Raw genomic sequence first — 57671 nt, forward strand, 5'->3', positions numbered from 1 at the left:
TAGCCCAGAACGGAGCCGAGCGTGAGGCTGAACACGGTTGTGCCCGCCGCGATCAGCCCGGTGTTCATCAGCCAGCGCAGGATCGGCACCTGCGCCAGTTCGCTCAGAAGTTCCGGCAGGTTGCCGAGCTGGGGCCAGGGCACCTGACCGGTGTTGAAGAGCTGCGAATTCACATTCAGCGCGGTGGAGGCCATCCAATAGACCGGAAAGCCTGCAAAGGTCGCGAGGATCACGATCAGAAGACCGCGCGAGAGGGACAAAAGAGGATTGCGTTTCATTTCGACATCACCCGCGCCCGGCGGCGCTCGAAGATAAAATGGACGAGAGCGACCAGCAGCGCGAGGACCAGACCGACCGCGCCATAGGCGCTGGCCAGACCAAGATCGTAATCCTCGAAGGCGGTCAGACGAATTTGCACCACAAGCGTGCTGGTCGAGCCGATCGGCCCGCCCCCTGTGAGCAGGTAGATGATCTCGAAGCGACGGATCGACCAGACGGCGACCAGAAGCGAGACGAGCTGCATGGTCGGCAAGATGTAGGGCAAGGTGACATTGCGGAACACATTGAGCGCATCGGCACCATCGACGCGGGCGGCTTCGCGCACCTCATCGGGCACGGATTGCAGCGCCGCCAGCATCACCAGCATGACAAAGGGCGCCACCTGCCAAACGGTCACGATCATGATCGACGGCAACGCCATGTCGATCGACGTCAGCCATTGCACCCGCCCGAGGCCCAGCCATTCGGTCAATTCATTGGCCACCCCGGAAGGTCCGTTGTAGATCCAGAGCCAGATCAGCGTGGCCGCCACATTCGGCACGGCCCAGCCAAAGAGCAGCACGGCACGCACGATGGTGCGCCCCGGAAAGGGCCGGTTGATCGCCAGAGCGGAAATGGTGCCAAGCCCGACCCCGAAAATCACGGTCAAAAGCGTGTAGACCACGGTGACATGCAGCGAGGTGTAAAATTGCGGGTCGGCCAGCAGGTGTCGATAATTTTCGAGCCCGATGAAATCCCCCTTGGTGGGGTTCATGAGCCGCGTATCGGTCAGGCTCATCCACATCTGGCGCAGAAGCGGCCAGAACATGAAGACCCCGAGATAGGCGAGCGGGACCGCGACAAAGGCATATGGTACGAGGGCCGTCAGGCGTTGGCGCGATATGGTCGGTGTCGACATGTGTCGCGGTCCTTCTCAGTCTTACGTCAGATCAGTTGAAATCGGCGGAAATGTCCGCCTGAGCCTCGGCCAGTGCCTCTTCGGCGGTTGCCGCCCCCAAAAGCACCTTTTCAACCCCGGTCATCACCGGACGCATGATCGAGGTGGTCTCAAGCTCATAGCCCGGGATCAGGGTCGACCGCGAGGTTTCCGCCAATTCGGCGAAGGCCGGCGCCCAGGGGTTGGCCGCTTCGAACTCTGCTGTCACCGGCACATCGGTGGCCAGAGCATCCGGGCCAGAGGCCTCACGCAGCGCCTGTTGCCCCTCATCGGTCAAAAGCCAGGACAGGAATTCCTTGGCCACCTCCGGGTGATCGGAATGCGTGCTGACACCGAGGAAAATCTGTTGGTGTGCGCCCGGATGCGGGAAAGGCAGCGGCGCCGCACCGAGATCGCTCGACGGCATCGCACCGCCCGAAGCAATGTTCAAAGAGCCGCCGGAATTGTCGATGGAAAAGGCGACCTGTTCTTCTTTGAAGCGGGTGCGCTGGGTGCTCATCGGATCGCCGATCGGCATGATGCCGGAGGCATAGGCGGCCTTAAACGCCTCGACCGCTTCGACGGCTTCCGGCGTGTTGATGGTCAGCTTGCCCTCGGCATCGACCCAATCGACGCCGTAGCCATAGGCCCAGTTCTGGAAATCCATGAACCACGCGCTGAATTCATTCATCGAATGACGGCCGGTAAACCCGATGGCGCCTGTCGCCGAGGCGGCTTTTTCGGCATTGGCGATCAGCCCGTCGATGTCCGTCGGCACCTCGGCGCCCGCGGCGGCAAGGACAGATTTGTTGTAGATCAGCGCATAAACGGCACGCTGCCATGCGATGCCGAGACGGGTGCCGTCCACGACCCCGTTTTCATTGGTGGCGTTCAGATTGCCGACGCCTTCGGTCACATCGTCGAGCGGCACGAGGAATTCGGCCCCGGCGAGGGTGTAGAACAGGCCCTCCTGCACGATCATGATGTCCGGCCCCTGCCCCGCGCCCATCTCGGTCATGAGACGATCCGGGTAATCCTTGGACGGGATCGCTTCTTGTTCGAGCGTCACATCGGGATGGGTTTCTTCGAATTTCTTGATCGCGGCCCAAAGGTTCTGGCCGCGCAGGGCGTCAAGCCATTGCGAGTTGGCGATGACAAGCGTGGTTTCGGCCTGAGCGCTCATCGGCGCGACCAAAGCACCGGCGGCCAGCGCCACAGACAGGGCGCTCGTCATCAGGGAACGGCGGGTGAAAGACATGTGGATTTCCTCTTTGTTGGACGTTTTATAGTCGTTCAGGGGCGGCTCAGACGCTGACGCGATGGGCCGCGAGGGGGACATGACGGGAGAGGTTCTCTGCCCCGTTATCCGTCACGAGATAGCAATCTCCGATGTTCGCCCCCGCCTTGAGCGGATCGAGCCATTGGGAGTGCAATACAAAGGTCATGCCCTCTTCGAGTTTGGCATGGTTGTTGGATTGAATGTTGTAGGGCGGCATTTTCGGCATCGACACCGAATGGCCGACATTCGGGTTGTGCGGTCCTTTTGTGGCAGGCCAGACATGGTTGATCCGGCGCCCCTTCGCTTCCCAATCCGCATCGGGGACATACTGGGTCGGGACACGCAAAGGGGCGCCGTTTTCGCCGGCCTGCCAGTTGTAAGGCATGGTCCGGCTGTCTGCAGAACTGAGATAGCCGCGCGCGATATAGGGCGCGAAAGAGGCATTGGCGATGTCGGAAATCAACGCACCGGGACGCACCAGAGCGGCGGCACATTCGACGCCCTCGGCACACATCTCCAACACCTCTTCCTGGTCGTCCGTGATGTCGCCGACGGCGATCATCCGGGCGATCTGGGTCGAATACCCGTGATATTGCACAGAGGAGATATAGAGGTTGATCAGATCGCCACCCCGCACGACATGGCCGTAGGGTTTGCCGCAATGGGTGCCCCAGCGGTTGATGCCGATTTGATAGCCATCGCCGGTCTCGCCGCCCCGCGCCATTTGCGCGAAGGTGAAGGCGGCGTAGATTTCATGGTCGGTCACGCCGGGACGGATCACATGATAGGCCGCCTGCATGCCGATGCAGGCCAATTCGGTGGCGGCGCGCACGACGGCCTGTTCGGCCTTGCTCCGGCGGCGCTGCATCCGGTCGATGGCCTCATGCGCCTTGGCGAAACGACAGCGCGGCAGCTCTTGTGCCAACCCCTCCCAATAGGGTGCGGAGGTCGCATCCCCGACCAGACCGATCTGGGCGGATTGAAACCCGGCGCGGATGAGATGCGCAGAGACCGCCTCGACCACCCGGTCGACACCGCGTCCGGGGCGGTTGTAGGTTTCGCGACCCCAGGTGCCGACCTGCCATATGTCATCGACCAAAAGCGGCTCACCGACCGGCGGCAGCACCACCGAGCTTGAAAAGATCGTGTAGAGGCTGAGCGGCTGATCCGTGTCGGTCGGAATGATCAACACGCCTTCGCGGGCCCAGTCGCAAATATAGCGCAGGTAGGAGTTCGAGGTCTTGTAGGACCCGATGCTGTCGCTATGCACCACCACCACATCATGCCCCGCCGCACTCGCCTCCTGACGGATACGACGCAGGCGGTCCTCATATTCGCTCTCCGGCAGGGGATCGACCGGCTGGAATTCGAAATCCGGCTCGAAACCGTCGAGAAGGCGCTCCATCCGGGAGAGATTTTGCGAGGCAGTGGCCGTATTCGTGAGGGTCATGATCTTGGGCTCTTCTTTGTGGGGCACGCCGCGAACACCGTGCTTTGCACCCTCAGTTAAGGGGCCGAACCCGACGCGCCTTCAAGCACTGATCGGGAATTTCGACCGGCTTGCACAAAGTTTCCGCAGCTGTTCGAAGAGGTGATTTTGACGACTTTTGCCTGCAAATTCGGACCAAAAATCTCACATGTGAAAATCCAATAACCATCTTATTTCAATGCAAATTTTTAGAAATAAACGCCACATTCCACAGTGATGATTGAAACTTTTCAAAACGACGAGGAACTTTTTTCCCAAAACCCTCTTTGGCTCATGATGATTTATTCATCACATCTAAAACACGATCGGCCCCACGGCGTCGCTCAGCGGCATATTTTTGCAGGAGATGATAGTGAGTTTGGCGGCGCGGAGACGCTGGCGCGCCTTTTACCCAGACGGCACAGGAACACACCCGCGCACTGAAATGAAAAGCTCAGCTCAGGTCTGTTTGAAACACGAACCGGCGGTCCAGATGGAATTTGACGACATAGCCGATGGCCAATCCCAGGATTGCACCGACCTCGCGCGCCATGGTGCTGTGCCAGATCGCCCAAGCGCCCGCTTCCATGCCCCAGAAAATCGCCGTCGTGATCAACCCCATCGCCGTATAGAGGCCAAATTTGCGGCCATGCGCCCGCGCCCCGGTCTCGACGTCGAAAAAGATCCAGCGCTTGTCGAGGAGATATTTCACCACAAGCCCGATCCCGGTGCCGAGGATCATTGCAACGAACAAGCCCTTGGGCCAGATGCCCAACACCATGCGTTGCGCACCGAGATTGGCCAGCGTCGCCAAAATGGCGAACCCGGCATAGCGCAGCACCAGCGCAGAGGTCGACAGATGCGCAAGCGTCGTCACAGCGAGGCGCCCGCAAATCCGGCGCCGAGGATGAGCGCAAAACAGATCAGGCTGACCCGATCCTTGGCGGCGTAAAGCACCGGATCGTCGTTCATCTTGCCACGATGCGTGGTCATCACCATGCGGCTCAGCCAGTAGAACAGCACAAGACAAGCGCCCCAAAGATAGCCGGGCTGGGTGTAAAGCTGTGCGACTTGCGGCGAGCTGATATAGAGCGCCATGACCAGCACGGACACATAGCCGGAGGCCAGCGCCATCATCGCAACGATGGGCACGTCATCGACATGATAGCCGCGACCATGGGCTTTAAGCTTGCCGGATTTCAGGCCATCGACGAGTTCGGCCTGACGTTTGACGGCCGCAAGCGAGAAGAAGAAAAAGATCGAAAAGGCCAGAAGCCAGACCGACATCGGGATCGCGGAACTGGTGCCGCCCGCGAGAATGCGGATGGTGTACAGCCCGGCCAGCGCAAAGATGTCGACCACAAGCTGACGCTTGAGGCGCAAAGAATAGGCCATGGTCAGGACATAGTAGACCACCATGACCTTGAGAAACGGCAGGCCGAGCCAGATCGCCGGGATCAGCCCCGCAAGCAAAAGCGAGACGGCCATGACTGTGCCGCGCGCGATGGGGATCGTCCCCGCCGCAAAGGGGCGCAGGCGTTTGCGCGGATGCGCCCGGTCGCCTTTCAGGTCCAGCAAATCATTGAGAACATAGACGGAAGAGGCGATCAAACTGAACGAGGCAAAAGCAATGAGCGCTCTGAGAAAGATCATCAGGCTCAGCTCATGCGCGGCCAGCATCGGAAAGAAAATCAGGATGTTTTTGAGCCATTGATGCGGGCGAATGGCTTTGAAATAGGGGGCAAGGTCCCGCGCGGGGCGGTCGAGATGCTCGATCGGGCCATCGCAGGTCACCTTGGCTTTCAGCTCCGGTTTGGCGTTCACGGTGATCGCCCCACCTGCCTTGGACCAGATCGCCAAATCCGCCTCGTGATCGCCCATATAGGTGAACCCGCCCGCGCCGTAGCGCGCCACCAAAGTGTCGGCCTTGGCCGGGCCTTTCAAGTTTGCCGCGCCATCCGAGCCGATTACATCGTCGAACAGACCGAGATGGGCGGCGATCTGATCGGCAAGCGCCTGATCTGTCGCGGTGACAAGCGCGGTGCGCCCGCCGCTCGCGCGCCAGTCCTTCACCCGCGCCAGAACCCGGTCGTCATAGGGCAAAGTGGTGACATCGACACTGGAATTCTGCGCCAAAAGCCGTTTGAGCGCGGCCTTGCCCTTGGGCAGGGTCAGAGCGGCCCGAAACGGCAGTTTCCAATCGCCCGCAAAGCCGGACCAGAAACTTTCATACAGCATATCGGACCGAAGCAAGGTGCCGTCGAGATCGACGACGAGGGTTTGAGAGTCCTGTTTCAAAACAACTTTCCGATCGGCCACATCACGTGGCCAGAGACTGCAAGCGGCACATCGGGGTGTCAATGGCGAAGCGCCCTCAGGCGCGTATTGGCCATGCCGTTGTGGCCTTCATGCCCGCGCCGTCACCGCCCGAAATCCTCCCGCGAGCGCGCCGGTGTGGTCCGGCACATCTGCTTCACATGGGCGGGGTCTGTGCCGGTGCCAAAACTGCTGATCCGCAGCAGCCAGAGAAGAATTTGAAACATGATCTTTGTCCTCACACTGTCAGGCAAAACGCTTTGCGCCCGCGACACAAAGCACGGTGATCGCGGTGCAGGCGACCATCTGCCATGCGATGGGCTCGCGCAGCAAAAGCGCCGCTAGGAGAAGGCCGAAGAACGGTTGCAGAAGCTGCAATTGTCCGACCTGCGAGATGCCGCCAAGCGCCAGCCCGCGATACCAGAACACGAAGCCCAGCATCATGCTGAACAGGGCGACATAGCCGAGGCTGATCCAGCCGGGGGTCGAAATCGTGCTGAAGGTCGCGGGCCATGTGAACAGGCTGAGCGCAGCCATCACCGGCAGCGCGATCAAAAGCGCCCAAGAGATCACCTGCCAGCCCCCCAAGCGCCGCGACAGGGTGGCGCCTTCGGCGTAGCCCAAACCACAGACGACAATCGCCGCCAGCATCAAAAGATCGCCTTTTGAGGCACCGGCCGCGCTCTGCATCAAGGCAAAGCCCGAGACGGTCGCCGCGCCTAGGAGCGAAAACATCCAGAAGGCGGCTTTGGGCCGCTCGCCGCCCCGGATCACGCCGAAGATCGCGGTGGCGAGGGGAAGCAGGCCGATAAAGACGATGGACCGCGCCGCGGTGATGGATTGCAACGCCAGCGCCGTCAAAAGCGGAAAACCGATGACGACACCCAGAGCGACGACCCCGAGAGGCGTCAGGTCGCTTCGGTCGGGACGGCTTTGGCGCAGGGCCAAAAGGCACAACAGACCCAAAACGGCGGCGATCACGGCGCGGGCGGAGGTCAGGAACAACGGCGCGAAATCCGTCACCGCCACGCGGGTTGCGGGCAACGACCCGCTGAAGATGAGAACGCCAAGGAAGCCACTGCCCCAGCCTGTCAGTTTGTGATCCATGTCTGTGCCATCGGTCGTTTCGTGATTTTCTTCTGGGTATGCGCGGGAGGCCGTTGTAGACAGAGACAATCCCGTACAATTTCATAGAACTGTATGGGGGCTATGAGCGGTACAGTTGCGCAAATCAGACGGAGGCTTGGCATGGCAGGCACGAAGACAGATCATCTGATGCAGGTTCTGCGCGACAGGATTGCCACGCGCACACTGGGGCCGGGGGATCGCATGCCGTCGATCCGGCGCTTTGCCGAACAGATGCACGTGTCGCCCTCGACCGTGGTCGAGGCCTATGACCGGCTCGCCGCCGAAGGGGTGATCAGCGCGAAACGTGGCTCCGGCTTTTATGTCTCGAACAGCAACCTGCCGCCGATGAAACTCGCACAGGCGCGCTCGCCTCAGGCGCGCAATGTCGATCCGTTCTGGGTGTCGCGCCAGTCGCTCGATGCGCGTCCCGGCGCAATCCAGCCGGGGTGTGGCTGGTTGCCGGAGGACTGGATGCCAGAGGAGGCCCTGCGCAAGGGCTTGCGTGCGGTGGCGAAAAGCGAGGCGGCGATCCTGACCAATTACGCCTCTGCGCGCGGCTCGATGGTGCTGCGGCGCAGCCTGCTTGGGCGGTTTGCGGAAGAAAATCTGAATGCCACCGCCGAACACCTCATGCTGACCGCCTCGGCGTCACAGGCGATGGATTTGATCTGCCGATTGCTGTTGCGGCCCGGCGATACGGTGCTGGTCGACGATCCGGGGTATTTCAACTTTCGGGCCCTGTTGCGGGCGCATCAGGTCAAGATCATTGGCATTCCCTACACGCCACAGGGGCCGGATCTGGCGGCATTCGAGGCCGCATTGGCACAGGCGCCACGGCTCTACCTGACCAATTCCGCATTGCACAATCCGACCGGCGCCACCATGTCGCCCCAGGTCGCGCATCAGCTTTTGTCGCTGGCCACGGCGCATGAGTTGACCATCGTCGAAGACGACACATTCGTCGATCTCGAACCGGAGCCTTCGCCCCGGCTGGCCGTGCTCGACGGGCTGAACCGGGTGCTCAGGATCGGCGGGTTTTCCAAGACGCTCTCGGCCTCGGTGCGCTGCGGCTATATCGCCGGGCGGACCGATTGGATCGAGGCGCTGGTCGATCTACAGGTCGCAACGAGTTTTGGCGGTCCAAGCCCGGTGGCGACCGAGTTGCTGGCCCATGTGCTCACGGGGGGCATCTACCGCAAACATCTCGCCGAGTTGCACCGCCGTTTGGCGGGGGCGCGCAAAACGGTGGCCGCAAAGCTGGCGCCTTTGGGGATCACGCCTTGGGTTTCGCCGCGTGGCGGGTTCTACCTCTGGTGCCGCTTCCCCGAAGGCTGTGACACGGGCGTGATTGCACAACGGGCGATGGCGGAGAATGTGGTGCTGGCCCCCGGCAACGTGTTCAGCCCCTCGCAAATGGCGACGCGTTTCATGCGGTTCAACGTGACGCAAATGCGCGATCCTCGGGTCTATGAGGTGCTGAAGAGGGCCATGCCTGAGCCGGAATGACATCACAATTTGATCCCTTTCAGACGCAACGCGTTCAAGATGACCGACACCGAGCTAAAACTCATCGCCAGCGCCGCAATCACCGGTGAAAGCAAAAGGCCGAAGGCCGGGTAGAGGATGCCCGCCGCAATCGGTACGCCGGCCGTGTTGTAGGCAAAGGCAAAAAACAGGTTCTGCCGAATGTTGCGCATCACGGCTTCGGCCAGACGACGTGCCCTGAGAATGCCCGTCAGATCGCCTTTCACAAGTGTCAGCCCCGCGCTTTCCACTGCGACATCCGCGCCGGTGCCCATGGCGATGCCGACATCGGCGGCGGCCAGCGCGGGCGCATCGTTGACGCCATCCCCCGCCATCGCCACCCGCGCGCCGGACGTGCGCAGCTCTTCGACCAGCGCGGCTTTGCCTTCGGGTGAGACCTCCGCGCGCACCTCGTCGATGCCGAGCCGTTTCGCCACCGCCTCTGCCGTGCGTTTACTGTCGCCGGTGGCCATGACGATGCGCAGCCCTTCTGCGTGCAGGGCCTTGATGGCTTCGGGCGTCGTCTCCTTGATCCGGTCGGCCACGGCAAGGATGCCGACGACCGCGCCGTCTTTGGCAAGATACATGGCGGTTTTGCCCTCGGATTGCAGACGTTCCAGACCTTTGCTCAGAACACCGGGCTCTGCGCCTTGGCCCTGCATCAGCGCTGCGTTGCCCAAGGCGACCTGTGCGCCGTCGATCATGGCGGTCACGCCCTTGCCGGTGATTGCCTCAAAGCCGGTCGCCTCGCGTTTGGGCGCCTCCTTCGTGCCCTCAAGGATGGCCTCGGCAAGAGGATGCTCCGAGCCACGCTCAAGGGCGGCGGCGTAGGATTTCAGTTCCTCTTCCGAAATGTCTTTCGCGATGACATCGATGAGCGAGGGTTTGCCCTCCGTCAGCGTGCCAGTTTTGTCCACGATCAACGTGTCGACCTTGGCAAAGCGTTCAAGCGCCTCGGCATCCCGGATCAGCACCCCCGCCTGCGCACCGCGCCCGGTGCCGACCATAATCGACATCGGCGTCGCGAGGCCCAGCGCACAGGGACAGGCGATGATCAGAACGGAAACCGCCGCGACCGTCGCATAGCCCAGCGCGGGGCTTGGCCCGACCGTGAGCCAGACCAGGAAGGCGACGATGGCGGTGACGACGACAGCGGGTACAAAATAGAGCGACACACGGTCGGCCAGCCCCTGGATCGGAGCACGGGAGCGCTGGGCCTGAGCGACCATGGCGACGATACGAGACAGCGTTGTTTCTGACCCGACCGCCTGTGCCTCCATGACGAAAGAGCCGGATTTGTTGAGCGTGCCGCCGGTGACGGCATCGCCTTGTGCCTTTTTCACGGGCACGGGTTCGCCGGTGATCATGCTTTCATCGACGGAGGAGCTTCCCTCGACGATTTCCCCATCCACAGGAATGCTTTCCCCCGGACGCACGCGCAGCCGATCCCCGGTTTGCACTTCGTCGAGCGGCACATCTTTTTCTACATCTTTTTGCCCGTCCTTCGTGACAAGCCGCGCGGTTTTCGGGGCCAAATCCATCAGCGCCCGGATCGCATCTCCGGTGCGTTCCCGTGCGGTCAGCTCCATCAACTGGCCAATAAGAACCAGCACCAGAATGACCGCCGAGGCTTCGAAATAGACCGGCGGCAAGCCGTGGGCACTGAGCATATCCGAAGGGAACACCGATGGCGCCAAGAGCCCGACGAGCGAAAACAGATAGGCCGCGAGCGTGCCAAGCGCGATCAGGGTCCACATATTGGGAGACCGGTTCACCACGGATTTCCAGCCGCGAATGAAGAAGGGCCGCGCACACCACAAAACCGGCGTGGTCAGAGCGAACTGAAGCCAGAGAAACGGTTTATGACCGATCCACTCGGCAAAGGGCAGTCCGACATGGCTGCCCATCTCTAAGACGAAGACGGCAGCGGCAAGCGGGGCCATGATCTTGAACCGACGTTTGAAATCAATCAGTTCCGGGTTCGGCCCGCTGTCCGCAGAGGGCGTCATCGGCTCCAAAGCCATGCCGCATTTCGGGCAATCGCCGGGATGATCCTCGACAATTTCCGGATGCATCGGGCAGGTGTATTGCGTGCCCTCCGGCATGGCTTTCGCCTTTGGACGCGCACCGAGGTAGTGCTCCGGGCTTGTCTCGAATTTCTCCTGACAGCTCTCTGAGCAGAAATAAAACCGCTCCCCATCGAGCTTGGACATATGCGCCGCGCTGGCGCGATCCACCGACATACCACAGACCGGATCGGTCGCAGTGATATAGGCCTCAGGCTTGGCCTCGAATGTGTCGCGGCAGCCACTGGAGCAGAAATGATAGCTGTGACCACCGTGTTCGAGATGCGGTTTGCCTGCCGTCGGATCGACGGTCATGCCACAGACCGGATCACGGATCACATCAGATGCGGCATGGTGGTGATGGTCGTGCGAAGGATGGGGCTGCGCTGTCATGATTCACTCCTGATCGTGTCGGTTTCTGACCTCGCCGTCTCAGATAGGGCCTCCAGCAACTGGAGGGTCAAGGGGGCATGTGTGGATTTATCTGACCGTTTTGGATGGCGGAAAATCCCCAGCTCCTCAGATGAATCTGGCCTCAAGCGATGTGATTTCAAATGTGCCGCGCGCAGTGTCGGTCACCGCGGCTTGATTTCAGGCTTCACATCGACGTGACTTTACCCTCCAGCTGGTGGAGGGTTTATAAGACATTCAAAGGAGATTTACGATGAACATCGGACATGCTTCGGCCGAAACCGGCCTGCCCGTCAAAACGATCCGCTATTACGAAGACATCGGCCTCGTCTCTGCGGACCGGGCCGCGAATGGCTATCGCGATTTCGATGCGCCTCAGATTGCCCGGTTGCGGTTGTTGGCGCAGGCGCGATTGATGGGGTTTTCGCTCGAAGAGTGCCGCGCTTTACTGGCCCTTGAGGCAGACCCCACGCGACATAGCCGCGACGTGCGAGACCTGGCCGAGCAAAACCTCATATCTGTCCGCGAGAAAATCGCCAATCTTCAGGCCTTGGAGGCGCGCCTCACCGATTTGATTTCGAAATGTCACGGCGATGAGGCCCCCGATTGTGCGATTCTGGATGGGCTAAGCACCTCGGCTTCAACCGCGCGTTGACCAAGCGCGTGCCACACGCCATGATCGACATTGAAAGCCACGGAGACCCTGTTTGTTCCGCCTCGTCACCCTCTTGCTCATCGGGTTGCTGACCCTCTTCTCTGCGCCCCGCGCAGGGATGGTGCATGAGATGTCCGAGGCCAAGATGACGGGCGCGACACAAACGGTCGCAACTGCCGCGCAGCATGGAGTGCATCATCATGAGATGTGCCCTGACTGCACCCACACCACCTCTGATGCGGCCCCCATGGATGGCCCCTGCCCGCATGGGGCGATCTGTGTGCTGTTCACGCCGGGGCTAAGCCTCGACTATACGGTGAGCCGTGTGCTCCAACCGGTTGGGTTCCCGCCCGTCCCCGCCGCAAAGATCATGGCGCGGGCGCCGACGATGGACCTTCCGCCGCCCCGTATCGGGATCTCCCTCGCCTGAACTCTTCTTTTGGCGCGTCTCTGCGTCTTGATCCGATACGGAAACATCATGAACAAATTTATCCTGCCCCTGGCCGGTGCCGCTGTTGTGGCGCTTGCGGCCTATGTCTTCTTCAAACCCGAACCCGCGCCGATGCACGCCCCTGCACCACTCGCCTCCTCCTCGCGCCCGGCCGAAGGCGCTCCGATTGTCGCCGTCACGCTGCCGGAGGCGCTCTCCGCCAATGCGCAAATCGGCAAACGCGCCTTCGATGGCGTCTGCGCCGCCTGCCATGGGGAGAACGCCGCAGGCAAAGAGGGGTTCGGTCCGCCCTTGGTGCATAAAATCTATGAGCCGTCGCACCACGGAGATATGTCTTTCCTGATGGCCGCAGAGCGCGGCGTGCAAGCGCACCACTGGCGGTTTGGCAACATGCCTCCGCAAGAGGGCGTCACGCCGGGCGACGTGAAGGCGATCATAGCCTATGTCCGCGCGTTGCAGCGCGCCAATGGGATCAACTGAGATGACCGGTTTCTAGACGCCCCGTTGTCAGGTCCCCGGCGGAACGGCCGCCAGGATCTAATCCCAAACCTGCCCCAGATCGCATCTGAGAGGGAGCAGATCGTGACCTCGGTTTGGCGCGGCGACACTTTGGATCGCCGCGCCATTCCCCCTCATTTGAAGAGGGAAAAGGTCTGAGCGCCACGCATTGCCAACAGACGACCCAGAAAGCCTCTCCGGAAGAGACCTCCAGCGGACAATCTGGCCGTTTCACCTGTCGCCGGTGTCCAACATCACTTCAAATCCAGCCATCGCCATCTCGGCATGCGCAACGTCACGGAATGAAATCAATGTCTCGTTATCGAGATCGACCGCCATGCCCGTGATGGCAATCGCCCCCAAGAACGACCCGTCGCTTTCGAACAATGGGAAAGCGATCGACGCAAAGTGTTTGTTGCGCTCCCCACGCGAGATGTAATAGCCGCGCGCTTTCGTGGCGGCATATGTGGGCGTCTCGGGTTCGGTGTAAGCGAACAAAAGCTGCGCCGCCGCGCCGCCTTCGTCCAGTGACACACTGCCGCCGACATCGATGAAATACCGAAAATCCTGATAGGCATGGTCGCGCGCCAGACAGGTGCGTTCATTGCCTGAACGGATGAAGAAAGAGGTCGTCTGCTCGACCCGCGCACTGATCCGCGCGATGGGCGGTTCGATGCGGGACATGAGATTCGAGGTCGCCTTGAAAATGGAAGACAGCCGGAGATTCGCCGGCCCCGGCGAATAAGCGCCGTCTCCGTTCTTCTCCAGAAAGCCCCATTGCACCAAAACTTTCAACAGCCGGAGCGCGGTCGCTTTGTCGAGACCCGAGAGTTCCGCAAGCTCTCGTAATTGAAGCCTTTTTCTTCCCATAGAGAAGAGCGACAGCAGGAGCAAACCGCGATCCAGAACGCCTGAGGGTGGCTTGGTGTCTGTCATGAATGTGACCTCCATTTTCACGAGAGCGTTGACAGGAAAAAACCTCGCTGTTTTACTGAATAATACATGTTTCATTGAGTGAAACAAGGAGGAGGAACGCATGACGACAGAATTTTATTCTGCAGACGATGCAAAACATCGGATGGAGATGGCGAAACTGGCGCCCAAAGACTTTGACGCCTGGATGACGCTGAACAAGATCCCCGGGGAGGACAATGGCGCGATCCCACCGCGCACCCGCGAGATCGTGGCGGTGGCCGTGGCGCATGCCACAGGTTGCCCCTACTGCATCCAATCGCACGTCCAGAAAGCCAAAGCCGCAGGCGTCACGAAAGCAGAAGTGGCCGAGGCCGTTTTGCTGTCGGCCGCACTCTGTGCCGGTGCGGCGGCGGCCCATGGCGGCCTCGCGATGAAATTCTACGGCGACGACCTCTGATCCCCCGATCGCCACACGATACTGACTTGAAAGGATAACGGATGAGCGTATCCGTCTTTGACATGCAAACCATGTGTCACCTCTGGAGCACTCCGGAGATGCGCGACGTGTTTTGCGAAAACACCCGCCTGCAAAAATGGCTCGACTTCGAACGCGCCCTTGCCGAAACGCAGGCCGAGCTCGGCCTCATTCCCGCGGAGGCCGCGACGGAGATCGCAGCCGCCTGCGACATTTCTAAAATCGATCTGGCCGCGACCGCCGAGGAAACCCGCCGGATCAAGCACACGCTGGTCCCGCTTCTGCGTCAGGTTCAGAAACAACTGAGCCCGACGGCATCGGAAAACCTGCATTACGGCGCCACGACACAGGACGTGGTGGACACCGGGCTGATCCTGCAACTCAAGGACGCCCACGCCATCGTCACCCGCGATCTGGCCGTCATCGGCCGCGAATTGGTGCGTCTTGCGGGCGAACATCGCGACACGGTGATGGTCGGTCGGACGCATGGCGTTCAGGCCCTGCCGATCACCTTTGGGCATAAATGCGCGATCTGGCTCGACGAATTGTCGCGTCACGCCGAACGCCTGAGCCAGGCGGAAAGCCGTCTGTTTGTCGTCATGCTCGTCGGCGCCGTCGGCAGCCAGGCCAGCTACGGCCCGCGCGTCGCAGAGATCGAAGCCGGTGTGGCCAAGCGCCTCGGCCTTGCCGCCACGGACATCAGCTGGGCGCCCTCGCGCGACCGGATTGCGGAATACACCACGCTTCTCGCGATGATCGCCGCCACGCTGAGCAAGATCGGCAACGAATTGTTCAACATGCAGCGCAACGAGTTCGCAGAAGTTGAAGAGGGCTTCACCGAAGGGAAACTCGGTTCGTCCACCATGCCGCACAAACGCAACCCGACCGCTGCGGAAAATGTTGCCATGCTGTCGCGTTCCGTGCGCTACTCTGCCACGATGATGCTGGAAGCCATGGTGCAGGAACATGAGCGGGACGGCATCGCATGGAAATCCGAATGGAAAGCCGTGCCGGAAACGCTTTTGGTCAGCGGCGCGATCCTGTTCCAGGCCGGCGCGCTTCTGAAAGGTCTGCGCATCGACAAGGACGCCATGAAGCGCAATGTCGAGATGATGCAGGGCTATCTTCTGTCGGAAAAAGTCATGCTCGAACTTGGCAATAAAGTCGGCAAGAACACCGCGCATGAATGGCTTTACGAGGCCTCGATGAGCGGCATCGAAAAAGGTCTGAGCTTTGCCGAAGCGCTGCGGGCGCACGAACATATCTCCGATACGTTCAGCGATGACAGCGTGTCCGAACTGACCCGCCCGGAGGCCTATCTGGGCGCCATCGGCGACAGCATCGACCGCGTTCTGGCGCGCGAAAAAGACGCGGCCTGGCTCGCGGCCTGATCAGGAATTTTCGATGCGCGATTGGAGGAATCGCGCATCGGGATACCGGCCAAGCATACCCGTGACAGGTGTTCTGCGCGGCCGGAAATTCGAGAACGATGATCCAAGAAACGTTCTCAATTAGAAACGCAAGAGTGAAACTAACGTGTTAATAATGCTTGGTTTTTCGGGATAGAATCCCCGCACTCGTGTCATGACTGGGAGGAACAAACATGCATGCACATACACTGAAAACCGGCGCGGTCGCGCTCCTTGCCCTCACCATCGCCGCCCCTGCGATGGCATTCCCGGACAAGCCGATCGAATTGGTTGTCCCCTTTAGCCCCGGCGGCGGCTCCGACGTCTCCGCACGCGTCTTTGCGCAATGCATCGAACAGCAGATCGGCGAAAAGGTTCTGGTGAAAAACATCACCGGCGCGCGCGGCAAAATCGCCGAAGTCGAGGTGCGCGATGCACATGCCGATGGCTATAAACTGCTCTGGGCACACCAAGGCATGGACATGGGCCTCGCCACCGGGCGTTCGGATTACAACTACACCGCCTTTGCCCCCGTCGCGACGACCGTGGCGATGAACTATGGCATCTTTGCCGGCGCCAAAAGCGGCATCGACAGCGTCGAGAAACTGAAGGCGGAAGTGTCGGCCAATCCCGGCAATTACACCATCGGCACGGCGCTGAACGGGTTTTCGCATTTTGCCGCTCTGGACTTTCTCGATCAGGCGGGGGTGAGCAACGATGACGTGCGCACCATTCCGATGTCGGGCGACAAAACGCGGATCGTGGCTGCCATTCAGGGCAACCTCACCCTCGTTCCGACCGCCGTCGGCGCGGCGGCTCCCTATGTCGACTCGGGTGATCTGACCTCTGTCGCCGTGCTCTCGAAGGACCGTGATCCGCGTCTGGGCGAAGCGCTCACCAGCATGGAACAAGGTGCAGACAGCACCTTCCCGATGTATTTCACGACCTTCGCTCCCAAGGACACGCCCGCAGAGGTGGTGACCACTCTGGCAGAGGCCTGGATGGCCGCCGCCAACGATCCCGACTGCCAGGCGCAGCTGCAGAAACAGTCCATGACGGTCGACGCCGCAAGCGGCAGCGAACTCGATGACATTCTCGCCCAGCGCTACCAGCGGATCGAGGAACTCGCCGACAAGTTCAACCTGACCGAAGTCGACGGCTGAACGACTTGATTGCCGCGCCTTCGGGACGCGCAATCGAACGGGCCCGCCTTTTGGCTTTCCGGCGGGCCCGCCCTTCCTCACTTTCGAAAAGGTGGCGCGATGCGTACCACAGACCTTCTTTTCTCGGCGGTCTATCTCTGTGTCATGCTGATCGGCTTCACGCAGATCGGCAATCTGACGGAATTCAGTGCCTCAGGCATAACCTCCGCGAAATTCTATCCGCAACTGGTTCTGGGCCTTGGCCTGTTGACCGGTGTGATCGAAACCGCCCGGACCCTGATGTCCAATATCTATGCCGAGCAACCGGATTTCGCGACCACATGGCGTGGCGCGTTTCGCCCGCGTCGCCTGCTGCTTTTGGGGCTCTTCGTTGTCTATCTCCTGAGCATGAAACCCGTCGGCTTCATGGTGTCGACCGCAGCCTTCTGCTTTGTCACCACGGTTTTGCTGGCGCCGGTGCGCAACCCCAAACTCGCCGTCGTCGCAGGTCTGGTCACGCTGGGCACGCTCGCGCTGATCTACCTCCTGCTTGTCGTCTATCTCCAAGCTTTCCTGCCCTGAGGACCCGAAATGTATGACTTGATGCTCGTGGGCGCCTCCCACGTTTTTCAACCCTGGACCTTGCTGGCGATCATGTGCGGTGTCGCGGGCGGGCTTGTGATCGGGTCGATCCCCGGTCTGACCTCGACCATGGCCATCGCTTTGATGGTGCCTTTGACCTATGCGATGGATCTCGAATTCGCGCTGCCGCTTCTTATGGGCGTCTATTGCGGGGCGATTTCCGGCGGTCTCGTCGGCGCAATCCTTTTGAACATCCCCGGCACCCCCGCCTCTGCGGGCACCTGCCTCGATGGCTACCCCATGGCGGCCAAGGGACAGGCGACACGGGCGTTGGCACTGGCGGTCTATGCCTCGATGATCGGCGGCACCCTGTCGGGACTTGCCCTCGTGTTGATCGCACCGCTACTGGCAAAAGTGGCCCTGTCCTTCGGGCCATGGGAATATTTCGCGCTGGTCGTATTCACCTTTTTCTGCATCTCCGCGATGACCTCGAAAGGGCGCGCCGTCAAAGCCTTCATGGCGGCCTTCATCGGTTTGGCCCTTGCCCTCGTCGGCCTGGACGAAGCCTCCGGGCAGACGCGTCTGACCTTTGGTTTCACCGCCTTCGAATCCGGCTTTTACGAACTGCCCGCCCTGATCGGCCTCTTCGCGATCCCGCAATTGCTGGCCGACACGGATGACATCGGTCAAAAGGGCAAAGTCCTCAAGATCGACTTTCAGCTTCGCACCTTCCTCGGCACCTTCCGCGAGGTGATGTCCCACAAGCGCGATTTGCTGCGGTCGAGCTTCATCGGCGTGATCATCGGCATTCTGCCCGGCGTCGGCCCCGGCCTCTCCAACATCGTCGCCTATAGCCAGGCCAAACGCGCCAGCAAAACGCCCGAAAAATTCGGCACAGGCGAATTGGCCGAAAGCGTGATGTCCCCGGAGGCCGCGAACAACGCCTCGATGGGCGGCGCGCTGATCCCGATGCTGACGCTTGGCATTCCGGGCGACGCCTCGACGCTCATGATGCTGGGCGCCTTCATGCTGCATGGCATCGACCCCGGCCCGCTGTTGTTCCGCGATCATGGCGATCTGATTTGGGTGATCTTCATCGCCTTCTTCGTGGCCTTCGCCTTCTGTACCGTCCTCTATCACTTCTTCATCCCACTGACGATGAAAGCGATTTCGGTGCCGCGCCAATATGTGATCCCGGTGCTGCTCATCCTCTGCACGGTCGGGTGCTATTCGCTCAACAACCGGATGTTCGATGTCTACTGCTTCTTGGGCTTCGGGCTTTTGGGCTACTTCCTGCACATCGCACGCGTGCCCGTTCTGCCCGTCATCCTCGGCCTCATTCTGGGGCCCATGGCCGAAGAACAGCTCAGCCTCGCTCTGGCCTTTGGACAAGGCTCCGTCCTGCCCTTCGTGACCCGTCCGATTTCCGGCACCATCTTGCTCGTGGCTGTGCTGTCGCTCGTGTTGCCGCCGATCCTTGGCCGCTTCCGCGCCAAGACCACGATCGATCCCTCCTAATCTTACAGACTTACGTTCCAAGGAGTTCTTTAAATGACATCGCTCATTTCCCCTCAGGACCTGATTGCCCGTCTGGGCGATCCCGACCTCATCCTTCTCGACGCCAGCTGGTACATGCCCGCCGATCCCCGCGATCCCGAGGCCGACTTCGAGACCGCGCATCTTCCGGGTGCCAAACGGTTCGATTTCGACAGCAAGATCAAGGATCACGGCAGCGACCTGCCGCATATGATGCCCACGCCCGAAGCCTTTGAGGCCGCCGCCCGCGCGCTCGGGATTTCTGCCACCTCGCAGATCGTGATCTACGATGGCGCCGGGATTTTCGCGGCCCCGCGCGCGTGGTGGATGTTCAAAGCCATGGGTCATGACGCCGTCAGCGTGTTGAACGGTGGCTTTCCGGCATGGACCGCCGCAGGTGGCCCCATCGAGACCGGTCCCGAAACCGCCGCGGCGCCGGGTGATTTCACCGCCCGCCCCGCAGCCGAGCGCCTCGCCTCCGCCGAAGACGTGCTTGAGGTCGTCAACGGACAGGCCGATCAGCCGACCGCCATCGTCGACGCCCGAGGCGCGCCCCGGTTCGAAGGCAGCCAGCCGGAGCCCCGCCCCGGCCTGCGCTCCGGCCATATGCCCGGCGCCCGCAACATTCCCTTCGATCAGGTTCTGAGTGACGGCCAATATCGCGACGCCGAAGATATTCGCCGCATCTGGGCCGCCGCCGGTCTGCCCGATCAGGGGCGGATCATCGCGAGCTGCGGCTCTGGCGTCACGGCCTCCGTGTTGGCGCTGGCCGCCGAATCCGCCGGGCTTCCGGTGGTCACCGTCTATGACGGCTCTTGGTCGGAATGGGGTCAGGACAGCCGCCCCGAGCTTCCCGTCGCAACGGGCGCCGCATGAGCGCGCCCGAACTTGCCCCCCTCGCCGAGTTCGTCGCAGGCTACACTGTAGATCCTGAGGACGCTGCTCTGGCGAGCCGCCTGCGCAGCACGGTCCTCGATTGGGGATCGGCGGCGTTGGCGGGCACCGGGCACCCGTTGTTCTCCGCCTATCAGAGCGCCTTTCTCTCCCCCGCAGAGCAAGGCCCGCTGCGCGTGATCGGCACGCCCGGGCGGCACCCTCTGATGGCGGGGGCGATGACCAATGCCGCGCTCAGCCACCTCTGGGAGGTCGATGACGCCCATCGCGACGCCACCAACCATCCCGGCATCACGGTGCTCCCCGCTGTGATGGCCTTGGCCGAGGTCCATCGCCTCGATCCCGCCACCGTTTGCGCCGCCATCGTGGCGGGGTACGAGGCGGTGATCCGTGTCAGCGCCCATCTCGGCGCCGCGCATTATGCGATCAATCATTCGACCGCCACCGCAGGCAGTTTTGGGGCCGCCGCCGCCGCCGCGCGGGCCTTGGGGTTCACCCCGGAACAGACCCTGTCCGCCTTTGGCCATGCCGGCACACAGGCCGCCGGTCTCTGGGCGCTGTTGGATGACAACTGCACAGAGTCCAAAGCCTTTCATGCCGCCACGGCTGTGCGCAACGGGCTTCAGGCCGCGCAACTGGTGCAATCCGGCCTCCCCGGTGCGCCGCGCATTCTCGAAGGTCCGCGCGGTATGCGTGCTTCATGGCATCTCGCCGACACGGAGGCCGCATGGCTCACTCCGAACGGCACGCCACTGATCCATACCGTCACCATCAAAGGCTGGCCGGTCTGCGGCCAAATGCATTCCGCCCTCGATTGTGCCGCCGATCTGGCCAAGCGGTTCCCCAAAGACGCTGCCGCACGCGGTCCCGTCACGGTGCGCCTGCCGGACAGCGCCCTCGCGATTGCCGGGCGCACAGCTCCAAGCACAGTGGCCGAGGCGAAATTTTCCACCAGCTTCTGTATCGCCGCGACGCTCTGTGGCAAGCCGCCGAGCCTTGCGGGTCTCACGGAGGCGCTTTTGGCCGATCCGGAGATTCATCGCCGCGCCGAGGACGTCACGCTTGTCGCCGATGCCGCCATGACCGCGCGTTTCCCCAAGGAACGTCCCGCCGAGGTTTGTCTTGAGACCCCGTCCGGCCCGCAGAGCGTCAGCCGCAGCTTTCGGCGCGGTGATCCCGAGGCGCCTTGGACCGATGATGCGATGACCGAGAGGACACAGGATGTTCTGGCGCTGACCTCTTGGGAGACACGGCCAGAGGCCCTGATCGCATGGGCCGATGCCCTCGTAGCCCTGGCGCCCGATTGGACAGCCGACAGCCTCCACGATGCGCTTCATGCCGCCCGGTGACGGCGCCACAAAGACCACATAAACCACAGGAATCCCCCGATGACCGCCCTGCCCCAGATCGATCCGCAGACATTCGAGACATTGAAAGACGCGTTGCGCGCGGCCCTGCCTGAGGCTGCCGTGATCACCGATCCCGACCGGCTCGCGGCGCTTCTTGCAGAAGAGCGTGACCTGTTCGAGAGCAGCGCCACTTTGGCCGTGGCCCCCGCCACGACAGAGGAGCTGTCGATTGCCGCGCGTCTGTGTCATGCCCATGGGGTGCCGATGGTGCCACAGGGCGGCAACACCGGTCTCGTCGGCGGCGCGGTCGCAAAAGGTGGCGAGGTTTTGGTGTCGATGACGCGGATGAATCGCATTCGTGCCGTCGATCCGATCAACTACACGATGACCGTCGAAGCCGGGGCCATTCTCGCCGATATTCAAAACGCGGCCGCCGCCGAGGGCTGTCTCTTTCCCCTGTCTCTTGGCGCGGAGGGCAGCTGTACGATTGGCGGGAATATCGCCAGCAACGCGGGGGGAATTGGCGTGCTGAAATACGGCAATGCCCGCGAGTTGACCCTCGGGCTTGAGGTGGTGTTGCCGGATGGTCGCATCTGGAACGGCATGCGTCCTCTGCTCAAGGACAATTCCGGTTTCGCGCTCAAACACCTGTTTATCGGCAGTGAGGGCAGCGTCGGCTTTGTCACCGCCGCCATTCTCAAACTTTTCCCCGCGCCCGCAGAGGTCCAGACCGCGTTTTGCGCCCTGCCCTCGCCCGATGCGGCCCTTGGGCTTTTGTCGCTGGCCCGTCGTCTGAGCGGTGATCAGGTCACGGCCTTTGAACTCCTCTCGGATTTCGCCTGTGGCATCGTTTGCGAACATGCCGGGGGCGTCTTTCCGCTCTCCGAGCGCGCGCCGTGGTATGCCGTCGTGGAACTGTCCACCTCGCGGGAAGGCTCCGATCTGCGCGAGGTCTTCGAGACCATTCTCGAGCAGGGCTTTGAAAGAGGTTTGATCGCGGACGCTGTCGTTGCGGAATCTCTTGATCAGCGCGACCGTCTCTGGGCGCTCAGGGAACGCACGCCCGAGGCGCAAAAACGCGCGGGCGGCTCGATCAAACACGACATTTCCGTGCCTGTCAGCGACATTCCGGCCTTTATCGCCAAGGCGACGCAGGCCGTCGAAGACTATATGCCCGGCATTCATCCTTGCGCCTTCGGTCATGTCGGGGATGGCAATGTTCACTTTAACTTCACCCAGCCCGACGGGATGGACAAACAGGACTTTCTCGCCCATTGGGACCCGATCAACGAGATCGTCTACCCGATTGCCATGTCGTTCAACGGCTCGATTTCCGCGGAGCATGGGGTCGGATTGCTGAAGGCAGATGAGATTTCGGCCTATCGCCCCGAGATCGAAACCGAACTCAATCACCGCCTGAAAGCCGCCCTTGATCCGGCAGGCTTGATGAATCCGGGAAAATTTATTGGCAAGGGGAAGGCCCAGAGTTGAACAGACCACTTGGCCGATCCTTGCCCCTGAAGACAGGTCTTTCCCCCAACCTGCCGCCTGCCCCCGCAGCACGCGCGCTTTAGCTGGCGCGAGGCAGGTTTCGTGTTCACAGATGACGCCGGGCCTCGATTTTGTCGCGGCGGGAAGGTCGGTCTTCTCGCCGCGACAGGGTCCTTTCGGACGAAAGCGGTTTTCGTTTAATCTGAAACAGATTGAGCGCCTCAAGTTTTTTGAGAAACGCTTTAAATGGTCATATGGCGTTCGACCATTTCATCGGACAGGGCGTCGATCTTGCCTGCCTCGACCACCCGGCCTTTTTCCAGCATCGCGAAACTACTCGCCGCACGGCGCAAAAAGCCGATGTTCTGTTCGACCAACACAACGGTCAGGCCGAGATCATCCTTCATCCGCAAAATGACGGCTTCGATTTCCTCGACGATCGACGGCTGAATGCCCTCGTTCGGCTCATCGAGCAACACCACATCCGGCTCCGCCGCCAAGGCCCGTGCGATGGCGAGCTGTTGCTGTTGCCCACCGGAGAGAACACCACCGGGACGGGACATATTGTCGGCAAGATAGGGAAAAAGCTCCGGCACGATCTCGGGGATGCTGCGTTTTCCGGCCCGGTTGGCGAAGGCCCCCATGAGGATATTTTCGCGCACGGTGAATTCGGGGATGATCCCACGCCCCTGCGGCACATAGGCGATGCCAGAGAGCGCGCGCTCATGCGTCGGGCAGGTGATCAAGTCCTTGTCGGACAGGCGGATTTGGCCGGAGCTGTCATCCGTCAGCCCCATGATGGTTTTCAAGAGCGTTGTCTTGCCTGTGCCATTGCGCCCGGCGATGCCGGTGATCTCGCCTTTGGGGATCGACAGGGTGATGCCATTGAGCGCCTTTGAGCGGCCATAGTAGCTTTCGAGATTGATCAGATCGAGCATCAGGAAATCCCCTGTTTTCCGAGATAGGCGGCTTTGACGTCGGGATGGTTTTCGATGAAGGCCACATTGCCTTCGGCCAGAACCTTGCCGAGGTGCAACACGGTGATGCGTTCGGCGATGTCGCGCACGAAGGCCATGTCGTGTTCGACGACCAAAAGCGTGTGTTTACCCTTGAGGCGGTTGATGATCTCCGCCGTTTTCGCGGTCTCGCCCGCCGTCATCCCCGCCGTCGGCTCATCGAGCAAAATCACCGACGCGTTCTGGATCATCAACATCCCAAGTTCGAGCCATTGGGTTTGCCCATGGCTGAGCACGCCCGCTTCTGTCTCCGCCTCCTCCGTCAGGCCAATGAGATCGAGCGTCTCGTCAAGGCGCTCTTGCGCCTCCGTGTCCAACCGCATTTTGAGGTTGGCGAACACGCCCGGTTGCCCGGATTGCGCCACTTCGAGGTTCTGGCGCACGGTCAGGCCCGAAAACACCGATGGAATCTGGAACTTGCGCCCCACACCGGCGCGGGCGATTTTATGCTCGCGCTGATTGGTCACGTCACGGCCATGGACATAGACGCGGCCTTCGGTGGATTTGGTCTTGCCGGAAATCAGGTCCATCAACGTGGTCTTCCCGGCGCCATTCGCCCCCAAAAGGACACGCAACTCGCCATGGGCCACCGCCATGGACACGCCGTCCACCGCCCGGAACCCCGAAAAATCGACGGCCAAGCCGTCCAGCTCCAATGCAACGGCACTCATTGGTGTGCCTCCTCTTTCTGAACGGGCGACAGTTTGGGCGCGCTTTGCAGTTTGGACATGAGATCATGCGCCAGCCCGGAGAGGCCTTTCGGCAGGTAGATGACGACGATCACAAAGACGAAACCGATGATCAGTTTCCACGCTTCGACAAGGCTTTCGGTCTCGGAGACCCGCGCTTCGAGCATGTTGATCAGGATGGCCCCGATACAGGCCCCGAGGATCGACCCCCGCCCGCCGACAGCGGCCCAGACGACCATGGTCACGGAGAAGGACAACTCAAGGAACGAAGGCGAGGCGAATTCCGCCACAATCACGTAAAGCATGCCCGCAAGCCCGGAAATCCCGGCCGAGACGGCGAAGAAAAAGCTCTGATAGGCCGGCACGTCATAGCCCAGATAGAGCGCGCGCGTGTCGCTGTCCCGGGTGGCCTGAAGAATGGTGCCCGCGCGTGTGGCGACCAGCAAACGGGTGAGCGCCAGAACGATGATCAGAGCCACGGCGACGACCATATAGGTCACCTTGCTATAGGGATCGAGTTCGACGCCAAAAACGGTGAACCAACCCAGATCCGTCAGACCATTAAAGCCGTTCGTGAGAGGCTGGGCGTCCGTCACGATAAGCCGCGTCAAAAGCACCAGCGCCAGCGTGATGATCGAGACGAACACGCCCGAAATGCGCTGACCAAAGATGATGCGCCCCATGATATAGGCAAACACCGCAGGAAGCACGACGGCCACGATCAGGCCAACCCATTGCGATTGAAACGGAATCCAAAGCCACGAGCCGGGCGTGATGCAACACAGATCGGTCGGCGCACCGGGTTCGGCGTTCCAGAGCATGAAATCCGGCACAGGCGTCTCGGACCCTTGCTGCATCGAGGTGTAGCTTTTGAGCTTGAGCGACATCGCCATGGCATAGGCGCCGATGCCGAAGAAAAGCCCCTGCCCGAGGTTCAGAATACCCGCATAGCCCCAAGTGAGCGCGACAGCCGCGCCCAACATGCCGTAACAGAGGTATTTCGCGACCCGGTTGAGCCAGAATTCGTCCCCGATCAGAGGCAGCGCGAGAATGACAATCGCAAAGGCCAGATAGGCCCAGACACGATAGGAAGAGAAAAGCGTTTTCATATCAGCGCCCTTTGAATGTGAAGAGCCCGGCAGGCTTGATCAGGATGACGCAGATCACCACGGCAAAGACCGCAGCTCGCCCGATGATGTCGTTGGAGACCATCGCGACAAGCGCGTTGAATTCGCCCAAGAGACCCGAGGCCGCGATGGTGCCAAAGAGGCTTCCGACGCCGCCGGTGACCACCACCATAAAGCCGTCCACAACCATGGTCGCGCCCATGTCGGGGGCCACGGTTTTGAAGCCTGCCATCAAGACGCCCGCGACGCCCGCAAGGCCCGAGCCCAGCGCGAAAGTGATCGCATTCGTGCGTTTGACGTCGATGCCACAGGCGGCGGCCATGCCCGGATTGCGAATGATCGCGCGGACTTTCATGCCCAAAGATGTCCGATACATCACCGCCCAAGTGGCGACGGCCAGCACCAGCGTCATCGCGACGATGAAAATTCGGTAGGCGTTCAGGTCTTGTCCCAAGATCGACACCGTGCCTTGCAACGCCTGCGGCACAGGGACGTTTTGCAGACCAGAGCCCAATCCTTTGACGTGAATTCCAAAAAAGCTCAGGCCGAATTCGAGGCGGATCGCCTGTTGCAGGATGATCGCAATGCCCCAAGTGGCCAGAAGCGTATCGAGCAACCGCCCGTAAAGCCGCCGCACCACAAGGCGTTCGATCACCAGACCGATGAGCGCCGTGACCACAAAGGCGATGGGGATGGCGACCAGAAGATTGGCCCCAAGCCAGATATTGGCCAGAACGGAGACATAGGCCCCCAGCATGACCATTTCGCCATGCGCCATATTGATAATCCCCATCGCGCCATAGGTCACAGCCAGACCGAGCGCGACGAGGAGAAGGATCGAACTGAGGCTGAGCCCGATAAAGAGGACGTCAAACACGACTTCCGTCTCCTTGTCGAAGTTTCTTTTGTCATATTAACCCCGCGGACGCGGACGCCCGCGGGACAGGGGAACAGGTTTCGCGGCTTACAGCTTGGAACTGTCGAGCCCTTGCGCCGTGCAGAACAGGTTGTCGGCGGCCTCACCATAGGCGGCGTAGGGCAGCGGCTTGATCGGCTCGGGATACTCGTCGACGATTTGCGATTGGCCGTCTGCGGTCCATTGCCCGATGCGCGGCGTGAGCCAGCAGTGCAGATTGTCTTCGTCGACTTTCACATCGCCGCCGGGGGCCGCATAGGTCTGGCCGCGCACACCTTCGCGGATCGCTTCGGCGGTGGTGTCCTGCGAGGCCTCGATGGCCTGTTTCCACAGGAAGACCTGGAAATATGCGGCTTCGAGCGAGTGATAGGTGGTCGCCGCCGGATCGCCCACAAAGGCACGATAGCGTTCGATGAAGCTTTTGTTGGCCTCGGTCTCAAGCGACATGAAGTAGGGGAAAGAGGTGTAAGAGCCCGCCGCATATTCCGGCCCCATGGCGGCGATCTCGATCTCGGAGGTCACGGTCGCGCAGATCGGGATGTCTTCGTGGCTCAGACCCTGGTTGATGAACTCGCGGTAGAAGGAAATGATCGAGTCGCCCACGACATTGGACAGCACGACATCGGCGCCCGATTCCTTGATCTTGTTGACCATGACGGCCCATTCGGAATGACCCAGTTCGAGATATTCGTCGGCCACCCATTCGGCACCGCCCGCCTCAATGAGACCTTTGGAGACTTTCGCCATCTCGCGCGGATAGACGTAGTTCGACCCGACGATGAAGAATTTCTTCTTGCCGAGTTTTTCGATGATCCACGGGATGTAATTGCCGAGCTGCTGGTTCGGCACGGCGCCGGAGTAGACCACATTCGGCGAGCATTCGAAGCCCTCGTAATGGGTTTGATAGAACAGCATGGCGTTGCGGCGTTCAAAGATCGGCAGCACGGCTTTGCGCGACGCCGAGGTGTGACAGCCGAAGACCGTGGACACACGATCCTTGATCACCAGTTTTTGCGCCTTTTCGGCATAGGTTTTCGGATCGGAGGCACCGTCTTCGGTCACCACTTCGATCGGGCGGCCCATCACGCCACCGGCGGCATTGATTTCTGAGGCGGCCATTTGCACGGCGGAGGCGAGCATCTTTTCGACCACCGACAGCCCGCCGGTCTGCGAATAGAGCGCCCCGACCTTGATCGCGTCTCCTTCGGCGAAAGCGCTGCGCAGATAGCCCGGCATGGCGAGCGTTCCGGTGGCCAAGGCGGCGGTGGAGAGGAACTGACGACGTTTCATGTTCATGTGTGTTTTCCCTGTTGACGGATGCAACATTCAGCCCGCTGGGGCCTTGACCCCAGACACAACAAGCCTTTGTTACAAATGAAAAAATGCGTCGACGACATTGTCGAATGCAAAACGCCCGCATGATCCGAAAGGGATCAAAACGGGCGTCTTTGCCTATGGGTCTATCGGCGTGAACCGATCAGGGAGATGGCCAGAAATCTGGGGATCATCCCTTGTGTGAGGAGAGACTAGCGCGACGTTGAACGCGCTGACAAGTGCTATTCTGTTCGCCGTTTGCTGATATTTTCATCGCTTTTGGCGGCTTTTCCGGCTTCCCGCGCGTCATAGGCCTCTACGAATTCCTTGGCGAGCACTTCGATGGCCACACGTTGCCGCATCGCCCGCGCGCGAAGCTCGCGATGGGCCTCATCTTCGCGCAGTTTGAGCTCCGCCATGAGAATCGATTTCGCCCGAAGAACGAGCTGATCGCCCTTGACCTTGCGTTTGTAACGACGGGCATCGCGCGCCAGATCTTGGGTGCGCTTCCATGCATTTCGGGCAATCGCGAGGTTGGCCAAAAGCCCGAAAGGTTTGATCGGACGCCCCAGAACCGCCATCGCGCCGCTTTCCAAAACCAGTTGCAAGGTCGCCGGGTTTTCATAGCTGACAATCGCCAGAATGGTCGGGCTCGGGTTCGGGATCGAACGCACGAAATTGCGCAGCTCTTTGTGCTCATGCCCTTCGATGGACAGGATCAGAATATCGGTGCGCGCGGGCAATTTATCCGGCACCGGCCAGATCAGTTGCGGCGAACACCCAATGCGGCGCAGGTGATCCGTGAGGGCGATCCCCTCTTCGTCCATCGGGTGCAACACGACCACCGAAAGATTGCGAAGCTCTTTGAGAAAAGCGTAAGACATCGTTTTCCCCTTAATTGCCGACCAGAGACATCAGATCGGCCACTTCGTCGTCGGAGGCGCCAATCACATCGACGAGGTAGGGATCGGGCGCGACACGGCGTGACGGGCTATTGACGATTTGGTACGGGCTATTTTCCCGAATGCGGGCAACGCGCGGCCAGAGATGTGTGTGATTGGTCAAACGATCGATCCGCACCGGGCCTTGGGGGGCATCGACTTCGACCTCGTAGAGCGCGGGCAAAAGCCGGTCGATGTGATCTTCCCCGGCCAGAGCCAAGGCTTTGGCGAACAGATGGACCGAGTAATAGGCCGCTTCTGCGGGGGCCGTTGCGGGCAGCCCGCCAGAGACCTCGTGAAACGCCTTGATGAACCCCAAGGCGGACGGCACCTGTAAGCTGTCGAAGAAAGGCGCGGCGATGATATGCCCCTCCGCAGTGCCGGGTTTCATGCGCATGACATCGACCTCAGACGTGGACTGCGAGGCGATGGGCATGGTTTCCGGGTCGAACCCCGCCGCTTTGAAGGCCTCATAAAATTTGACGATGCCATCGCCCACGATGGTCGAATAGATCATGTCGGGCTGGGTTTCATAAATCCGGTTGAGGATCGGTTTGATGTCCTCGTCGCGCAGATCGAGCGGCACGAAAATCTCATCGAGAACCCGCCCGCCTTTCGAGCGAAACAGATCGGCGACGATGCGGTTGGATTCATAGGGGTAGACGTAATCCGACCCGACCAGAAAGATGCGTTTGCCGCAGGTTTCCAGCAAGTAATCGACCAAAGGCACGGAGTTCTGGTTCGGGGCCGCGCCGGTGTAAATGCAATGGCGCGAATATTCGAAGCCCTCGTAGAGCGTCGGGTAGAACATCAGCGCATTCTGGGATTCGATCATCGGCAGCATCGCTTTGCGCGTGCTCGACATATGCCCGCCAAAGATCACCCGCACCCCGTGGTCCCGGCACAATTCGTGGGTCATGTCACGATAGTTGCGCGGCCTCGATGCCGGGTCGCGAAACAGCGGCAAAAGCGGTTTGCCAAGGACACCGCCCTCCGCATTCACTTCCTCCACAGCCAGCTTCACCGCCATGACCTGCGTTTTCTCGACCGTCCCCGTGACCCCCGTTTCGGACATCACGACGCCAATCGGCCAGACATTTTCCATCGTCAAATTGACCCCCACAAAAAACAAAAAGCGGCCCTATCCAGAAACGCGTCTGGAAAGAGAGCCGCCCTGCTCAAGGTTGAATAGCCCTCAGACAAATCGAATTCAGATCGAATGTCAAACGGCGATTTTTAAAAGATCGCATGTGGTGCGCCTCCCGTCATCACAGGACATTTTCGATCTTGACCAGACCGCGACAAGATATCAGGATCAAAGACATCATCGGTCCCCTGCCCCTCTGCGTCAGGCCACCGAACACCACCTAGACCCTTGGTCTCAAAGGGAAATCATGCCTTCCAGATGATTTCCTCATACTGACAATGCCGTCAGACTCTCTCACTTCGATTGTCGTTCGACCCCTTTGGGTGACCTGCACGGTTGCCGGCATGTCGCATGACGATCTCTCGTATTTATGCTGTCCGGTCTCCATTGGCCGGGCCATGGCGGCGCTGTGCCTGGCGCCGGGAAAGGACCGTTATGACGACGACCAAAGAGACACTCGATCTGACCGCGCAAGCGTTGGGCGAGCTGACGATTCGCGACATTCAAGAGGGCCTCCAGAGCGGCCGTTACAGCGCCGAAGCCCTGACCAAAGCCGCAATCGCACAGATAAAAGCGGTGAATGGCACATACAATGCGGTGATCTTTGAAAACGAGGCGGCGTTGGAGACCGCAAAAGACATCGACCGGCGTCTTGCGGCCGGAGAAGAGCTTGGCCCTCTGGCCGGTGTGCCCATTGTCGTCAAAGATCCGATGGACATGAAGGGCTTTCCCTCGACCGCCGGGTGGCGGTTGCTTCATGCGGCCTCGGGCGGCGTCGATCTGATGCCCGAGCGTGACAGCCCGGTGGTCGCGCGGATGCGCGCGGCGGATGCGGTCATCCTAGGGAAAACCAATGTGCCGATCCTGAGCTGGACCGGCACCCACGCCAATGACAGCTGGGCTGGCCCGACCATCAACCCCGCCATCGAAGACCGCGCCCCCGGCGGGTCGAGCGCGGGGACTGCCGCCGCCGTCGCGACACATATGGCCGTCGTCGGCCTGGCCGAAGAAACCGGCGGGTCGATCCAGAATCCGGCCTCCGCGCAGGGCCTTGTGGGCATCAAACCGACCATTGGCCTCGTGCCGAATGCCGGTGTGGTTCCGCTGTCCGGCAACCGCGATGTCGTCGGCCCGATTGCCCGCACCGTCGAAGACGCAGCGCTTTGCCTCGACGCCCTTGCGGGGTTCACAACCGAAGACCCCAAAACGCTGGCCTCTGTCGGGAAAATCCCGGCGAGCTACGCGGACGGCCTGTCGAAAGAGGGGCTGAAAGGCAAACGTCTCGGTCTTTATGGCCCGGGCTGGCGTCCGAACCAGCTTTCACCTGAGGCCGCCGCGCTTTATGCCCGCGCGAAATCGGAATTGGAGGCGGCAGGGGCCATTCTGGTTGAAGACCCCTTTGCCGGGACGGAATTTTCCAGCCTGCGCCAAGTCACGCCGGGCACGCCGTTCTTTGACGGGCGCGGCCTCGAGTCCATCGCCTATGACATGACGATGTACCTGCGCCGCCTCGGGCCGGATGCGGCCCTCAAGACGTGGGACGAATTTGTGGCCGCGACGGTCTCGGAAGACCCTTTCGAGAAAGGTGCGATCCTTGGCTATCTCTACGAGTTGGAAGATTTCCGCGAAGCGATCAAATCGCCGGAAACCCCGCCTGCTCTGCCCGAGTTCACCAAGCTCAAAGCGGCGTATCTGGCGCTGTTGGACGAGGTCTTTGCGCGTCATGATCTGGACGGGCTTGTCTATCCACAGATGCTTCAGGAACTGCCGGGGCTGCACTCGGGAGAGGCCATCCTTGAGACCACGGTGGGGGAACTCAACATTGCGGGCATTCCCGGCGTGACAGTCCCGGCAGGCTATTACGCCTCCGGCGCCCCATTCGAGCTCATTTTCCTTGGGAAACAATGGTCTGAGGCGCTTTTGATCCAATGTGCCTATGCTTACGAGCAGACCACCAAACACCGGAAACCCGCTCTTTAAAGTCGCCTTCCACACGCAAAAACACCTCAAGCTGGCCTGTTCTTTGGCCGAGCTTGAGGTGGCCTGTTGCTCTGTTCACGGATGACAAATTGAGCTTTCAGAGCGTTCTCAGACTGCCCGCCAAGGGGGTCGAAAAGACAAAGCCTCTGTCCGCCGCAGCGCAGCGGTGTGAAATAAATTTCATCGTCTAGGATTTATTGACAGGCACGCCTCCCGACCCGCATGCTAACGGCACGAAACGCCGGAACTCGCTTGAGGAGAATGCGAACCGGCTTAGGGAGGACATCCGATGAAGATCAAATACCTTGCGGCGGCAGCCGCATCTCTAGTCGTGGCCGCAGCATCGACCGCCACGGCCCAGGACGCCGATACCCCCTGGGAGGAAAGCCCATTCCGCTGTGAGCCGGGCGAGACCTACGTGATGAACGTAATGGTCTCCGGCGTGGAGTACTGGTTCCCCGTCTACGAGATGTTTAAACAGGCCGCGCACCAATTCGGCTGTGAGGCGGATTACACCGGCACGCCGGAATATGACGTCAACAAACAGATCGCCAGTTTTGAACAAGCCTTGGCCAAACAGCCGGCTGGTATCTTGTTGCATCCGATGAACCCCGACCCCTTTGTCGAGCCGATCAATCGCGCGACAGATCAGGGCACAGCCGTCGTGACCTTTGCCGCCGACAGCCCCAATTCCAAACGGGTTTCCTACGTGACCTCCGACAACGCCCGTGAGGGACGTGTGGCCGCGCAAGAGATCGCTGAGGACATGGGCGGGTCCGGTCAATACGCCGTGCTGGAGAACCCCGGACAGGACAACCACGACCGCCGCGTTGCTGCCTTTATCCAGGAAATGGAAGACAACTACCCCGATATGGAACTCGTAGGTCGCGCCTCGACGGGGCAAGACCCGAACAAAGCCTATCAGGCGGTGCTCTCTCTGGCTCAGGCGAACCCGGAGCTGGGCGCAGTCTTTATGCCCGAAGCCTCCTCGGCCATGGGCGCGGCGCAGGCGGCCAAGGAGGCCGGTGGCGACATCCGCGTGATCTCGGTGGACGTGAATGCCAGCGTGCTCGACATGATCAAGGCAGGCGAGATGTTCGGCGCGATCAACCCCAACCAAGGGACACAGGGCTACTACGGCTTCCTGCTGTTGTGGCTGGCGAACCACCCGGAGCTGATTGATCCGATGAACGATCATGCCGAGGCGGGCTTCAATCCGATGGGCATCCCGGTGCTCGACAACGGCTATTCGGTCGTGACGCAGGAGAACGCCGACAGTTTCTATTGGGACAAGTATCTCAAGAAACGCGGCACCCGCGGCATCGAGGGCTAACCCTCGATCAAAACCGCGCCGCCACAGACCGGCGCGATCCTTCCGACGGATCGGCTCCCCCCGATCCGTCGGTCTCCCCGCATATTTCGCTCGCCTATCCCGGAGGCCGCCATGCCGCCCCTTTTACAACTCAGCAATATCGCCAAAAGTTTTGGCCCCGTGAAAGCCCTTCGCGACGTCTCCTTCGAGCTGCGTGCAGGCGAAATCCATGCTCTCGCGGGGGAGAACGGCGCGGGCAAATCCACGACGATGAAAATCGTCGACGGCATCTTGCAACCGGACCGGGGCGAGATCCGCATCGATGGCGAGCCCCGTCGCATCCGTTCCCCGCTTGAGGCTCAGGCCTTGGGCATCGGTTTCGTGCATCAGGAGATTGCACTTTGTCCCGATGTCAGCGTGGCCGAGAACATTTTCATGAGCGCCACCGCGATGCAGCGCGGCTTGATGAACTTCGCCGCGCTCGAACGCAAGGCCAAGACGGTTCTCGCGGAGCTCTGTGACATCGATCCGGCCATCAAAGTCGGCGACCTGAGCATTTCCAACCAGCAGCTTGTCGAGATCGCCAAGGCGCTGACATTGGATGCGCGTATTCTTATTCTCGACGAACCCACCTCCGCGCTGACCGAGAGCGAAACGGAAAAACTGTTCCGTATCGTGCACCGCCTGCGACAGCGCGGTCTGGGCATTATTCACATTTCCCACCGCATGGCTGAAATTTTCGAACACTGCGACCGCGTCACGGTGTTTCGAGACGGTGAATACGTCACACGCCTGAACATTCCCGAAACGACACCCGAAGAAGTGGTGAACAACATGGTCGGGCGCGAAATTTCGCATCTCTATCCCGACAAGGCGACACAGCCGCCGGGCCGCCCGCTTTTGGAGGTCGAGAACGTGACCTGTTCCCATTTGAAAGGCGTCTCACTGACCCTGCGCGAAGGGGAGATTCTCGGGATTGGAGGTCTCATGGGGGCTGGCCGGTCCGAGCTTGCCAAGGCGATCTGTGGTCTGCGGCACAGTTCGAAGACCCTGCGCCTGATGGGGGAACCGGTGAGCATCCCCGATTTTTCCGCCGCTCTGGACCACGGGATGGTGTATGTCTCCGAGGATCGCAAAGTCGAGGGGCTCTTTCTCGATCTGCCGATTTCCCAGAACATTTCGTCCCTGCGACTGAGCCAGGTCACCAAACGGGGGCTGGTCAACCGTGCCGCCGAAACCAAACAGGCCGAGCAGCTGGGGCGTCGCCTGCGTCTTAAGGCCGGCAAACCCGAAGACCCGCCAAGCACCCTGTCGGGCGGCAATCAACAAAAGGTCGCGCTGGCACGGATGCTCTCGGTCAACCCGCGTGTGGTGTTTCTCGACGAACCGACGCGCGGCGTCGATGTGGGCGCGAAATCCGAGATTCACGCCATCCTGCGCGAGCTTTGCGACCAAGGCGTCGGCGTCGTCGTGATCTCGTCCGAATTACCAGAACTCATCGGTCTCAGCGACCGGATCGTTGTCCTGCATGAGGGCAAAATGAGCGGCGAACTGAACGCCGCAGAGATGACCGAAGAGGCGATCATCCATCTCGCCTCGGGACTGCACAGTCAAGGAGACGCAGCATGAGCGAGACCAGCCTTTCCGGCGGAATGACCGAAACCCGCACCCCCGGCGTCCTGCGCAGACTCGCTGGCATGCGCGAGATGGGGCTTTTGTGCATCATCCTCTGCCTCTGCGTGGTGATGAGTTTCGCCAGCCCCTATTTTCTCACATGGTCGAACTTTCGGACCATCTTTCTGAGCTTCTCGGTCGAAGGCATCGTCGTGATCGGCATGACGGTTTTGTTGATCGTCGGCGGGCTCGATCTGTCGGTCGGTTCGGTGGTCTGTCTTGCGATGGTCGTTGCAGGCAAGCTGTTTCTGATGGGCGTCGATCCCTGGCTGGCCTCGGCGGCGGGCGTGGGCGCGGCTGCGGCGGTGGGCGCGGCGATGGGCCTCTTTGTGGTCCGCATCGGGTTGTCGCATTTCATCGCGTCGCTCGCGGCCATGGTGATCGTGCGCGGGCTATGCCTGCTCATCACCAAAGGCACGCCGCTTTCGCTGTTCAGCCTCCCGCCCGAGTTCAAATTCGTCGGCCAGGGAAGCCTTGGCGGTCTGCCCGTCGTTGTGGTGATCTTCGTCGTTCTGGCCGTCAGCTTTGACTTTCTCCTGCGCCGTTCCGCGCGGTTCCGGACGATTTTCTACACCGGCTCCAACGAAAAAGCCGCCGAATATTCCGGCATCCGCACCAAACGTGTGATCTTTTGGGTGACCGTGCTCTGTTCGACCCTGACCGGCCTCGCGGGGGTGATCTTTATGGCCCGCTTCGGGTCCGCAACACCGCAATTCGGCGTCGGAATGGAACTCAACGTCATCGCAGCGGCGGTGATCGGGGGCGCGTCGCTCAAAGGCGGGCAAGGGTCCATTTTCGGGGCTGTGCTCGGCGTGGCGCTTCTGTCGCTGGTGACATCTTCGCTCATCCTGCTCGATGTCAGTGTCTACATGCAGGACATGATCAAGGGCTTCATCCTGCTTGCGGCGGTCAGTTTCGACCACCTCATGAACAAGCGCGGCAAACGGGGCTGAGCCATGGATCACCCTCAGGATCTCGCACAGGTTCGGCGCATCTTCACCGCGTTGACGCTGCACTACGTCGACAAGCTGACGCAGGCTCAGATCGCCGAACGCATGGGGCAAAGTCACTCCACGGTGAACCGTATGATCAAGGCGGGTCATGATATGGGAATGGTCGAGATCTCGATCCGCTCTCCCTTTCAGGATCACCTCGAGCTCGAACACGAGCTTGCCGAGATTTCGGGGCTGCTTGAAGTGGTGATCGAGCCGACCACCTCCGACAATCCCGAAGCCGTGCTGGCGCGGGTTGGGGCCGTCGCAGGAGAGCTCCTTGCGAGCAAGCTCAAACCGGATATGACCCTGTGTTTGACGGGCGGCAAAGGCGTCAGCGCCTGTGTGGCCGGGCTGCGCCATGTGACGCCTCTGGCAGGCATGAAGGTCGTCCCGGCAACCGGGCTCGTGCAGGGTAAACATTACACGGATGTGAACCACGCCGCCGCAACTCTGGCGCGCGCCTTTGGCGGCGAGGCCATGCAGATGCTCTCGCCGATGTTCGCGGAGACTGAGGAACAACACGCCATGATCACCGGCATGAAAACAGTGTCCCGCGTCATGGAAGCGGCCCGCGCCGCGGATATTGCGCTCGTTGGCATCGGCGGCTTGCGCGAAAAGGCGACCTCTTATTTCGATCTGCATCGCGACGTGCCCGCCGAGGAAAAAGAGCTCTACGCCTCTGGCGCTGTCGCGGAGCTGATGGCGCATGTTCTCGACCCGCAGGGGGCTGTGACCGACTACGTGCGCAACCGGCTGGTTGTTGCCATCTCACCGTCCGATTTGGCTAAAGTGCCGATCAGCATCGGCGTCGCAGCCGGACAGGAAAAGGCCGAAGCCATCTGTGCCGTGGTGCGCGGCGGCTACATCAACACACTTGTCACCGATGAAGCCACCGCCCGCTCTGTGCTGGCGCGCCTCAAGGAGCTCTCATGACCCTCTCTATCGTTCCCCCCACGACCCGTTCCGCACGGCTGGATGCCATGCACGGCGCCACGCCCAAGGTGTTGGTGATCGGCGGCGGCATCAACGGCGCAGCGGTCTACCGCGAACTGGCGCTCAATGGGGTCTCCGTCATGCTGGCGGAAAAATCGGATTTCTGTGCGGGGGCGTCCTCCGCCCTGTCGCGCATGGTCCACGGTGGGCTGCGCTATCTCGAGAATGGCGAATTCGATCTGGTCCGCGAAGCTCTCGATGAGCGCAATCGCCTCTTGAAGAATGCCCCGCATCTCGTCCGCCCTCTGCGCACCGTCGTGCCGATCGACAGCTGGGCCTCGGGCACATTGAATGCGCCGCTGAAATTCCTCGGATTGTCACAGGCGCCGTCGCGGCGCGGTGCTTTGCCCTTGAAATTAGGCCTGTCCTTTTACGACATCTACACCCGTGGCAAGGGCGGCTTGCCGAAACATGCCTTTTGGTCGGGACGGAACGCAAAGGCGCGCTTTCCCTTCCGCCCCGAGGTGCGCTGTGCCGCCACCTATTACGACGGTCAGGTCAGCCACCCGGAACGCATCGTGACAGAGATGTTTGAGGACGTTGCCCGCACCGGAGCGCATGCCGTTGCGCTCAACTATCTCGAGGTGACCGAGATAGGCGCGGAAGTCACGCTGCGCGATGGCCTCGACGGGCGCGAGATCGCCTTGCGTCCTGAGATTGTCATCAATGCGACCGGCGCCTGGATTGACCGGACGAACGCCCGCGCCGGGGTGCAAAGCGACATGGTGCAGGGCACAAAGGGGGCCCATCTGGTGCTCGATCATCCCGAATTGCGGGACATGCTCGGGGACGACATGGTCTATTACGAGAATATCGACGGGCGGATTTGTATCATGTTCTGCCTGCATGGGCGGGTTCTGATCGGCTCGACCGACATTAAGGTCCCCGATCCAGACGCGGTGCGCTGCGAGGCCGATGAACAGGCCTATATTTTGGAAGGTCTGTCCTGGGTCCTGCCGGGGATGACGGTGCGGCCCGAACAGGTCCTCCATGTGTTTGCCGGGGTACGCCCCTTGCCGATCAGCGGGGCGGGCACCACTGGCCAGATTCCGCGCGGACATTTCAACCGCTGGACCGAGGGCGACGTGCCGATCCTGAGCATGATCGGCGGCAAGTGGACCACCTTCCGCGCCTTCGGTGAATTGGCCGCAGATGAAGCCATGGCGCGCCTCGGCATGAGCCGCACCTCCGGCACACAAGAGCGTCCCATCGGCGGGGGCGCGACATTTCCCGAAGACCCGGCACGCTGGTGCGCTGACGTTGCCGGGCGCTCTGGCCTGTCTGAGGGCCGTGTGGAGGACTTGCTCCATCGCTACGGCACGCTTGCGGAGGCGCTGGCGAAGACCTTCGCAGGCGAAGAGATGCTGCCCGGGCTGCCCGGGTATTCGGATGCAGAGATTGAGTACCTGATTGCGCATGAGCAGGTGGAAACCCTGTCCGATCTGGCGCTGCGCCGAACCGTCTTGGCGCTGGCGGGCGCGCTTGATGCCGCAGCACTTGAGACGCTCGCGGATCGGCTCGCGCATGTCAAAGGCTGGACGGATGCAGAGCGCACGACGCATCTGGAGGAGTTTCGCAACCTGTTGGTGAGCAAGCACGGCGCCGATGCCACGCGGATCGGCCTGCACAGCAATAAGGAGGTCGCGGCACAATGACGGGGTATTTCATCGGCGTGGACGCAGGCAACACCATGGTCAAGGCTGCGCTGTTCGATGCGACGGGCCAGATGTGTGCGGTCGCGTCGCGCGGCTCCGAAACCCTGCAACCGGAGCCGGGGTTTGTCGAACGTAGCCCCGAAGGGCTATGGGACGCGGCCTCGGGCGCGATACGCGATTGTCTTGCGCAGTCGGGCCTGAGCGGGGCAGAGGTGCTTGCGATCGGGGCAGCGGGTCATGGCAACGGGCTTTACCTGATGGATGATGCCGGTCGCGGGCTGATCGGCATACAGTCGATGGACAACCGGGCCGAGGCCTTGGCAAGCCAGATCGCCGCCGCGCATGGCGAAGACATCCTGAGCCGCGCCCAGTCGCGCCCCTGGCCTGCGATGACCCCGGTGCTCTTGCGCTGGCTGCTCGAGAATAAGCCCGACCTTTTAGCCCGCGCGCATCGGGCGGTCCTGTGCAAGGATGTGATCGTGCACGGGCTGACCGGGCGCATGGGATCGGATATTTCGGATTTGGCCGGGGCCGGTCTCCTCGCCCTCCCCGCCTTGCAATACGACGACGCCCTCTTGCGTCTCTATGGCATCGAGACCTTGCGGCATCTCCTTCCTGACCCCGCGCAAAGCGACGCGGTGGTCGGTCACGTGTCCGGCACGGCCGCTGAGGCGACGGGGCTTGCCGAAGGCACGCCGGTGGCCGCCGGTCTGTTCGACGTCTTGGCCTCGACTTTGGGCGCGGGGACATCGCAGGCGGGCGAAGCGTCGATTGTGGCGGGAAGCTGGTCCATCAATCAAGTTTTCACACGAAAGCTCCCGGATCATCCCCGCGCGCTCCTTGCAAGCGTCTTGGGCCGGGACACCTGGGTCAGTTGCGAATGTTCTCCGACCTCGGCGGCAAATCTTGAGTGGTTTGTGCAAACATTCCTGAAAGATGAGGCGCAGGCGACCGGTGAGGACCCTTTCGCGCTGTGCAACCGATTGGCCGCCGAGGCCGATCCAGAGCGCGATCTGCCGGTGTTCCATCCCTTTCTCTATGCCGGTCCGGTCCCGGGCGCGCGCGCTGGGTTCAGCGCAATGGGCGCCTGGCATTCGCGCGGCGACCTTGTGCGGGCACTCTATGAGGGGGTTGCCTTCGGCCATCGTGCGCATTTTGAAATTCTCGATCCGAACCGGCGCTTTCGCACGGCCACCCTGTCGGGTGGCGCGGCGAAATCAAAGCTCTGGGCCCAGATATTTGCAGATGCTCTGGGGATGACCCTGCGCTTGTCCGATTGCACCGAGACCGGCGCACGGGGCGCGGCCATTGCCGCCGCCGTGGGGGCCGGCGTGTTCGAGAGCTTCGACGCGGCAACGCGCGTCATGGCGCATCACACCTCCGAAATCACGCCCGACCCCGTCGCACAAGCCCAGCTTGACGACAGATACCGGCGCTGGTGCGCCTATCGCGACGCCCTGATGACGGCTTGGACGCCGTCCAAAGGGCACGACTAAGACCCTATACAGAAACAGAAAAGGACATCACATGGCTGATCTCGACGACATTATCGACGGCAAAGATTTCGGGCTGAACACGCCTGCAAAGAACGAAGCGTTCTTTCTCAAAGGTGCGGGGGCCTATGACTGGGGCATGCAGAACCGGCTGGCACGGATTTTCCGCCCTGACACCGGGCGCACAGTGATGCTGGCCTTTGACCACGGGTATTTCCAAGGTCCGACCACCGGTCTCGAACGGGTCGACATCAACATCGCCCCGCTTTTCGAACATGCCGACGTTCTGATGTGTACGCGTGGCATGCTACGCACCTCCGTGCCTGCCTCCACGCGCAAGCCCATCGTGATGCGGGCCTCCGGCGGCAATTCCATCATGTCCGAACTCTCAAATGAAACCATCGCGGTCGATATGGAAGACGCGCTGCGCATGAACGTGGCGGCCATGGCGGCACAGGTCTACATCGGCTCGGAATTCGAACACAAATCGATCACCAACATCATCAATCTGATCGATCGCGGCAACCGCGTCGGCATGCCGACTCTCGCGGTGACGGGCGTTGGCAAAGATATGGCGCGTGATGCGCGCTATTTCGGCCTCGCGACCCGCATCGCCGCCGAAATCGGGGCGCAATACGTCAAAAGCTATTTCGTGGAAGAGGGGTTCGAGAAAGTCTGTGCAGGCTGCCCGGTTCCGATCGTCATCGCCGGCGGCAAAAAAATCCCCGAAGCCGAGGCGCTTGAGGTGGCCTATAAGGCGATTGATCAGGGTGCCGCAGGTGTTGACATGGGCCGCAACATCTTCCGCGCGGGCGATCCGGTGGCGATGATCCAGGCGGTCAATGCCGTGGTGCACGATCTGCTCCCTGCGAAACAGGCATTCGAGATGTACAACGATCTCGCCAAACGCAAGACGGCCGCCTGACGGCCTATGAGCGACGCCGCCGACACGCTTTCGGCGGCTCCTCTCGAAAGCGCGGACAGTTTGGGCGACACCCCGAGTTGTCGCAACAAGGCGGGAGAGACCTCCACCACGCTCATGCCGGAGGTCGGTACGCCCAAAAAAGAACGCCCGCCAAAACTTGGCGGGCGTTGCTGTTTCAAGTCCTCGAAAGGGAGCGATCAGAAGGTGAAAGCCACTTCGAAGGACAGACCATAGCTGGAAACATCCGTGTCGCCGCCCAGGCCATCAACAAAGGCAGAGCCGGAGGACCGGACACCCTGTCCGTTGTCATAGCTCAAGCCGACATCCACGCGGCCACGGTGGCCTTCGTCTTCGGTGATATAGGCGCTTGCGGCGCCGCTGCCCTTGGTGTGGCTGTAGATGCCGGAAATCCCGAAATCGAGCATCAGCTCGCCTTGGGGCACAAGGATCGGCACCTCGAAATCCAAGCCTGCGGCCAGCTCGGTGAGGGTCACCTTTTGCTCAGGCACAGTCGTGCCGCCGCTGACATAGGCGTTCTGGCTGTCGCTGACGTGGCTCAGGGTCAGGTTGGGAACGAGGGTCCAGCCCTTGTCCATCTCGACACGCCCCTGTGCCCCCAATGAGGCCAGCATACGGTCGCCCGTGAAGCTGCCGGTTTGACCGGAGGACAGGGTGATGTCGTTGTCGGTCTCGCCGAACAACAGCCGCCCATCGACAAAGAACGGATGATCGCCGATCTGCGTGGCAAAATACGGGCCGACGAGCCAACCGGTGCCTTCAACCTTGGTGCCTTGCACGTCCTCTTGTTCGGCCATGTCATATTGCACCATCGCGCCGATGATCGTGCCAGAGGACAGCTTTGTGTGGTAGCCGAGAGACGCGAGGCCGTAGCTCATGTCCTCGGTGTCGCTGTCGGACCAAGACCCGGACACCGCCATCCAAAACGGACCGTTTCCGCGGGAACTGAGCGCGAACTCACCGCCACCACGCGAGACGCTGACGGAGGCATTGCCGCCGTTCTGCCCGGTGACGAACCGGGACACGTCCGGCTGGTTCTGGATCAGACTGCGGGCACGTCCTTGCAAAAACTGCGCGATCGCTTCGCTTTGCTCTGCCGAAGTGTCGAGCTGCGCGATGGCCGAGGCCGCAACGGACCGCTCGCCCGTCATGTCACGCGCGGCGCCCTCCGCCACCGACACGGTGACATCGCCGCGATCATCCGGCGTGATGCTCGCTGAATAGACCGCCCCGCCCCCTGTGAGCGCGCCCATCGTGGCGTTGGTGAGGGAAATGTCGGAGGCCTCGAACCCGGTGACCGTCTCTGTGAAGGTAAAGGTTGCGACGAAACTCGCGCCTCGCGTGATCGTCTCCGGAACGCCCGAGATTGTCAGGCCCGGCGCAACGCCGTCGGGCACGACGGAGATGATGTTCGAAGCGACGTTGTCATTGCCTACCGCATCAAGCACGGAGCCTGCCCGCAGCTGGATCGTTTGCGCAAAATCCGTCCCTGTGGCCTGAAGCGTGTAGCTGTCGCCGCTGCCGGAGAGGGAAGAGAGATCGACATTCGCGGTGGAAAAATCGCCCAGATCGAGACCGGTCACATCCTCATTGAAAGAGATCGTCACCGTGTAGGGCGTGCCCGGGAAGTCCGGTGTTGCCGTCAATGTTGGCGTCGGATCGGTCAGATCGGCGGTGTTGGTGACGGCTGTCGCCGCCTCGTTGCCAAGCCCCGCCGCATCCGTCACGGCATTCTCAGCGAAATTGACCGTCACGGCGCCGTCTGCGTCGGGCGTGATCGTCGCCGTGTAGACGGTCGCGCTGGATTGTTGCAGGTCAGAGGCCGTGCCATTGCTGACCGAAATAGTGCCCAAAGCCAGCCCCGTCACCTCTTCGGAGAAGGTCATCGTCAGCGTGAAGGGCGCATTCACCAGACCGCTCGGCATATCGAGCGTCACTGTGGGACGGGTCACATCCGCCATGGAGCTCACCGTGTTGGAGGCAGTGTTGCCATTGCCCGCCGCATCCGTGGCTGCGCTTGCAGGCACCGACACGGTGACTGTGCCGTCGGCATCGGGCGTCACGGTCACCGTGTAGACCTGTGCTGAGACGGTTTGAAGATTCGAGGCCGTGCCGTTCACAACCGTGAAATCACCAAGCGCAAATCCGGAAATGTCCTCATCGAAGGTCACGGTCACATCAAAGGGGCCGTTCACCTCAGGGGGGATCGCGGAGAGCATAGCGCTTGGCGCCGTCACATCCCGCGTGCCCTCGAGTGTTGCGCCTGTGCCCGAATTGCCGGCGCGGTCAACGACGGCGGCATCCGCGACAGCGACCTGAAACGCACCTGTCGAGCTGAGGGTCAGATCGGCGGTATAGGTCGACCCACTGCCGCTGAAGTTCGAGAAAGAGCCGGTGCCTGAGCTGAGGGTCAAATCGCTCACGTCGAAACCGGTCACGAGTTCGGAAAAGGTGAAGGTGAGCGGGATCACAGACCCGTTGGTCGAGAAAGAGGATGAAGAGGTGATCGACAGCGTCGGGGCCATATTATCAAAGTAGTAGCCCTCTTCGGCATCAATCCCTGTGAAATCGGTCATGGCGTTGCCCGCCAGGTCGAAGATAGAGGCGTTGCTTAGTTTAAGCTGCACAGAGTTTGTGCCATTTGTCGGCGGAACATTGAAATAAAGTCTAATACGATAAACGCTGGGCGATATGGTAATTCTAGAACCTGCGGTCAAACGTAAGCCGGGCTGGTTAAGTTCTAAGGAAACATCTTCAAGGCCTAGGTTGGTGACGTCTTCGGTGAAGGTGATCTCCCATGTAAGTACCGTCTCGCTGGTATACTCGCCCACAGGATCATAGCGTGTGATCGACTGGATGCGTGGCGGCGTGGTGTCCGTCGCCTGCGCGTGGGCTGTCTCAGTGAAAGCGATGATGCAACAGAGCGCGACCAAAGCCAGCGACATGTGTTTTAGAAAACGTCGTGCGGTCATTTTCTTCCCCATTTATTCCCCATAAATTCGGAGCATGAAGAAGAAACAACATACCCCAATGGTGACGCAGTCGGCCAACCGCGTCGCATACATTGGGCCAGTTGCTTGCGACGGAAAGGCGTAAACGCGCCTTCGGATCATCCCAAAAGCCGACATCTTACCGGTGAGGCCAATTGCACCGGAGGTTCTCAAGCCTCGGCAACTTCCTTCTTTGACGACAAAAGAGGAAGTCCCTGTTGAAATGTTTAAGAAAAAACATTGGCCTATGCAGCATTTCGGACACAACGCTGAGGGGCCGTTGGCGCCATTGACGCGACATGGACATTTCGCAAAAGATCACGATGGCCCCTCAGAGCGAGTGAGCCATTCAAAGGGTTATCCCAGCACGACCTGCGGCTCGAAGCGCCCGTTTACGCCGGTCACAACCTCGAACACACAGCCCTCTCCGGCGCGCGGATCCCTCAGATCTTCGGTCGCGGTTGTGGCGAAGAGCGTGCGAGCCCCCTCCCCGCCAAACGCAGGGCAAGACGGCTGGCGGGCGGGCACAGGGTGCTCGGACAGGAAACGGCCGTCGGGCGCATACCGCGCAATGCGGGACGCCCCCCATTGCGCATTCCACAGGCACCCTTCGGCATCGACCACCGCACCATCGGGGTTTAGCTCTTCGTCGGTCAGGTCGATGTGAATGTGCGGGGCCTCACAGGGCCAGCCGCTCGTGTCTAGCGCCTGACGCATGATCCTGTGCGTTGTGGTGTCCGCGAAATAGGCGGTGCGCCCGTCGGCGGAAAAGCAGATCGCATTCGGGATGGTGATCCCGGAATGCAATTTGCGCAACTCCCCTCCGAAATACCGATAAATCGCCCCCGCCCCCGGCTGTGCCTGTTTGCCCATGGTGCCGATCCAAAACCCGCCCATCGGGTCGGCGCGCCCGTCGTTCGAACGGGTCACCGGATCGTCGGCCTCCAGAGCGATCAGCTCGACACAGGCCTCGTTCCGCAGATCAAACAGCATCAACGCAGTTTCGGAGGCGATCAACAGCCTGTCACGGTCCACCCAACCCGCCGCAGAGACATGCTCGTCGAACTGCCAGACCTCAGTGCCCTCCGCGCCACGGCAATGCAGCCGCTTGCCCATGATGTCGAACCAAAACAAAGCGGCCCGTTCGGGGTGCCACAAAGGCCCCTCGCCAAGCTCGCAGATACGGTCGTCATACATGGTGGCACTCATTGGGGTCGTCATGCGGGGCTCCTCAGGTGTAGCAGGCATCAAAGGCCGCGACGATTTTCTCCGCTTTCGCGCGGACACTCAAAGGGGTGTCGTCCGGTTTGTAAAGCGCCGTGCCGATGCCGAACCCTGCCGCCCCTGCCGCATGCCATTCGGCGAAGTTCTCCGCACTCGCCCCACCCACAGCCAGCATCTCGCAGCCCGAAGGCAGCACGGCTTTGATCGCCTTGAGCCCTGCAGGACCGATCAAAGAACCGGGAAAGAATTTAAGCCCGTGCGCGCCCGCGTCCAAGGCGGCGAAGCACTCGGTCGGTGTCATGACGCCGGGATAGGACAGCATGCCCGCGGCCCGCGTCGCGCGGATCACCTCGGGGTTCATATTGGGCGAGACCACCAATTTGGCACCGATCTGCGCCAGCCTTTCGACTTCCGCCACAGAGAGCACCGTGCCTGCCCCGATGGTGGCCCGATCCCCAAAGGCCTCGATCAGCGCCGCGATGGAGGTGAAGGCCTCCGGCGAGTTGAGCGGCACCTCGATCTTGGTGATGCCTGCGGCGATCAGCTCGGCCGTGACGGCCCCTGCATCGGGGGGCGTGATGCCACGCAGGATCGCGATGAGATTGCGGCTCATATCTGGGTCTCCGATGAGAGGTTCCGTGAGAAATCCGGTGAGAAAACAGTGTCGAATGCAGCGCCAAGGCCCAAAAGGGACAGCGCACTGCCGGACTGACAGTGGGCCACCGTGCCCAGCGTTTCAAGCGCGGATCGGTAAAGTTCGGCAAGGCTGTCGTCGCCAATGATGGTGACCGAACGGCCCAGCCAGCGCGCGCGGGTGGCGGCAAGCTCTTGTCCGATCAGCAGGCCCGACAAACGGCTTTTGGCCATTTCCGGGCGCAGTCCGGCGACAAGCCCCTCCGCACGCAGGGAAAAGAGCGCGGCGGTCAGACGCTCGGGCTGCTCCACGGCCTCGCGCACGGCGGCACTAAAACTGGGCATCGACAGAGGTGCATCGCTTTCGACGCTGCGCCGGAGCACGGATTGCCGCGACAGGAGCGCGAAAAGCTCTCCGGTCATGACCGTGCAAAAATCTTGGATCGTGCCATCAGAAACCTGCACCCATTTGGTGTGCGTGCCCGGCAGACAGAGCGTCCCGTCAAACGCGGGGTCATTCACGAGAAAGCCCGCGATCTGGGTTTCCTCGCCGCGCATCACATCGGCGGGCTCCGCTTGGCTGACACCGCCGAGAATGCGGACATCGAGACGGGCGTCTTGTGTCGGCACGCGGGTCGCTTCGGGCGCAGTCAGCCGCGCTGGGGTCGCGCGATACGGTGCCTCGCACCAGCCGTCACGCGCCCCCGCCATGCCGCAAATCAGCACTTGGGTCGGGCCATCCTCAGCCAGCAAGTCTTCGGCAATCTCAAGAAAGGCAGGCTCGAACGCCTCGGACGAGAGCCTGCCCATTCCTTTGTCAGACCGCCGTTCGACCATCGGCGTGCCCGCCGCATCGAGCGCCCAAAGTCGCAGCGCGGAGGTTCCCCAATCGACGGCGATCCGTGTTGTCATGGCCTCACACCAAGTCCTTGGGCAAAACATCCGTCGGAATGTTCTGGTAGCAGACGGGGCGCAGGAAGCGGCGGATGGACAGGGTGCCGACGGAGGTGGCGCCGAAGTTGGTTGAGGCCGGATAAGGCCCGCCGTGCACCATGCTGTCGCAGACTTCGACGCCTGTCGGGAAGCCGTTGGCGAGCACCCGGCCCGCCTTGCGTTCCAGCACCGGCAAGAGACGTCGTGCGAGTGCCGCGTCGCCCTCGTCGAGGTGCAAAGTCGCGGTGAGCTGGCCGCTAAAGCTGCGGGCGACGCGGTCCATTTCGTCTGCGTCCTTGGCGACGACCACGAGCCCCAGAGGGCCAAAGACCTCTTCGGACAGCGCGGCATTGCCGAGCCAGTCGGAGGCGGCCACTTTGAAGAGGAACGGCTTGGCCTCGCGCTGGTCGCACATGTTGGTCAACAAATCCTGAACCCCCGCCTGCGCGCCGATCATCGCCGCACCGGAGCTGTAGGCCTTGGCGATGCCGTCCGTCAGCATGACCTGCGCGCCTTGCTCCGACAACGCGGCCCGCGCGGCCTCGACAAAGGCGTCGGCCTCCTGGCCTTCGATCACCACGGCGATGCCCGGGTTGGTGCAGAACTGGCCCGCGCCCATGGCCAGCGAGCCCGCCCAGCCTTTGCCAAGCTCTGCGCCACGGGTCGAGATCGCCTCGGGCAGCATGAACATCGGATTCACGGACCCCAGCTCGCCGAAAAACGGGATCGGAACCTCACGCTGAGCGCAGAGATCAAAGAGCGCGCGCCCCCCTGCGAGCGATCCGGTAAAGCCCACGGCGGTGATCAGCGGGTGTTGGACCAAAGTTTGCCCGACGATGCGGTCATTGCCCTGCACAAGGGAGAAAACGCCCTTGGGCATGCCGCAGGTTTGGATCGCGGCATGGATGGCTTCGGCGATGATCTCGCCGGTGCCGGGATGCGCGTCATGGCCTTTGACGACGACAGGGCACCCGGCGGCCAGTGCCGCGGCGGTGTCGCCGCCTGCGGTCGAGAAGGCGAGCGGAAAGTTCGAGGCGCCGAAAACGGCGACGGGACCGATGGGGCGCTGCATCATCCGAAGGTCAGGACGCGGCAGCGGCTGACGATCCGGGAGGGCTTCGTCATGGCGGCGGTCGAGATACGCGGCGCTCAGGATGTGGCTTGCAAAGAGGCGCAGCTGGCCGGTGGTGCGCCCGCGCTCGCCGTTCAGACGCGCCTCGGGCAGACCGGTTTCCTGCGTGCCGATCTCGGTGATCGCCTCGGCGCGGGCTTCGATCTCATCCGCGATGGCGTTCAGAAATGCGGCGCGGGCCTCTCGGGTCGTGTAACCATAGTCCCAAAACGCCTCTTCGGCGGCGTCACACGCGGCATTCACATGCGCCGGCGTGCCCTTGGAAAAACTGAGCGACGGCCCCTGCGCGGGAGCCGATTGAAAGCGCGCGTCACCGGCAACCCAAGCGCCTGCGATGAGATGGTTGCCATGCGGGGTGAATGTCATGTCTTGTCCTTTCAGAAGATCGGAAGAGTCGGGACTTATTTGCCCCAGCTCAGAACCAGCGGATCGAGCGGCTTCAAAAGCTCAATCAAACGCGTGCGAATGGCGGGATGCAGCGGCGCGACGGGGTGACGGCACATCTCCGATTTGATGACGCCGCCCTCGACCATCGCGGCCTTGCACGACTGCCAACCGCACTGACGGTTTTCGTGATTGATCGCCATGGCGACGCGGCCATAGGCGGCGGTGGCCTCCTCATGGCGGCCCGCATGGAAATGGGTCAGAACGGGTTTGATCTGATCGACGATCATGCCCGAGGTCATCGAGCCGGTCGCGCCCGCGTCGAGATCCGCCAAAAGCGTGATCGCCTCTTCGCCATCGAACGGCGCTTCAATCGCCTCGCCGCCCTGTTCGATCAGAGCGCGGATTTTATTCGCGGCACGCGGGCATTCGATTTTGAAGAGTTTGACCATCTCAATCTCTTTCGCCATCCGCACCAGAAGCGGCACGGAGAGATCGACGCCCGACATCGGCGCGTCCTGCACCATGATCGGAATGCCGACATCCCCCACGGCGGCGAATTGTTCAAAGGTCTGCTCCGGCGTGCCCTTCAGCGTGGCGCCATGGTAAGGCGGCATCATCATCACGGCCTCTGCGCCAAGCGATTTGGCGAGACGCGCGCGTTCCACAGCGATCTGCGTGGCGTAGTGCGAAATGGTGACGATCACCGGCACACGGCCAGCAACATGTTCAAGCGAGAGGCGCGTGAGCACGTCGCGTTCGGCATCACTTACCAGAAACTGTTCGGAGAAGTTCGCGAGGATACAAATCCCGTCGGCGCCTTGGTCGATCAGGCAGTCCAGAACGCGTTTCATCCCGTCGAGATCAAGCGTGCCATCGTCATTGAACGGGGTCGGGGCAACAGGCCAAATGCCGGTGTACTGGGTCATGGTATGTCTTTCGGATTATTCGATGAAAGGCTCTACAGTCGTGCGCCGACCGAGAGAGAGGGCATCGCAAACATGGATCATAGGGCGCAGGTCCATATCCACGGCACCGCGCGTCAGAAGATGGGCCATTTTCGCGTAAAGCCGCGGGTATTCGCCCGCCAAAGGGTTGTCGTCGTCGAGCGCCTCGTCGACGCCGTCGATCCGGATGCGGGCGCCGCCATCAATGAGCGTGAGCGTGCCTGCGGTGGTGACCGCTTCGATGGTCCAGATTTGCTCGCCCTCCTGACGGAAGTCGAAGTCGGCGGTGACAGAGGCGCCTTCGGGATGCGCGAATGTCAGCTCCGCCGCAATCGGCGTCTGGCAGTTTTCGGGCACCAAAAGATGCGCGTCCGTCAGGTGAATGTCATGCGGAAGGATTTCCGTGACAATCGAGAGCGCATTGATGCCCGGATCGAAGACCCCCATGCCGCCTGGTTCCCAAATCCACGCCTGACCGGGGTGCCACCGGCGCACGTCCTCTTTCCACGTCACCTTGAGAGAGGTGAGGTGTTTGTCCGCAAGCCAGGCTTTGGCGACGGCGACCTTATCCGCCTCGCGCGAATGCCATGTGGCAAAGAGCGAGACGCCATTCTCGCGCGCCAGCCGTTCCAGCGCGTAGCACTCCGCCAGCGTGGCGCCTGGAGGTTTCTCCAGCATGACGTGACGCCCCGCGCGAATGGCTTTGGCGGCGACCTCAAAACGCGGCACGGGCGGCAGGCAGAGGGACACGACACGAATGTCATCGCGCGCCGCAAGCAGCGCATCGATGTCGTCAAAGTGCGCGACGCCCTCGACCTTGCCATGCCGCGACACCGTGGCCGACAGGGTAAAGTCGGTGGAGGCGGCGATCGCAGGGACGTGTTGGTCCACCGCGATCTTGCCGATCCCGATGAGTGCAATATCCATCAATGGCTGTCCTTTCCTACGTCATTGCCGCGACAGCCCTTGAGAAAGTCGAGATCGGCGCCTGTATCGGCCCCCTCGACATGCTGTTGGTGCAGCCAGGCGTAGCCGCTTTCGGGTGCGCCCCCGAGCGGTTGCCACTCGGCCAGACGCGCGGCGAGGTCTTCGTCGGAAATATCGAGGTGAAGGCGACGGTTCGCCACGTCCAACTCAATGAAATCGCCGTTCTGCACCACGGCCAAGGGACCACCGGCGGCGGCTTCGGGTGAGGTGTGTAGCACAACCGTGCCATAGGCCGTCCCCGACATCCGCGCGTCGGAAATGCGCACCATATCGGTGATGCCTTTCTGAAGCACTTTCGGCGGAAGCCCCATGTTGCCGACCTCAGCCATGCCCGGATAGCCTTTGGGGCCACAGTTTTTCATGACCATGATGCAGGTCTCGTCAATGTCGAGATCCGGATCGTTGATCTTGGCTTTATAGTCGTCAATGTCCTCGAACACGACCGCGCGGCCACGGTGTTGGAGCAATTCGGGCGTGGCGGCGGAAGGTTTGAGCACCGCGCCTTTCGGGGCAAGGTTACCTTTGACCACCACAATGCCACCCGACTGGGTGAGCGCCTGATCGGTGGGCAGGATCACGTCTTCGTTGTGGTTCTGCGCGTCCTTGACCTCGTCCCAGATCGAAGCGCCGGAGACGGTGAGCGCATCCTTGTGCAAAAGCCCGCCTTCGCCCAAACGTTTGAGCACCACGGGCAGACCGCCTGCGTAAAAGAACTCTTCCATCAGATACTTGCCCGAAGGCATGAGGTTGACGATGGTCGGCACCTCGCGTCCGCAGCGGTCCCAATCCTCGAGCGTCAGGTCGATGCCCACACGCCCCGCCATCGCCAAAAGATGGATCACGGCGTTGGTGGAGCCGCCGATGGCCGCATTGGTGCGGATCGCGTTCTCGAAGGCCTCTTTGGTCATGATGTCCGAGGGTTTCAGATCGTCCTTGACCATCTCGACGATGCGACGACCGGACATTTGCGCGATGACGCGGCGGCGGCTGTCGACGGCAGGGATCGCGGCGTTGCCGGACAGGGCCATACCAAGGGATTCCGCCATCGAGGCCATGGTCGAGGCCGTGCCCATCGTGTTGCAGGTGCCCGTAGAGCGCGACATCGAGGCCTCGGCTTCGAGGAATTCGTCCTGCGTCATCTCGCCCGCCTTCACGGCCTCGGAGAATTTCCAAAGATGCGTGCCGGAGCCGACGCGTTCGCCTTTGTAATAGCCGTTGAGCATCGGCCCGCCGGTGACGACGATCGACGGGATGTCACAAGACGCCGCCGCCATCATCAGAGACGGCGTGGTCTTGTCGCAGCCGACCATCAGAACCGCGCCGTCCATCGGCTGGCCGCGAATGGTTTCCTCGATGGAGAGCGCCGCGAGGTTGCGGAACATCATCGCGGAGGGGCGGAACGTGTTCTCGGAGGCGGAAAACACCGGCACTTCGACCGGAAAACCACCGGCCTCCCAGATGCCCGCTTTGATCTTCTCGGCCAGTTCCTTCATGTGCACGCCGTTGCAGGGCGACAGCTCGGAGAAGGTGTTCAGAATGCCGATGATCGGGCGCCCGTCGAACAGATCATGCGGATAGCCCTGATTTTTAAGCCAGCCGCGGTGGTAAATCGTATCGCGGGAATTGCCGCCATACCATTCCTGAGACCGCAGTTTGCGGGGCCATTTTGCCGGTTTGAATGCCATTGGAGTGTCCTTTCAATGACAGGCTCAGGCCTGTTTGTTCTTGTTGTAGACGTCGAAGAAAACGGCCGCGAGCAGCACAAGGCCTTTGATCACCTGTTGGTAATCGATGCCGATGCCCATGATGGACATGCCGTTGTTCATCACACCCATGATAAAGGCGCCCACCACGGCCCCGATGATCTTGCCCGAGCCGCCCGACATGGAGGCCCCGCCGATGAACACCGCCGCGATCACGTCAAGCTCAAGCGCAAAGCCCGCTTTCGGTGTGGCGGTGTTGAGACGCGCGGCAAAGATCATGCCCGCCAGCGCCGCCAGAACGCCCATGTTGACGAAGGCGAGGAAGGTGAGGCGTTCGGTCTTGATCCCCGACAGTTTGGCCGCCTTTTCGTTGCCGCCCAGCGCATAGATGCGGCGCCCGATGACGGTGCGCGAGGTGATGAACGCATAGACCATGATCAGCACGCCCATGGTGACGACGACGTTGGGCAGACCACGAAAGGTGGAGAGTTTGAACATCAGGAACACGATCGCGGCAGAGATGATCGCGATGCGTCCCCAGAACAGCCCAGCCGGTTCGTCCGCGATGCCATATTGCGCGTTGCGGGCGCGGGATTTGAGACCCATCTGGATCACGGCGGCGGCGCCGAGCAGGCCGAGGGCAAAGGAGAGCACGTTGAAGTTGCGCGCGCCGAAAATTTGGGCCAGCCCCGTGCCCCAAGCGGCGGGAAAGATATCACCGACAAAGCCGGTGGAGAGGATTTGGAACTCGCGGGGGAACGGGCCGACAGACTGACCTTCGAGGAGCCAGAGCGACAGGCCACGGAAGACAAGCATCCCCGCCAGCGTCACGATAAAGGACGGAATGCGCCAGAAGGCGACGAAATACCCCTGCGCCGCGCCGATCAGGCCACCGACCACGAGACAGATCGGCATGGTCACGGAGACCGGCATGTCCATTTCGACGATGAGCACGGCGGCAAGTGCGCCGACAAAGCCCATGACGGAGCCAACGGAAAGATCGATATGCCCCGCGACGATGACGATCAGCATGCCGAGCGCCATGATGATGATATAGGAGTTCTGAAGGAACAGGTTGGTGATGTTGACGGGGCGCATCAGCGTGCCGCCGGTCACGATCTGGAAAAAGGCCATGATCGCGATCAGCGCGAAAAGCAGACCGTAGTCACGCATATGGCCGGCCAGATGGGCTTTGATGCCTTTCTGAGAATTCGTCATTTTGATGTCCCTTATTCGTTGACGATGAGCGACATGATGCGCTCCTGGCTGGCTTCTTCGGCGGACAACTCGCCCACGAATGCGCCTTCGTTCATCACATAGATGCGGTCACACATGCCGAGCAGTTCGGGCATTTCCGAAGAGATCATGACGACCCCTTTGCCCTCGGCGGACAGCTCGTTGATGATCGCGTAGATTTCGTATTTCGCGCCGACGTCGATGCCACGGGTCGGCTCGTCGAGGATCAGAACCTCGGGCGCGGTGTTGAGCCATTTGGCCAAGACGACCTTTTGCTGGTTGCCGCCCGACAGGTTGCCGACTTTCTGGAACACCGAAGGCGTGCGGGTGCGCAGCGCCTCGCGGTATTTCTCCGCCACCTGCGTTTCGGCGTGGCTGTCGAGCACGCCCTTGCGCGACACATTGTCGAGTTTGGCGAGCGTGGTGTTGAACCGGATGGTTTCATCGAGCACGAGGCCAAGATGTTTGCGGTCCTCGGTCACATAGGCCAGTCCCGCATCGATGGCGCGCGGCACGTTGGACACATCGACCGGCGCGCCATGCAGCTTCACCGTGCCGTCGATATTGCGGCCATAGCTTTTACCGAACACGGACATGGCCAGTTCGGTGCGCCCGGAGCCCATGAGCCCCGCGATGCCGACAACCTCGCCCGCGCGCACGTTCATGGAAATATTCTTGATGATCTGGCGCTCGGCATGTTCGGGATGCCAGGCGTTCCAATTCTCGATTTCGAGCAACATCTCGCCCGCTTTGCGCTCCCGTTCGGGATAGCGGTCGGACATATCGCGCCCCACCATGTCGCGCACGATGTCGTCTTCGGAGAGACCGGCCTTGGCGTCGAGCGTGGAAACCGACATGCCATCGCGGATCACGGTGACCGTATCGGAGACATAGCGCACCTCGCCCAGCTTGTGGGAGATGATGATCGAGGTCACGCCCTGCGATTTCAGCTCAAGCATCAGGTCCAGAAGCTTTTGCGAGTCGTTTTCCTGAAGCGCGGCGGTCGGCTCGTCGAGGATCAGCAAGCGCACGTCTTTTGAGAGCGCCTTGGCGATTTCCACGAGCTGCTGTTTGCCGACGCCGAGGCTGTCGATCAGCGTGGTCGGGCTTTCCTTGAGGCCGACTTTGCGCAGCAACTCTTCGGTGCGGCGGTTGGCCTCGTGCCAGTTGATCACGCCCCCCTTCGCAGTTTCGTTGCCCAGAAAGATATTTTCGGCAATCGAAAGCTGTGGGACAAGCGCAAGCTCCTGGTGAATGATGATGATGCCACGGTCCTCGCTGTCGCGGATGCCGCGGAACTCGGCGAGGGCGCCGTCGTAATGGATTTCCCCATCGTAAGTGCCAGCCGGGTAAACGCCCGAGAGCACTTTCATCAGGGTGGATTTGCCTGCGCCGTTTTCACCGCAGATCGCGTGGATTTCTCCCTCCGCGACCGTCAGGCTCACCTTGTCGAGCGCTTTCACGCCGGGGAACTCTTTGGTGATGGAACGCATTTCAAGAAGCGCGGTCATGCTGATCTCTTGTCCTAGAAAAGACCCGCCCGCATGAAGATGTGCGGACGGGTCGAGGGAGGATGGCTTACTTGACCTGATCTTCGGTGTAGTACCCGGAGCCGATCAGGATCTCTTCCCAGTTGGAGGCGTCGACGGCGACGGGTTCCAGCAGGTAGGAGGGCACGACTTTGACACCGTTGTCATAGGTCTCGGTGTCGTTGATTTCCGGCTCGGAGCCGCCGAGAACCGCATCGACCATGCCCACGGTGACTTTTGCCAGCTCGCGGGTGTCCTTGAAGATCGTCGAATATTGCTCGCCTGCGAGGATCGACTTGATGGATTGCAACTCCGCATCCTGACCCGTCACGATCGGCATTTGCAGATCGCCGGAGCCATAGCCCACGCCCTTGAGCGAGGAGAGGATGCCGATGGACAGACCATCATAGGGGGCCAGCACGCCGTGCACCTCTTTGTCGGTGTAGTTGGCGGACAGGATGTTATCCATCCGCGCCTGCGCCACAGCGCCGTCCCAACGCAGCGTGCCGACCTTGTCCATACCCATCTGGCCGGACTGAACCACGATGGAACCATCGTCGATCAGCGGCTGAAGCACGCTCATCGCACCGTCGTAGAAGAAATAGGCATTGTTGTCGTCCGGCGAGCCGCCGAACAGCTCGACATTGTAGGGGCCATCGCCAAAGCGGGCTTTGAGGCCTTCGACCAGCGAGGTCGCCTGTTGCACGCCGACTTTGAAGTTGTCGAAGGTGGCGTAGTAGTCGACGTCGCCGCTGTCGCGGATCAGACGGTCATAGGCGATGACCTTGACGCCCGCAGCAGAGGCATTCTCGAGTGCGTTCGACAGCGTGGTGCCGTCGATGGCGGCGATCACAAGCGCGTCGACGCCTTTGGTGATCATGTTCTCGATCTGGGCGAGCTGGTTGGGGATGTCGTCCTCTGCGTATTGCAGGTCGGTCGTGTAGCCAGCGGCTTCGAGCTCCTTGACCATGTTGTCCCCGTCGGCAATCCAGCGCGCCGAGGATTTGGTCGGCATGGCGATGCCGACAAGGCCGTCAGCATAAGCCGCGGACGCGAAAGCAATGGCCGCGGTCGCCGCGGTCAGCATGGTTTTGATCTTCATATTGTCCTCCCGTTGGGTCCAAGCGCTCCGTTCTCCCGCGCTTTGGTCCCGACATTTTCAATACGACCCGTCTCCACAGGTCAGCCCCAGACCTAAAAGAAAGTTTACATCACTGTAAAATGAGCTTATCGACTACATACATACCAAAAATGTTATACTGAAAGAATGCGAGATGCAGTTCGTTCGGACATTCAAGCCTATACATCTAGAGTTTTTGTTGAAGATTCAGGAAGTTGGTCAACTACAAGTCGCCGCGCACCTGCTCAACATGACCCAACCTGCCGCGTCGCGCATGCTCAAAGATATTGAGGAACGCTGCGGCACAACGCTTTTCAAACGCACGCCCAAAGGGATGGAGCCGACGCCCTCTGGCGAAGTTTTCATCAAACATGCGAGAATCGTGTTGGCGGGGCTCGACTCGCTTGAGAAGGAAATCATCGCCCTGGCCACCGGCATGGCGGGCGAGGTGCGGGTCGGCTCGGTGACAGGGCCTGCGATTGGCGTTCTCATCCCCGCAATGGAAATTCTACGCGAACGCGCGCCGAATATTTCCGTCACCATCGACGTGGCCCCCTCGGTCGATTTGGTGCGTGGATTGGACGAAGGCAAGTTCGATTTTGTTATGGCCCGCGTCCCACCGACCCATGACAGCCGCGATCTGCATGTGCACCCTGCACGCAATGAACAAGTGCGGCTCTTGGTCAACGAGGTACACCCGCTGTTGTCGCACTCGAATGTGACGCTTGAGGAACTGTCGCACTACCCGTGGATCATGCAGGAACGCGGCTCGCCCATCCGGGAAGCCGTGGAGACCAGTTTCTACGCAGCAGGGCTGCCGCCCCCTGCGCGGGTGGTGAACTCCTCGTCCCTTCTCATCGCCTTGGCGCTGCTCAAAGGCACCGACATGATCGCGCCGCTGTCCGAAGAGGTCACCGGATTGATGACCAGCGAGGGACTGGGTGCCAAGCTGCGGGTGATCAACGTCGCTGTGCCGATGACCGTCTCCCCCTATTTCATCATTCGCGACCGGTCCCGAGAACTCACCCCGGCGGCCACGCTGCTCTACGAGCAACTGCTGGCGGAAATTTAGCACCCTGCGCGACACGAAGGCCGCGGATCAAAACCTTCTGTGTTGGACGCGCCGTCTTATGCCCATAGCCCGACAGAGCCGCCCCCTTAACGGATCGCACATTTGGCGGGAGCTGCCGAGTTTGGCGCGGATTCCCGCCCCCTTGGCCTCACTCGATGGATAGAGCCTTAAAAAATTGCTCCGCCACGTCATGCATTCCCGACATGAACAGCAAGCCTTTCTGACCCAGCTGCATGCCAGCTGCATGATGTTCAGCCACACAGCTTATGGCCATGGATAATCCGCAACGGTCACCCCCATGGCGGCAAGTTCATCCACCACGAGTCGACGGTAGGCCACCACATCGGGCACCGGCTCGGCGCGGCGGCGGGTGACTTCGTCTTCGGTGAAGGGGACGGCCGGAGCGCCGCTCTCGGTTTCGCCCCAGACATCGAGCACATAGTTCATCACCTCGGCGATCTCCCGATCATTGAGAGACGATCCGACCACGCCGGGCACATGCATCATATAGGTGCGGCCCAGTTCGGTGCCCGCAATATAGCCGACACTGTCCGGAAAGGCCGGGATGTCCCCCTCTGTCGTACCCAAGCCTTCGAACCCGTGACAGCCCGCACAGCGCAAGATGTAGTTTGTGTGCGGGCTACGCGTGGGTTGATCGGCGGCTGCAAGCGCGGCGGGCAGCAGTGCGATCAAAACGCTCAGAGATTTCAAAAGAGGCATGCTCATTCCTTTCCGTCCAAGGACTTAATCGACAGCGGGGCGCATGGCCCGCAGATCGGCATGAGAGGGACGCGCCTCTCGC

General features: G+C 61.2%; 51 protein-coding genes (2 of these 51 running past the window's edge). 21 read left to right on the forward strand and 30 right to left on the reverse strand.

The window, feature by feature from the left end; all coding sequences use genetic code 11:
- The 8 genes from LC094_RS18925 to LC094_RS18955 form a co-directional block, all read right to left on the reverse strand.
- Nucleotides 1–278: the 5' portion of a carbohydrate ABC transporter permease gene (locus LC094_RS18925; RefSeq protein ID WP_226554359.1), read on the reverse strand. It extends 553 nt beyond the left edge of the window; 278 of the gene's 831 nt are visible here — the first part of the coding sequence; its start codon is at nt 276–278; its stop codon lies off the left edge, out of view.
- The gene (locus LC094_RS18930; protein WP_226554360.1) at nt 275–1177 is read right to left on the reverse strand and encodes a carbohydrate ABC transporter permease; all 903 of its coding nucleotides are present in this window, start codon (nt 1175–1177) and stop codon (nt 275–277) included. The genes LC094_RS18925 and LC094_RS18930 overlap by 4 nt, the downstream gene beginning before the upstream one ends.
- Nucleotides 1178–1208: 31 nt before the next feature.
- Nucleotides 1209–2453: an ABC transporter substrate-binding protein gene (locus LC094_RS18935; RefSeq protein WP_226554361.1), complete on the reverse strand. Its 1245-nt coding sequence runs from the start codon at nt 2451–2453 to the stop codon at nt 1209–1211.
- Nucleotides 2454–2499: 46 nt separating this feature from the next.
- Entirely contained in the window at nt 2500–3924 is a 1425-nt protein-coding gene (locus LC094_RS18940) for a M24 family metallopeptidase (protein WP_226554362.1), read from the reverse strand.
- Nucleotides 3925–4396: 472 nt separating this feature from the next.
- Entirely contained in the window at nt 4397–4819 is a 423-nt protein-coding gene (locus LC094_RS18945) for a GtrA family protein (RefSeq protein ID WP_226554363.1), read from the reverse strand.
- Nucleotides 4816–6240: a UbiA family prenyltransferase gene (locus tag LC094_RS18950; RefSeq protein ID WP_226554364.1), complete on the reverse strand. Its 1425-nt coding sequence runs from the start codon at nt 6238–6240 to the stop codon at nt 4816–4818. The genes LC094_RS18945 and LC094_RS18950 overlap by 4 nt, the downstream gene beginning before the upstream one ends.
- Before the next feature lie 122 nt (nt 6241–6362).
- The gene (locus LC094_RS21625; RefSeq protein WP_264186591.1) at nt 6363–6485 is read right to left on the reverse strand and encodes a hypothetical protein; all 123 of its coding nucleotides are present in this window, start codon (nt 6483–6485) and stop codon (nt 6363–6365) included.
- A gap of 19 nt (nt 6486–6504) precedes the next feature.
- Entirely contained in the window at nt 6505–7365 is an 861-nt protein-coding gene (locus tag LC094_RS18955; protein ID WP_226554365.1) for a DMT family transporter, read from the reverse strand.
- Nucleotides 7366–7506: 141 nt separating this feature from the next.
- Between LC094_RS18955 and LC094_RS18960 the strand changes: the two genes are divergently transcribed.
- Nucleotides 7507–8892 (forward strand): aminotransferase-like domain-containing protein, encoded by a 1386-nt coding sequence (locus LC094_RS18960; RefSeq protein WP_226554366.1) that lies wholly within the window; start codon nt 7507–7509, stop codon nt 8890–8892.
- Between the two features lie 2 nt (nt 8893–8894).
- Here LC094_RS18960 and LC094_RS18965 read toward each other — a convergent pair whose 3' ends face one another.
- Nucleotides 8895–11369 (reverse strand): heavy metal translocating P-type ATPase, encoded by a 2475-nt coding sequence (locus tag LC094_RS18965; protein WP_226554367.1) that lies wholly within the window; start codon nt 11367–11369, stop codon nt 8895–8897.
- 271 nt (nt 11370–11640) lie between these two features.
- Between LC094_RS18965 and LC094_RS18970 the strand changes: the two genes are divergently transcribed.
- Genes LC094_RS18970 through LC094_RS18980 form a run of 3 tightly spaced genes read left to right on the forward strand, consistent with a single transcriptional unit; the run spans nt 11641 to nt 12973 of the window.
- Nucleotides 11641–12042 (forward strand): MerR family DNA-binding protein, encoded by a 402-nt coding sequence (locus tag LC094_RS18970; protein WP_226554368.1) that lies wholly within the window; start codon nt 11641–11643, stop codon nt 12040–12042.
- Nucleotides 12043–12094: 52 nt separating this feature from the next.
- Nucleotides 12095–12472: a hypothetical protein gene (locus LC094_RS18975; RefSeq protein WP_226554369.1), complete on the forward strand. Its 378-nt coding sequence runs from the start codon at nt 12095–12097 to the stop codon at nt 12470–12472.
- A gap of 48 nt (nt 12473–12520) precedes the next feature.
- Complete coding sequence (locus LC094_RS18980; protein WP_226554370.1) at nt 12521–12973, forward strand: c-type cytochrome; 453 nt, start codon at nt 12521–12523, stop codon at nt 12971–12973.
- 249 nt (nt 12974–13222) lie between these two features.
- Here LC094_RS18980 and LC094_RS18985 read toward each other — a convergent pair whose 3' ends face one another.
- Nucleotides 13223–13927, reverse strand: a complete 705-nt coding sequence (locus LC094_RS18985; protein ID WP_226554371.1) for an IclR family transcriptional regulator — start codon at nt 13925–13927, stop codon at nt 13223–13225.
- 100 nt (nt 13928–14027) lie between these two features.
- Here LC094_RS18985 and LC094_RS18990 point away from each other — a divergent pair, with 100 nt between their 5' ends.
- The 8 genes from LC094_RS18990 to LC094_RS19025 all read left to right on the forward strand — a co-directional run bounded on the left by LC094_RS18990 (nt 14028) and on the right by LC094_RS19025 (nt 22784).
- Nucleotides 14028–14363, forward strand: coding sequence for a carboxymuconolactone decarboxylase family protein (locus tag LC094_RS18990; RefSeq protein WP_226554372.1), 336 nt, complete (start codon nt 14028–14030; stop codon nt 14361–14363).
- A 41-nt stretch (nt 14364–14404) separates the two neighbouring features.
- Nucleotides 14405–15772 (forward strand): adenylosuccinate lyase, encoded by a 1368-nt coding sequence (gene purB / locus LC094_RS18995; RefSeq protein ID WP_226554373.1) that lies wholly within the window; start codon nt 14405–14407, stop codon nt 15770–15772.
- A gap of 212 nt (nt 15773–15984) precedes the next feature.
- A complete protein-coding gene (locus LC094_RS19000) occupies nt 15985–16953 on the forward strand; it encodes a tripartite tricarboxylate transporter substrate binding protein (RefSeq protein ID WP_226554374.1) in 969 nt (322 codons plus the stop codon).
- Nucleotides 16954–17052: 99 nt separating this feature from the next.
- On the forward strand, nt 17053–17514 hold the full coding sequence (locus tag LC094_RS19005; protein WP_226554375.1) for a tripartite tricarboxylate transporter TctB family protein: 462 nt from the start codon (nt 17053–17055) through the stop codon (nt 17512–17514).
- Nucleotides 17515–17523: 9 nt separating this feature from the next.
- Nucleotides 17524–19032: a tripartite tricarboxylate transporter permease gene (locus LC094_RS19010; protein ID WP_226554376.1), complete on the forward strand. Its 1509-nt coding sequence runs from the start codon at nt 17524–17526 to the stop codon at nt 19030–19032.
- Between the two features lie 33 nt (nt 19033–19065).
- Complete coding sequence (gene sseA, locus LC094_RS19015) at nt 19066–19926, forward strand: 3-mercaptopyruvate sulfurtransferase (RefSeq protein ID WP_226554377.1); 861 nt, start codon at nt 19066–19068, stop codon at nt 19924–19926.
- The gene (locus LC094_RS19020) at nt 19923–21293 is read left to right on the forward strand and encodes an MmgE/PrpD family protein (protein WP_226554378.1); all 1371 of its coding nucleotides are present in this window, start codon (nt 19923–19925) and stop codon (nt 21291–21293) included. The genes sseA and LC094_RS19020 overlap by 4 nt, the downstream gene beginning before the upstream one ends.
- Before the next feature lie 39 nt (nt 21294–21332).
- Entirely contained in the window at nt 21333–22784 is a 1452-nt protein-coding gene (locus LC094_RS19025; RefSeq protein ID WP_226554379.1) for an FAD-binding oxidoreductase, read from the forward strand.
- A gap of 242 nt (nt 22785–23026) precedes the next feature.
- Here the strand turns inward: LC094_RS19025 and urtE are convergent, their stop codons facing one another.
- The 7 genes from urtE to LC094_RS19060 all read right to left on the reverse strand — a co-directional run bounded on the left by urtE (nt 23027) and on the right by LC094_RS19060 (nt 29892).
- Nucleotides 23027–23722: an urea ABC transporter ATP-binding subunit UrtE gene (gene urtE, locus LC094_RS19030; RefSeq protein ID WP_226554380.1), complete on the reverse strand. Its 696-nt coding sequence runs from the start codon at nt 23720–23722 to the stop codon at nt 23027–23029.
- Entirely contained in the window at nt 23722–24471 is a 750-nt protein-coding gene (gene urtD / locus LC094_RS19035) for an urea ABC transporter ATP-binding protein UrtD (protein WP_226554381.1), read from the reverse strand. Before urtD ends, urtE begins: the two co-directional genes overlap by 1 nt.
- A complete protein-coding gene (gene urtC, locus LC094_RS19040; protein WP_226554382.1) occupies nt 24468–25598 on the reverse strand; it encodes an urea ABC transporter permease subunit UrtC in 1131 nt (376 codons plus the stop codon). Before urtC ends, urtD begins: the two co-directional genes overlap by 4 nt.
- A 1-nt stretch (nt 25599) precedes the next feature.
- Complete coding sequence (urtB, locus tag LC094_RS19045; RefSeq protein WP_226554383.1) at nt 25600–26493, reverse strand: urea ABC transporter permease subunit UrtB; 894 nt, start codon at nt 26491–26493, stop codon at nt 25600–25602.
- A gap of 87 nt (nt 26494–26580) precedes the next feature.
- A complete protein-coding gene (locus LC094_RS19050) occupies nt 26581–27828 on the reverse strand; it encodes a transporter substrate-binding domain-containing protein (protein ID WP_226554384.1) in 1248 nt (415 codons plus the stop codon).
- A 260-nt stretch (nt 27829–28088) separates the two neighbouring features.
- On the reverse strand, nt 28089–28730 hold the full coding sequence (locus LC094_RS19055) for an ANTAR domain-containing response regulator (protein ID WP_219785808.1): 642 nt from the start codon (nt 28728–28730) through the stop codon (nt 28089–28091).
- A 10-nt stretch (nt 28731–28740) separates the two neighbouring features.
- Nucleotides 28741–29892, reverse strand: coding sequence for a transporter substrate-binding domain-containing protein (locus tag LC094_RS19060; RefSeq protein WP_226554480.1), 1152 nt, complete (start codon nt 29890–29892; stop codon nt 28741–28743).
- Nucleotides 29893–30369: 477 nt separating this feature from the next.
- Between LC094_RS19060 and LC094_RS19065 the strand changes: the two genes are divergently transcribed.
- The 8 genes from LC094_RS19065 to lsrF all read left to right on the forward strand — a co-directional run bounded on the left by LC094_RS19065 (nt 30370) and on the right by lsrF (nt 40961).
- Nucleotides 30370–31914 carry an amidase gene (locus tag LC094_RS19065; protein WP_226554385.1) on the forward strand — a complete coding sequence of 515 codons (1545 nt, stop codon included), beginning with the start codon at nt 30370–30372 and terminating at the stop codon, nt 31912–31914.
- A 289-nt stretch (nt 31915–32203) separates the two neighbouring features.
- Nucleotides 32204–33247, forward strand: coding sequence for a substrate-binding domain-containing protein (locus LC094_RS19070; protein ID WP_226554386.1), 1044 nt, complete (start codon nt 32204–32206; stop codon nt 33245–33247).
- A 111-nt stretch (nt 33248–33358) separates the two neighbouring features.
- On the forward strand, nt 33359–34855 hold the full coding sequence (locus LC094_RS19075) for a sugar ABC transporter ATP-binding protein (RefSeq protein WP_226554387.1): 1497 nt from the start codon (nt 33359–33361) through the stop codon (nt 34853–34855).
- Complete coding sequence (locus LC094_RS19080; RefSeq protein WP_226554388.1) at nt 34852–35853, forward strand: ABC transporter permease; 1002 nt, start codon at nt 34852–34854, stop codon at nt 35851–35853. The genes LC094_RS19075 and LC094_RS19080 overlap by 4 nt, the downstream gene beginning before the upstream one ends.
- A 3-nt stretch (nt 35854–35856) precedes the next feature.
- Nucleotides 35857–36828, forward strand: coding sequence for a sugar-binding transcriptional regulator (locus tag LC094_RS19085; RefSeq protein WP_226554389.1), 972 nt, complete (start codon nt 35857–35859; stop codon nt 36826–36828).
- The gene (locus tag LC094_RS19090) at nt 36825–38543 is read left to right on the forward strand and encodes a glycerol-3-phosphate dehydrogenase/oxidase (RefSeq protein ID WP_226554390.1); all 1719 of its coding nucleotides are present in this window, start codon (nt 36825–36827) and stop codon (nt 38541–38543) included. The genes LC094_RS19085 and LC094_RS19090 overlap by 4 nt, the downstream gene beginning before the upstream one ends.
- Entirely contained in the window at nt 38540–40039 is a 1500-nt protein-coding gene (locus tag LC094_RS19095; protein ID WP_226554391.1) for an FGGY-family carbohydrate kinase, read from the forward strand. Before LC094_RS19090 ends, LC094_RS19095 begins: the two co-directional genes overlap by 4 nt.
- 31 nt (nt 40040–40070) lie before the next feature.
- The gene (gene lsrF, locus LC094_RS19100; protein WP_226554392.1) at nt 40071–40961 is read left to right on the forward strand and encodes a 3-hydroxy-5-phosphonooxypentane-2,4-dione thiolase; all 891 of its coding nucleotides are present in this window, start codon (nt 40071–40073) and stop codon (nt 40959–40961) included.
- A gap of 197 nt (nt 40962–41158) precedes the next feature.
- On the opposite strand, the gene LC094_RS19105 is transcribed toward lsrF, so the two are convergent.
- The 11 genes from LC094_RS19105 to chvE all read right to left on the reverse strand — a co-directional run bounded on the left by LC094_RS19105 (nt 41159) and on the right by chvE (nt 55779).
- Nucleotides 41159–43951, reverse strand: a complete 2793-nt coding sequence (locus LC094_RS19105) for an Ig-like domain-containing protein (protein ID WP_226554393.1) — start codon at nt 43949–43951, stop codon at nt 41159–41161.
- Between the two features lie 375 nt (nt 43952–44326).
- Complete coding sequence (locus LC094_RS19110; RefSeq protein WP_226554394.1) at nt 44327–45190, reverse strand: SMP-30/gluconolactonase/LRE family protein; 864 nt, start codon at nt 45188–45190, stop codon at nt 44327–44329.
- A 10-nt stretch (nt 45191–45200) separates the two neighbouring features.
- Nucleotides 45201–45806, reverse strand: coding sequence for a 2-dehydro-3-deoxy-6-phosphogalactonate aldolase (locus LC094_RS19115; RefSeq protein ID WP_226554395.1), 606 nt, complete (start codon nt 45804–45806; stop codon nt 45201–45203).
- Nucleotides 45803–46738: a 2-dehydro-3-deoxygalactonokinase gene (locus LC094_RS19120; protein WP_226554396.1), complete on the reverse strand. Its 936-nt coding sequence runs from the start codon at nt 46736–46738 to the stop codon at nt 45803–45805. The genes LC094_RS19115 and LC094_RS19120 overlap by 4 nt, the downstream gene beginning before the upstream one ends.
- Nucleotides 46739–46742: 4 nt before the next feature.
- Nucleotides 46743–48257, reverse strand: coding sequence for an aldehyde dehydrogenase (NADP(+)) (locus LC094_RS19125; protein WP_226554397.1), 1515 nt, complete (start codon nt 48255–48257; stop codon nt 46743–46745).
- A 35-nt stretch (nt 48258–48292) separates the two neighbouring features.
- On the reverse strand, nt 48293–49204 hold the full coding sequence (locus LC094_RS19130) for a dihydrodipicolinate synthase family protein (protein ID WP_226554398.1): 912 nt from the start codon (nt 49202–49204) through the stop codon (nt 48293–48295).
- Between the two features lie 15 nt (nt 49205–49219).
- Nucleotides 49220–50149, reverse strand: a complete 930-nt coding sequence (locus LC094_RS19135; RefSeq protein ID WP_226554399.1) for a Gfo/Idh/MocA family protein — start codon at nt 50147–50149, stop codon at nt 49220–49222.
- On the reverse strand, nt 50149–51894 hold the full coding sequence (gene araD, locus LC094_RS19140) for an L-arabinonate dehydratase (RefSeq protein ID WP_226554400.1): 1746 nt from the start codon (nt 51892–51894) through the stop codon (nt 50149–50151). The genes LC094_RS19135 and araD overlap by 1 nt, the downstream gene beginning before the upstream one ends.
- A 24-nt stretch (nt 51895–51918) precedes the next feature.
- Entirely contained in the window at nt 51919–53130 is a 1212-nt protein-coding gene (gene mmsB, locus LC094_RS19145) for a multiple monosaccharide ABC transporter permease (protein ID WP_226554401.1), read from the reverse strand.
- 11 nt (nt 53131–53141) lie between these two features.
- Nucleotides 53142–54659 carry a multiple monosaccharide ABC transporter ATP-binding protein gene (gene mmsA / locus LC094_RS19150; protein WP_226554402.1) on the reverse strand — a complete coding sequence of 506 codons (1518 nt, stop codon included), beginning with the start codon at nt 54657–54659 and terminating at the stop codon, nt 53142–53144.
- A gap of 67 nt (nt 54660–54726) precedes the next feature.
- Nucleotides 54727–55779, reverse strand: a complete 1053-nt coding sequence (gene chvE / locus LC094_RS19155; RefSeq protein ID WP_226554403.1) for a multiple monosaccharide ABC transporter substrate-binding protein — start codon at nt 55777–55779, stop codon at nt 54727–54729.
- 172 nt (nt 55780–55951) lie between these two features.
- Here chvE and LC094_RS19160 point away from each other — a divergent pair, with 172 nt between their 5' ends.
- Entirely contained in the window at nt 55952–56869 is a 918-nt protein-coding gene (locus tag LC094_RS19160) for a LysR family transcriptional regulator (RefSeq protein WP_226554404.1), read from the forward strand.
- Between the two features lie 264 nt (nt 56870–57133).
- Here the strand turns inward: LC094_RS19160 and LC094_RS19165 are convergent, their stop codons facing one another.
- Together LC094_RS19165 and LC094_RS19170 are read right to left on the reverse strand one after the other, a co-directional pair.
- Nucleotides 57134–57589 carry a cytochrome c gene (locus LC094_RS19165; RefSeq protein WP_226554405.1) on the reverse strand — a complete coding sequence of 152 codons (456 nt, stop codon included), beginning with the start codon at nt 57587–57589 and terminating at the stop codon, nt 57134–57136.
- Nucleotides 57590–57613: 24 nt separating this feature from the next.
- On the reverse strand, nt 57614–57671 hold the final stretch of the coding sequence (locus LC094_RS19170) for a c-type cytochrome (protein WP_226554406.1). It continues 392 nt past the right edge of the window; 58 of the gene's 450 nt are visible here — the last part of the coding sequence; its start codon lies beyond the right edge, outside the window — the gene reads right to left on this strand; it ends in the stop codon at nt 57614–57616.

This window comes from Celeribacter naphthalenivorans (genome assembly GCF_020524585.1).
Lineage (GTDB): Bacteria > Pseudomonadota > Alphaproteobacteria > Rhodobacterales > Rhodobacteraceae > Celeribacter > Celeribacter naphthalenivorans.

What these genes read in the sequence shown, in the direction of transcription:
- LC094_RS18955 (WP_226554365.1), bottom strand. Translation starts at nt 7,365, where the DNA reads ATGGATCACAAACTGACAGGCTGGGGCAGTGGCTTCCTTGGCGTTCTC.
- LC094_RS19085 (WP_226554389.1), top strand. Translation starts at nt 35,857, where the DNA reads ATGGATCACCCTCAGGATCTCGCACAGGTTCGGCGCATCTTCACCGCG.
- LC094_RS19055 (WP_219785808.1), bottom strand. Translation starts at nt 28,730, where the DNA reads ATGTCTTACGCTTTTCTCAAAGAGCTTCGCAATCTTTCGGTGGTCGTG.
- LC094_RS19095 (WP_226554391.1), top strand. Translation starts at nt 38,540, where the DNA reads ATGACGGGGTATTTCATCGGCGTGGACGCAGGCAACACCATGGTCAAG.
- LC094_RS19105 (WP_226554393.1), bottom strand. Translation starts at nt 43,951, where the DNA reads ATGACCGCACGACGTTTTCTAAAACACATGTCGCTGGCTTTGGTCGCG.
- LC094_RS19010 (WP_226554376.1), top strand. Translation starts at nt 17,524, where the DNA reads ATGTATGACTTGATGCTCGTGGGCGCCTCCCACGTTTTTCAACCCTGG.
- LC094_RS18935 (WP_226554361.1), bottom strand. Translation starts at nt 2,453, where the DNA reads ATGTCTTTCACCCGCCGTTCCCTGATGACGAGCGCCCTGTCTGTGGCG.
- urtC (WP_226554382.1), bottom strand. Translation starts at nt 25,598, where the DNA reads ATGAAAACGCTTTTCTCTTCCTATCGTGTCTGGGCCTATCTGGCCTTT.
- LC094_RS19165 (WP_226554405.1), bottom strand. Translation starts at nt 57,589, where the DNA reads ATGCCTCTTTTGAAATCTCTGAGCGTTTTGATCGCACTGCTGCCCGCC.
- LC094_RS19065 (WP_226554385.1), top strand. Translation starts at nt 30,370, where the DNA reads ATGACGACGACCAAAGAGACACTCGATCTGACCGCGCAAGCGTTGGGC.
- LC094_RS19070 (WP_226554386.1), top strand. Translation starts at nt 32,204, where the DNA reads ATGAAGATCAAATACCTTGCGGCGGCAGCCGCATCTCTAGTCGTGGCC.
- LC094_RS18930 (WP_226554360.1), bottom strand. Translation starts at nt 1,177, where the DNA reads ATGTCGACACCGACCATATCGCGCCAACGCCTGACGGCCCTCGTACCA.
- LC094_RS19130 (WP_226554398.1), bottom strand. Translation starts at nt 49,204, where the DNA reads ATGACCCAGTACACCGGCATTTGGCCTGTTGCCCCGACCCCGTTCAAT.
- LC094_RS19075 (WP_226554387.1), top strand. Translation starts at nt 33,359, where the DNA reads ATGCCGCCCCTTTTACAACTCAGCAATATCGCCAAAAGTTTTGGCCCC.
- LC094_RS19090 (WP_226554390.1), top strand. Translation starts at nt 36,825, where the DNA reads ATGACCCTCTCTATCGTTCCCCCCACGACCCGTTCCGCACGGCTGGAT.
- purB (WP_226554373.1), top strand. Translation starts at nt 14,405, where the DNA reads ATGAGCGTATCCGTCTTTGACATGCAAACCATGTGTCACCTCTGGAGC.
- LC094_RS19160 (WP_226554404.1), top strand. Translation starts at nt 55,952, where the DNA reads ATGCAGTTCGTTCGGACATTCAAGCCTATACATCTAGAGTTTTTGTTG.
- LC094_RS19125 (WP_226554397.1), bottom strand. Translation starts at nt 48,257, where the DNA reads ATGACATTCACCCCGCATGGCAACCATCTCATCGCAGGCGCTTGGGTT.
- LC094_RS19000 (WP_226554374.1), top strand. Translation starts at nt 15,985, where the DNA reads ATGCATGCACATACACTGAAAACCGGCGCGGTCGCGCTCCTTGCCCTC.
- urtD (WP_226554381.1), bottom strand. Translation starts at nt 24,471, where the DNA reads ATGAGTGCCGTTGCATTGGAGCTGGACGGCTTGGCCGTCGATTTTTCG.
- LC094_RS18990 (WP_226554372.1), top strand. Translation starts at nt 14,028, where the DNA reads ATGACGACAGAATTTTATTCTGCAGACGATGCAAAACATCGGATGGAG.
- LC094_RS18960 (WP_226554366.1), top strand. Translation starts at nt 7,507, where the DNA reads ATGGCAGGCACGAAGACAGATCATCTGATGCAGGTTCTGCGCGACAGG.
- araD (WP_226554400.1), bottom strand. Translation starts at nt 51,894, where the DNA reads ATGGCATTCAAACCGGCAAAATGGCCCCGCAAACTGCGGTCTCAGGAA.
- LC094_RS21625 (WP_264186591.1), bottom strand. Translation starts at nt 6,485, where the DNA reads ATGTTTCAAATTCTTCTCTGGCTGCTGCGGATCAGCAGTTTTGGCACC.
- LC094_RS19060 (WP_226554480.1), bottom strand. Translation starts at nt 29,892, where the DNA reads ATGGAAAATGTCTGGCCGATTGGCGTCGTGATGTCCGAAACGGGGGTC.
- LC094_RS19025 (WP_226554379.1), top strand. Translation starts at nt 21,333, where the DNA reads ATGACCGCCCTGCCCCAGATCGATCCGCAGACATTCGAGACATTGAAA.
- LC094_RS19050 (WP_226554384.1), bottom strand. Translation starts at nt 27,828, where the DNA reads ATGAACATGAAACGTCGTCAGTTCCTCTCCACCGCCGCCTTGGCCACC.
- LC094_RS18940 (WP_226554362.1), bottom strand. Translation starts at nt 3,924, where the DNA reads ATGACCCTCACGAATACGGCCACTGCCTCGCAAAATCTCTCCCGGATG.
- LC094_RS19110 (WP_226554394.1), bottom strand. Translation starts at nt 45,190, where the DNA reads ATGACGACCCCAATGAGTGCCACCATGTATGACGACCGTATCTGCGAG.
- LC094_RS18965 (WP_226554367.1), bottom strand. Translation starts at nt 11,369, where the DNA reads ATGACAGCGCAGCCCCATCCTTCGCACGACCATCACCACCATGCCGCA.
- LC094_RS19115 (WP_226554395.1), bottom strand. Translation starts at nt 45,806, where the DNA reads ATGAGCCGCAATCTCATCGCGATCCTGCGTGGCATCACGCCCCCCGAT.
- LC094_RS19005 (WP_226554375.1), top strand. Translation starts at nt 17,053, where the DNA reads ATGCGTACCACAGACCTTCTTTTCTCGGCGGTCTATCTCTGTGTCATG.
- sseA (WP_226554377.1), top strand. Translation starts at nt 19,066, where the DNA reads ATGACATCGCTCATTTCCCCTCAGGACCTGATTGCCCGTCTGGGCGAT.
- mmsB (WP_226554401.1), bottom strand. Translation starts at nt 53,130, where the DNA reads ATGACGAATTCTCAGAAAGGCATCAAAGCCCATCTGGCCGGCCATATG.
- LC094_RS19120 (WP_226554396.1), bottom strand. Translation starts at nt 46,738, where the DNA reads ATGACAACACGGATCGCCGTCGATTGGGGAACCTCCGCGCTGCGACTT.
- LC094_RS18970 (WP_226554368.1), top strand. Translation starts at nt 11,641, where the DNA reads ATGAACATCGGACATGCTTCGGCCGAAACCGGCCTGCCCGTCAAAACG.
- lsrF (WP_226554392.1), top strand. Translation starts at nt 40,071, where the DNA reads ATGGCTGATCTCGACGACATTATCGACGGCAAAGATTTCGGGCTGAAC.
- mmsA (WP_226554402.1), bottom strand. Translation starts at nt 54,659, where the DNA reads ATGACCGCGCTTCTTGAAATGCGTTCCATCACCAAAGAGTTCCCCGGC.
- LC094_RS19080 (WP_226554388.1), top strand. Translation starts at nt 34,852, where the DNA reads ATGAGCGAGACCAGCCTTTCCGGCGGAATGACCGAAACCCGCACCCCC.
- LC094_RS18985 (WP_226554371.1), bottom strand. Translation starts at nt 13,927, where the DNA reads ATGACAGACACCAAGCCACCCTCAGGCGTTCTGGATCGCGGTTTGCTC.
- LC094_RS18980 (WP_226554370.1), top strand. Translation starts at nt 12,521, where the DNA reads ATGAACAAATTTATCCTGCCCCTGGCCGGTGCCGCTGTTGTGGCGCTT.
- chvE (WP_226554403.1), bottom strand. Translation starts at nt 55,779, where the DNA reads ATGAAGATCAAAACCATGCTGACCGCGGCGACCGCGGCCATTGCTTTC.
- LC094_RS19135 (WP_226554399.1), bottom strand. Translation starts at nt 50,149, where the DNA reads ATGGATATTGCACTCATCGGGATCGGCAAGATCGCGGTGGACCAACAC.
- LC094_RS19020 (WP_226554378.1), top strand. Translation starts at nt 19,923, where the DNA reads ATGAGCGCGCCCGAACTTGCCCCCCTCGCCGAGTTCGTCGCAGGCTAC.
- urtE (WP_226554380.1), bottom strand. Translation starts at nt 23,722, where the DNA reads ATGCTCGATCTGATCAATCTCGAAAGCTACTATGGCCGCTCAAAGGCG.